This is a genomic window from Streptomyces sp. NPDC104202 (assembly GCF_055584185.1).
On record NZ_JBVJMN010000060.1, the window covers coordinates 1 to 53,038 of the forward strand.

Here is a 53,038-nt window from a genome sequence, read left to right on the forward strand (position 1 = left end):
GGGTGAGCCGGTGGATCAGGCGTCTGAGTTCGGGAAGGCTCAGCGGGACGAGGTTGGGAAGTGACGGAAAGTGACTGTTTGCTTATCGTGACGGAAGGCGTACGGAATGAAGGAGGATCAGTCCCCACTCCTCAGGACATCAGCCATGTAGTCGCGCCATATACGTGTCGGAAATGACGAACCACGAATCTCCTTTCGACCGCCGGTACCTGATATCGACTCAAATTTTCGATTCTTGATTGATTCATCGTCCGCGAATCGAAACATGTCGACTGCGGTTGCCAGACGTGAGGTATAGCCCACAAACCAGGCCGCTCTGTCGTCTTCGGTCGTGCCGGTCTTGCCGGCTACGTCCTGGCCGCTGAGCCGAGCGCTCCTTCCCGTTCCCTTCTCGACAACGTCTTTGAGGATGTCGGTAACGCAACTGGCGACATCCTTGGAGAACGCCCTCTTCACAGTGGATTTATGTTGATAAACCACCCTGCCCTCCTGCAGCACCTTGGTGACGGAGAAAGGCGTGTTGCGCAGACCTCCATTGGCGAAAGTGGAGAAAGCGCCTGCCATGCGAATGGCGCTTGGCGAGGAGATACCGAGCGAGAACGTCGGCACGTCGTCCTCGCTCAGGGAAGACGCCAAAAGCCCCGCGTCTACGGCCGCACGCCGCACGCGTTCAAGACCGACGTCCATGCCAAGTTGCACGTATGGCGCGTTCACGGAAAGCGTCATAGCCTCACGAAGCGAAATCTTCGCGTAGCTCATTCCGTCATCGTTTCCTTGGAACCATGCTCTGCCGTCCCGATCACGCCAGGTCGTGCCGTTGAAATTCTTTATCTCTAGTTTATTCAGACCCTTGTAGAAGGTTTTTTCGGGGTTGAGGGCTTTGCGTGTGTGTGCTCCCTGGTTTGGCACCTGCATCCTGTCACGTACTCCGTCACGCATAGCGGCGGACAGGACAAAAGGCATGAAGGCCGATCCCACGCGGGCACCGGTCCTGTCAGCGTTGTTGGTGAAGTGCTTGGTGGCATCTACACCGCCATAGATCGCGACGATCGCACCTGTTCTCACGTCCACCGAGGCACCGCCGAACTGCACATCGGTGTCCGTTCTCGGGCGCTCACCAGGTCGGATATTTTCGGCGTAGACTTTCTGAATGGCCTTCTCGAGTGACCGGACTTTTCTTTTGTCGAAGGTTGTGTGTATTTCGAATCCGCCCTCAGAGAATCGGCGGGCGTCGATGCCGCGACCTTCTCCATCGAGGATGGAGTTTTTCGCAGTCTGCACCAGGTAGCCGATCTGAGCGTTCATCAGGGTTTTCTGAGGGCGACCCCGGAAATGTGGAAGCACGGTGTATCGGGCGCGCTCGCCGGCCGGTAGATTTCCGTCTCTCACCATTTCATCGAGAATCCAGTTCCACCGGCTGGTAACACGATCGAGGTTCTTCTTGGGCGTAGCGCCAGAATCGAGCTCCGGGTAGCCAGCTGGGTCGTAGTACGTCGGTCCTTTCAGGATCGCAGCCAGGAGAGCGGACTCGCCTACGTCGAGTTTCCACACGTCTTTTCCGAAGTATGCGCGAGCAGCCGCCTGGATTCCGTAGGCCCCACGCCCGTAGTACGCCGTGTTCAGATAACCGGCCATTACATCGGACTTCTCCAACTCGTTACCGACCTTGATCGATATCAACACTTCCTGAAATTTTCGACTGAGGCTCTGCGACTGGTCATTGAGTCTGTTGTTTTTGACATACTGCTGGGTTATGGTCGAACCGCTTTGGGTGTTACCGCCCAATGCCATGTTCAACATGGCGCGGCCGATGCCAATAGGATCGATCCCGGAGTCGCTCCAGAAGGACTTGTTCTCGGCTGCCACCACCGCGTTTTGAATAGATCTTGGTATTTGGTCAATTGTCACTATCTGACGATTGACTGTATCTCCGGTGGTAGTCATCACGGAGCCGTCAGACCAGTAGAAGACGTTACTCTGCCGCCTCGCGTGGGAATTTTCATCTGGAATGTCCACGACAAAATAGCCGATGGCGACCGCGCCGCTCAGGAAGCCAATGAAGACCAGGAACAATAGGACGACTAGCCTCCATGACGGCACCCGACGCCGCCGGCCGCGCCTGTTAGTGCGTCGAGGGACGGTGGCCTCCCTTCTGTCGCGTGGTCGCTGCGGCTGTATACGGCGGTGCTTGCTCAACGAACACACTCCCTTTCCAGGCTCGTACGCGTCGATCTAGCGAGCTGGAACGCTTTCGTGGTGGCGAGCCTGGGGTTGCGAAAAGGGACAGCCCCGTGGTTCCCAATTCGATCAGCCGGCCCTGGACGCCGAAAGCATTCATGGGCGGGTTCCTTCGACTATCGCGGCAAAGACGCGAAGCGAGGAGGTGCCCGGAGCGAAGTATCCATCGTGGCCTTGGGCATCATCAGCGGGAATCTGCCGGGACCCGAAGTCAGGGTCGGTGGGGTCAGGACCGTGCCCGAAATCTCCGAGCATCATGTTGGGAACCCAGTCGATCCAGTCAGTAGGGGCCTTCGCGGCCCAGACTCGGGCAGAGGTCTTCAGTGCGGCGACGTTCTCTGCACGCATGCCGGGTGAGCCGAGGACGACCAAGTCTTTGGCTTTGAGCTCCGGGGCAGCCAGGCCGCAGACCACCGAGCCGTAGCTGTGGCAGAAGACCGAGGGCATGGCGGCGCCGACGGCCGCGAGACCGTCAACGAACCGAACGAGCCTGTCTGCCCCTGCCTCCGCTCGTCGTCCGGTGGCCGCGGCGAGGCCTACGCCGACGGGGGTGGTGTATCCGGCCCAGGCGATCACCGCGGTCCGCTCGCCGGCCTCGGCGTACAGGGCTCGCGCCATGTCCGTAAGACGCCGAGTGTGCCCTGCGTCCACATCCGAGCCGGGCACGATCACGGCCACATGATCGGCCTGCGCAAGGTTTCCGTAAATCAGGGCAACCTGCCCCCGGCCCCTGGGGTCCCAGGCGAGAACCCGTGCCCCTTCGAACCGGCCTCTGGTGGCGGGAGCGTTGGCAAGGTACCGGAGCTCCAGAGGTGCGCCGTCCAGGTTTCCGACCACGTTTGGATGGGCCCGTGCCAGAGCCCGTTGCTCTACCGGGGAGAGCCCGGAGAAAAAGCGCGCGATCGCGGCAGGGTCCGTTGTTTCCGGATATGGCGACGCTTCGGCCCGCGATACCGCCAGACTGAGCGGTTTCAGGGCCAGGTCCTCCATGCCGTCATCTGCAGCCCCTCCTGACGTCCCGCAGCTCACTGCGGTCATCAGCGCAGCTGTGACCAGAATGGTCGGGATTCGAAACTGCTCCTTCGGCTCCCGAGGTGTACGTCCCTCCGCCTGGAAATCTTCCGGGGGTATCGGCTTTCGGGTCAGGACAGGGACTCGATCCGGACGAGACGGACTCACGGCCTCCCCGCCGAGGACATCAAAGCCGACTGGAGATTCTGCAGCCTTGTACGGCCAATGCGGAGAAAGATCTTCCCTTCTGGGCCACTAAAAAGGAGATCTCCTTTTCGACAGATGACTACAGGGAATCCCTTCCCTCTCGATTCGGTATAGCCGAAATTTTTGTAATCCTGAAAAAAAGTCACCTGGTCGAGATCCGACGACGTGAAACCGTCGGGGAGTACGATGAGGATCGGAGGATTTTCCGTGAACTCGGAAGCTTTCAGAGTGTGGAGCTTACTCTGTATGGCAGATTTCACCTGATGCGGATAGTTGGCACTTTCCAGGAAAAAAGTCTCGTGGGAATAGAGTCGCCTGTTGAGACTCGAGGAAAAATCCCTGGGCGGCATGACATGCACGGGCAGCAGGGGGATTCCGTCATGCGGGGAATGGAGGATTACATCGGCTTCGTAGACGCTGATAGAGTTGTTCTTCCACTGAATCGCCCGGCACAGAGAGATCGAACTCGCATAGTTACGGATGGAGCCGATGCCCAGGCGTCCCTCCGACTCCCCCAATCCGACACCGGAGAGCGACCGGCGCGGAAAATCGAAGAGCTGGCGTGTTCGCTGCGGATGGATGAGACCCGTAATTACATCGGTTATCGCGAGCCCGCGATCAAGTGATTCCGGCAGTCGATTAGCCGGGGAGTACCTCTCGAGCGGAGGGGGTATGATTTCACTGGCCTTCCTGAATCCGGTATCAGTGATCCCCCAGACTATCTCTCTGCGACCGGCAACCTTCGTCTTCGTTACCATTCCTGCGCGCTCGAGACCGTTGAGAACCCTCGTAAAGCTGCTGTTAGGGATGTGCCTTCCATTTTCATCCCTGCGTAGCCTCATGCAAGGCCGGTTGATCTCCTCCAACTGTCGGGCAGTGGCTACTTTGACGGTTGCCAAAGTTCCAACGATTCCATCACGGATCAATTCGTTTCGCACCATTCCCAGGCTTTCCTTGCGTGTTAGGTGTCCATGAAAAATGCCTTGTTGGGGCTTGATGCGAACCAGGCTACGTAGCTTCTATAGATTTTCAAGTATTTTCTTCACTTGTGCGGAAATATCCTCCTGTGGTCCCACTCAGTGGCAGGCCATGGTCCTGAGGGAGGATCAGCGGAGTGCTCCGAGCCGTCTTCGTGAGGAAATTTCTGGAAGAGCTGCTTCTTGCCGAAGCGTCCGGCAGAAGCACGTCTTCATGACCCCTCGGCTGCGCGTGATAGCAGTTGAACTGCCGTTCGTGCTGCGGCTGTCCGCAATGATGCAGTGCCGTCGAGAAGTGCGATGACCTGAACGTTCACGCCATGCCGGCGGTGGTCATCGAGTAGTCCGGCTCGTCCATGCGAACCCGGTCGATGGGGCCAGACTGCTGTGGACCATGACGTGCTCGTCTTCACCTAAGGGTGCAGATCTGGCATTTAGTCTCAATCGGATAGGGGATTTAGTCTCATTCGAACGGGACCTTTGCCCCCGGTATCGACCTGAACAGCGGACGTAGCTTCGTTCATGGTCACTCTGCCCTCGTCGTCGCTCGGCTGAAGGGCCACTACCGAGAAGCAAATTGGTCTGGAGGATTACGCTTTGAAAGAACACCAGACCCGGGAAGGACTCAGCGGCATTGCCTCCGACGCGTTAATCAAGGCTGGTGGTTTCTTCACCAACGCCGAGATCTCGGAGGACGTGCGGACGGTGACCCGCACCAGCAGGCGCGTAGGCGAGGCGTTCTACCGAGACCGCCGGAGCCAGGACAAGATCGTGTACTCAACGCATGGCGTGAACTGCACCGGGTCGCAGCGGACGCGGACGAACGCGGCGTCATCGAGGCGGAAGAGCGATGCGGTCACGCCTTCTCAACGACCACTCCTCGCGCTGGTCGCTGTCACTTGCGCGCTGTGGGTGAGGGGCGTCAGTGCCGCCGGCGCCGCCAGGTGCAGCGGCGCTGATATTGACCTGTTGGGGTGGCTGTCCTCTCGGGTGGCGCGTGTGACTAGCCTCCGCTAATCGAACAGACGTACGCTTACGGGGTGAGCAAGAACGCCCATCGAGACCGGCCGCGAGCCCTCCCCCGGCTACACCCCCGAGCAGCTCGTCGAGGACACCCGCCTCAGGGCGCTCGTGCGGGATCTGTCCGACCAGGTGTCCACTCATCCGCACTGGGCCACTTTCGAGCGGGGTCCGGCGCTTGTGGATGCCCGGATCGCGCTCAAGTCCCACCCCGACGTCCTCGGCCGGCCCGCGGCCGCCGCCGTCTAGAGCGGGAGGCCCTGCCATGGGGATGCCGATGCCGATAGGCGACCGGCTGGCGAAGCAGGAGACGCTCCGCGAGTGGCTGCGCTGGCAGCTCGACCAGACCGAGCGGACCATCCGCGAGCTCAAGACGCAGCAGGCCGAGGAGCAACGGCGGCAGGAGGTCGCGCGGCGGGAGCTGTCGTGGAAGGTGCTGCCCTCGCGGGCGGTGGAGGGGCATCCGACGCTGCACCGGGGAAACTGCCCCGACGCCAAGCGCATGCCCAGCCTGCTGAACAAAGATGAGGTCTGGTTGGCGTTCGAGCAGTTCCCCGAGTTGGAGATGCACGAGACCTGCGCGCCGTGGGGCACCCTCGGCATCGACAAGCCGCCGGCCCGGCCGCGCGGGGGCGGCGGGGGTTAGGACGCGCGGCGGCGCGTGGTCTTCTTCGCCGCCGGTTTCTTCGCGGCCGTCTTCTTGGCCGGCGGCTTCTTCGCCGCGGCCGTCTTCTTCTTGGGCTCGGGCATCTCGTGCACGGTGGCCGGCTCGCCGCCCTCGCCACGGGATTCCTTGGCCTTGGCCACGGACGCCTCCAGCGCGGCCATCAGGTCGACCACCGGGGCCGCGGCCGTCTCCTCGTCTTCAGGCGCGGCCGGGGCGCGGTGCTCGGCCTTCGCGCTGATCACCTCGGTAAGCGCTTCGGTGTAGCGGTCGGTCAGAGCGTCGCCGAGATCGTCCAGGCGGTCGACGGCCATGCTCTCCATCAGCGCCAGCGCCCCCGCGATCTCCTTCTCGCTCACCTCGGTCTGCGGCGGGGCGAGCTCGGCCGGGGAGCGGACCTCATCGCCCCAGTGCAGTCCCTGGATACTCAGTGCCTCGCCGACCGGGCGTAGCAGTCCGAGCCGTTCGCGGCCACGCAGGGCGCACTTCACCACCGCGACCTTGTCCGTGCGGGCCAGGGCCTGGCGCAGGAGGGTGTAGGGCTTGTCCGCAACGGCGCCTTTCGGGCGGGCGTAGTAGTCCCCCGCGCCAAAGCTCACGGGGTCGACGCTGCCGGCGTCGATGAACGCCACCACCTCCACGGCGCGCGCCGTAGGCAAGGGCATACCGGCCAGGTCGTCCTCGGTGACCGGGATCAGCTGGTCCTTGGTGACCTCGTACGCCTTGCCGATCTCGTCCTCGGTCAGGACCTGGCCGTCGATGTCGCACCGCTTCTGGTAGCGGACACGGCCGCCGTCTTCCAGGTGGACCTGCCGGAAATGCACGTCATGTGACTCCGTCGCCGGCTCCAGGGTGATCGGCACGGTCACCAGGCCGAAGCTGATGGCGCCGTTCCACATCGGTCGGGGCATCGAGTAGCACTCCTCCAGGACACCCCCCCTGGGCCCCCCAAGCTAGGCAGACCCCCGGCGTGATCGCATACCCCGGTGAGCTGGGACGGGGTCGTGAAGCCTCCGGTCTCTTCCCGGTATACCGGTCCGATGGTCGGGCGCGGGGTGCTTTCCCGCTGGCCTGCCGCCCGCGCGCGGCCTCCGGCACGTTTCGAAGGCCGTCGTCCTGGTCTCGAGCAAGACAGTCAGCGAGCGGGTGCCCACGGTCAAGGCGGGGCCGGGCCAGGATGCTGCGGTCAGCTACGCTCCTGGAGGTCGTCAAGGCCGCCGTTGCCGAGCTCTGCGAACGCGTCGAGCACGCCCCGGCCGCAGCTCCGCTCTCTGGCCGGATGGACCGCACGGAGGACCCGGCGGTGCTGAGCACCGGCCTGCGGCGAGCTCTCGCCGCGCACGGTCTCACATAGCAGGGCACCGGGTCGGCCCCGCCCTGCTGACCGTCACCCTAGACCTAGCCCACGCCCAGGCCCTCGCCGCCCGCCGCGAGCCCCCGCCAGATGCCTGCCATCGAGGACGGACCCCGATGGGGCGCAGGGCGGGCAGAGACGGCTACGGCCTCGCTCGCGATGGCCCAGCCTGCCTACCGGCCGTGGACGTACGGGCGGCCCCCGGCAAGGGTGGGCTTCAGGAACAGACTCGTGCTCTGCCCCTGAAGCCCACGGTCATTCGCCGCACGCTGTTGTGTAGCTGGCGGCGTCGAGGAGATCGAGACTTTCGAGTTCGTTCCTGTCCGAGGGCTGCAGTCGGAAGAGCCAGGCAGCGTAGGGTTCCGAGTTGAGCAGGTGGGGGTGGGCTGCGAGTTTGGTATTGACCTTGATGACCTTGCCTCCGACCAGGGCATAGATGTCCGATGCCCCCTCCGTTGACTCGATGGGGCTGACCGTCTCTCCTGCGGCGACCACCACCCCGGTTTTGGGAAGTTCGACGAAAACAATGTCGCCGAGAGCGTTCTGGGCGTGGTGGCTGATGCCGACGGTCACGGTGCCGTCAACCTCCAGACGGACCCACTCGTGGGTCCGGGTAAATCCCAGATCTGCCGGAACTTGAGACATGTCGTCCTCTGTGGGTTGCGGTGGTCGCACGGAGCAAAGTTTGAGGGCCGCGTTCGCGGCCCTCAACGCTCCGCGTACGGGGCCACTCCATCCTGTACTTCCCATTCCCCCTAGCGGTGGATCACCGCGCACGGCTCGCCCTATCGCCCGGGCCCTCGCCTCCGGACGGGTCACCGCTGGCCTGATCCCGACAGCCACCCGGCAGGTGGCCGAGGCGCCGAACACCCGCCCGGCACCTGTTGGTCCGTTCTTACGGGCGCGGCGCCGTGGGCTCGGATACGGCTGGAAGGCATCGCCGCCAGCCGCTGAGAGCCGTGAAAGCTCAGCTGTCCGGTGCCAGTTTCCGGTTGGTGCCGGACCGGCCGATGTCCAGGTCCAAGAGCGCGGACAGGGCTGTGCCACTGATCCAGAAGCCGAGCAGGTCGACGTCGACGAGGACCAGGCCGTGGCGGGCTGCGAAGGCCCGGGCCTGCTTGGTGAACTTGCACGAGGCGACGAAGAGCGGAACGTCTGCTCCGTGCTCGCTGCGGGCGGTGCCGTTGAACTTCTGGAGATCCGGGCTACCGACTGTGCGGTGCTTCGCGTAACGCTTGCACTGCACCACGAGCTTCCGGCCGTCCGGCAGCCTGCCGATCACATCGGCGCCCAGATCGTTCGCCGCACCCACACGCCGCACCTCGGTGCATCCGTCCCGGCGGCACAGTTCCGCGACGTACTCCTCGAACTGCAGCGGGTCCATCGCCCAAACCGCCTCCATCGACCGCACGGCCTGGATCCTCGCCTGCTCTGCGAGCCGCGCCTTCTCCGCTTCGGCTTCCCGGCGCCCAGACCGAACCAGGACCCCCACCAATCCCCCCGCAGCCAGGACGGCTAACAACATCAGCACCACCGCGCCTGTCCCCATGGTCTCCCCTCCGCTAGGCAGCTGTCCGTCAGCAGTACAGCTCCCCAGCCGACGCACCCTCTATCCCGAGTGCGGAGAACGCCGGCAGTGTCGATGCAGGCACCGGGGGACCCATTTGCTCGTGGACCCTTAACCGGGTTAGGACGTCGTTCTCATCCAATGTTTCCTCCCGAGATCAGCCGTTCTGTGGTGTTCTTCGACTCGCGCCAGGAGACGGTGTTCTCGCCGGTGAGACGGCGGGCCATGCGACTGGTCCTGGCGAGGTGGATGGTGGCTTCGGAGCGGGTGGGCAGGGTTCGTAGTCACGGGCCAGGCGGCGGTGGAGCATGAGCCAGCCGGAGGTCCGTTCCACCGCCCATCGTTTCGGGACGGGGGTGAAGCCCCTGGTACCGGGCTTGCGGGCGGTGATCTCCATGTCGATGCCGAGAGTGGCGGCATGCTCGACGAAGTGCCGGCGGTAGCCGCCGTCGACCCACACCTTGCCGATCCGGGGGTGGTCGGCGGCGACCTGGTCGAGCAGTGTGGCGCCGGCGGTGGAGTCCTGGACGCTCGCCGCGGCCACCAGGACCGCGAGGAGGAGACCGAGCGTGTCGGTGATGATGCTCCACTCGCGGCCGACGATATTCATTCCGGCGTCGATGCCCTGGGCGGCGGCGGGGACGCTGGTGGATTTTGACGCTCTGCGCGTCGATCACACAGGCCGACGGCTCGCCGACCCGTCCTTCCTCCTCCCTCAGCAGCTGCCGCAGTAGGCCGCCTGGCTGGGCGAACACGCCCTCGTCAGCCCATTTGGCGAAGTAGCCACCATCCAATGCCTCAATAATCAGCTGATAAGCAGATAGAGGAGGTGAAAAAGACCTGTGAGAGATCGTTCACGGAACTGCGGACAGAACCTTGACTATGGCGCTGCCCGGAGTTCCGTGAAATGCCAGGTCAGGGGCCGCGTAGCGGAACGTTTCGGCAGGGTGCATTCGCTGGTGGGGGTTTGCTCGCTGGATGATGTGCTGTTCCCGAACGTTGATGTGCGGTTGGAGGCCGTGGAGTTCACGGCCGAGGTGTTGGTGGTGGTAGCTGCCGCTTGCGGTCCGCCGCCCAGATGCCCGGGGTGCCATGTGACCGTCCAACCCACGTCAACCCCGGACGCATTCACGTCTCCGCCGGCGTCCAGCTCGTCCACCACGGCGAAGACGGCTTCGTAGGCGACAGCCCGCGCCAACAGCTACAGGTCGGCTCTGCCAGCCCCCGCCTACAGCAAACGCCGGACCGCTGGCACCTGCTCCAAGGCTCCCGGGTCTACCCAGCCCTCGATGGCGCCACGCCACAGCGAGCCGAGCAGGATGAGCGGGCAGGTGTGGCTGGTTCTCTTCGATCTCCGACCTCGCCCAAACGGAGGGGTCGGCCGCGCCGAGTGCCTGGAACTGCATCCGAAGCGACTCCGCCACTCGCCGTCGCGACGGAGCAAGTTCAGACAACCACGATTACCATGTCGTCTCGGCCTCATCCACCACACCAGCATGCCCCATCAGCCACCTCACACCAGCACGGTCAAGCCGACATCGCGGCAGATGGCTGCATCCCTGATGCCTGAGGCGCTGCACACGCCTCTAGGCTTGGTCAATGCCGGTCAGACCGAGCCCGTCGACCCTGCCTCCGAAGGATGCGGCTCGCCAGTCCACGTGAAGCGGACCCAGCGGCAGCTCCAGTCGTTATCGGCGTAGGACTGGAGCGGCCCGTACATCTCTTCCTCGGGCATGTACCGTCCCCGCTTGCCTTCGTGCCATCCGCAGGTGACGCGATATGTGCCGGGCTTGACCCAGAGCACCGTCCCGAGACCCAGTTGGCCGTCCAGGTTGAGCTGGACCGGTGGGTTGAGTCGGCCCAGGGCGCGGATGGACGCTTCCCTTTCTTGCGGTGTGGCGTACGAGCCGGTCTCGTCGGCGTCTACAGCCGTCGCGACGACAACGACCCTCCCGCTCCGCACCGTCAACTGCCCCACGGCCTGCTCCTCGCTCACCGCCCGGGCAGCATGCCGGCGCGGCGCAGCTGTCCTGCCCGCGGGAATCCATGACCGCATGATCAGCAAGTTGTCGTCGCCGCCGGCGGCGCCTCTCCGGCTCCGAGCATGGGCGACCTCCGCGGCCCCGTCGCCGTCCGTCTCCCAGACGAGGCCGAGATGCTTCTCGTGATCTCCGAAGCGCACGAACGCGGCTTCGAGGTCATCGTCGTCCGGGTGAACCGCCGCCCAGGCTCGGGCGTGGTCGCAGGCCGGATCCAGTTCGTAGTCGGCGTCGTACGCCGCCCCGCCCCAATCGGAGAAGGCTTCGAGGTCGCAGACGAGCAGCGGACCACCGAGAGAACCGACCCTGGCGGCCTCCCATGTGTAGGGAGCCTGCGACCTGGAATCTTCAGTACGCACGGAAGCTGCTGCCGATCGGTGAGGGTTCGACACATGGACATCTCCAGTGTGAACCATGGGAGTCGGCACCGGCGGCCGGATGTCCGAACGGGTGTGTCATCGGACGCAGGCGCCGGGTTCAGCCTTCCGGACTCGCGCTCTCCTGCCAGGTCGCGGTGTCCGGGTCGATGCCGTGGGCGCGTGCCCCGGCGTCGATGACGCGAGGGAACCACGCGGCGAGGCCGGGGCGGATGCCGGCTGGGAACCCGGGCGGCCTCACCCGGTAGATCCCGTCCTTGCCCTACCGGATCACCGCGGCCTCGTCCTCGATCCACTCCAGCACCCGCTCGATCGCCCGCTCATGCGCGGCCTCGATCACCAGGCGGGGCTCCTCATCCTCCAGCGCCCACAGAAGGTAGATCGTCGGCTGCGGCCGGAACACGAAGTCCACGCCCGTGACCGTGACCCAGCGTCCGAGGGTGCTGGCCGAACGCCTTCTTCGGGAAGTCGCCCGCGGCGAGCCGGTCGGCCTCGATCCGGTCAGCGTACGGGTGGCGGCCTCGCTCTCCGAACAGGTTCCGCAGCTGCGCCTCGGTGACCTCCTCACCCGGCGCAAGCCCGAGCGTGGCAAGCCCCCGGCCCATCCAGCGCCCGACCGGCACACCGGCTTGCTCCTGGACGGTGCGCAACGCCGTGCGTGGCGGCGGCGGCCGTCACCGCCGACGGTCTCGCGCAGGTAGTAGCGGTTCATCTGACCGGCCCGGATCACCCTGATGTCGACTGTCATGCAGACCACGCCACACGGCTCTGACCTGGGAGGAAAGGCAGCCGATCAGCGGGCGTCCCGCCAGGCGGGAGGAGAGGCCGAACTTTCCTCTCAGGTGCCCGCCAGGCGGGAAGCGACCCCGGGCCGGACGCGAATGTCATCGCTCTCCGACGCGGTAGTCATCCGACGCGGTAGTTGTGGGTTCTGGCACGGATCTTGGGGCGCCATCGCGGAGCGTTACCTCAATGTTCGATTGCGAGGAACTGGCTCGTGCGAGACGGCGTACGCCTTGTCGTCTGACAGCCAGAAGTGACGCTCCCTCAGGTATATCCCGTTCGCTGTTCTGGTCGGCGGTGGACGGTGATGGTGCTGCTCATGCAGACCGATGCACCGTTCTGGGACTCGCTGGTGTTCGACGGGATCGACGAGGTGGAGGTCGAGGCGGTACGGCCGCGTTCGGCATGGTCGAGGTGGTGGCAAGAGGCCGCGCGGCCGCGGCAGCATGTCCGGACTGCGGCCGCTCCTCGGGCCGAGTCCATGACCGTTACCGGCGCAGGCTGAAGGACCTTCCTGTGGCTGATCAGGGCTTTGTGATCCGGCTGACGGTCCGGCGCTTCATCTGCGGGTCGGTGGACTGCCCGCGCCGCACATTCGCCGAGCCGTTCTCCCGGTTGGCCGCCCCGTACGCACGGTTCACCACGCGGCTCAACCGCGCCCTGGAATGGGTGGGGCTCGCTCTGGCGGGGCGGGCCGACGCTCGGCTGGTGGCCCAGCTCGGGCGTGTCAGCGTGCCGAACCGTCCGTGGCTTTGTGGGTGGTGATGCCGTAGACCACGGGTCCGGTGCCGCCGCGACGTGGGCAGCACCTGCCGGAGTGAGAGCAGATCGATGCGGCGCCACCGGGTGCGCGAAGGCTACAGATGCGGTGCTCAGCCACCCACCTTCCCGGCATCGATACGCCGGCCACGGGAGGCGTCCACCACGATGGGGATCCCGGACGGGATCTGCCCTTCGAGCCGGTCGAGCAGGGACTGCACCGGCGGGAGTTCTCCCGGGTTACGCACCTGGATGTACATCGTTCGCGCATTTGCGTCGACACTCGTCACGGATGCGCCCGGCTCGTCGGCGAGCCACTGCTGCGCCGCCTCCTTGGTCCGGTCTGTCCAGACGTCGAGGAGCAATGTGGCCACGGTATTGGCCGTGAGCGGAACGAACACGACGACGAACAGCAGGGCCATGGCGACGGAGGCGCTGCGGGCGGGGTGACCGGCGGCCTTGTCCGCCTCTGCGACGTAGCCGAGCGCTGCGAAGACGATCATGCCGGCGAAGACCAGGGCGAAGAGGTTCGATACGAACAGGGCCAGGGCCCCCAGTGCCAGCCATCCCGAGAGCTGTCCCAGGCACACGCCGACCACCACCAGGGGCGGGACGAGGGAGATGGCGATGGCGACGCCGGGCAGGACGGCGGCGACGTCCCGGCGGGCCAGAGCGATCGCCCCGGCGAAGCCGGTCGCGAGGGCGGCGATCAGGTCCATCAGGTCGGGTGATGTGCGTGAGGAGATCTGGCTGTTCGACAGCAGGTCGTAGTCGCTGGGCAGTACTAGCGACATGGTGATGCCGATCGCGATCACCAGCAGGCAGGCGAACAGGACGATCGTGACCGATCCGGTCCGCCGGCGCAGCACCGACCCGAGGGCGATGCCCATGATGGGTGTCGAGAGCGGAGCGATGATCATGGCGCCGATCACGGTGGCTGTCGAGTCGGTGAGCACTCCGCCGGCCGCGATGATCGAGGATAGTGTCAGCATCGTCCAGAAGGCCGAGCGCTTGGATGTGGTGTCCCCGGCCGACAGGATCAGATCCTGCGTCAGCTCGTCCAGCGATCGGCGTTGTGAGGCCGGCAGAACACGGGCGCGAACCTTGCTCATCATGGGCCCAAATATCCACGAGCAGGAATGCTCAGCCGGGTAGGACACGGGCGGATGATTCCGGCTCCGGAGCGGGGCTCAGCGGAGCGACTGCTCTTTGGCCCGACAGCGTCCAGCGACCGGTGTACGGACGCGAGACCTAAAAGGATCAGTGGCCGGTGCCGCCACGTGCCGGCTGCGGGCCGGAGCCGAGGAGCTCTGCCCATCCACGGCGAGTCGCGGCGATGACGACGCGCTGTCGGGGTTCATGATGTGGCCGGGGCGGAGGTGCCCCAGGAGCTCTGGCTGGTCGCCGTCTTGTGGCGAATTCGTCGTCGTAGAGGCGCAAGGCGATACCTGGGCCGTGACGTCATCCGGGAACTTTCGGATCATCTGGTCGGCTGCCTCGCCGGGCGGATCGTCGCAGTCCCGGGAGGCAACCAGCCGATCATCGGCCGCGAGGACGGTGAGGTGGGAGGTGGAGGAGCCAGGCGGCGGCAGACTCGGTTGCGGTCATCCCTGCCACCGCCCTCCGGTGATCTCGGCGGGATCCTGGCCGGTGCGGCGGAGTTCGCGGCGGAGTTCGTCGCGGTGCTGCGCGTAGTGCTCGGCGAGAGCGCGGGCGCGGCCGGTATGTCGGTCTGTGCTGTCGAGGTGGTGCAGGGGGTGACGGCGAGGTCGTGTCGGGTGGTCCCGTCGAGGGCGAGGAGGTCGTACGGGGTGGTGGTGCCCTCTTCGACGTAGCTGCAGACGTGGAAGCGGCGGGGCGGGGACGGCCGCGCAGGAGTTGGTGTACGGCCGAGGGGTAGCCGTGGAAGTCGAGGACGACCGGGGTGTCCTCGCCGAACAGGTCGTGGAACCGCTCCGGCGGCATCCCCGTGGGGGTGGCGGTCCGGCGGGGCGAGTGCGCACAGGTCAACGACGTCATGACGCGCGAGTCCCTTGCGTTCCTGATCCAGGGGCTTTGCGACGACTTCAAACGACGAGGCAAAGAGTGGGAGAACTGCACCGTGGAGGACTACCTCGCTGCGCTCGCTGCATGGATCTCTGACTCGCCCGGCTCGTATCGGAACCTCGGCGAAGAGTTGCCGCCGAGCGGTGACTGGACGTTCTTCGCTCGGGCACTCAGCGCAGCTGTCGTCTACGAATAGCAGCAAGGTCGTGCCGCTGTACCTCTCGAGAGCGCGCTAACGGACGGGTAGTCGACGGGTAGTCATGGCGGTTGACGGACAGCACACGTGTGAACGGCTCCCGGCCGAGGTGGTTGGTCAGGGGCCGGTCGGTGCAATACCAGAGCGGCCCCTCACCGGAGAACGGTGAAACCCCGTCGTTGAACACGCCAGTGCGCAAGTCACCCAACTCCGCGTCGCTCTGGAACAGACCCCGTCCGCAGAGGTCAAGCACCTCATGAAGCCCTCACCGACCGGGAAGCACGGCGGTCGGCCGTGGTTTGGACCCGCGGCGTTGGATGGAGCTTCGAAGCTTCGAAGGGCAGCACCGACCAGAGGACGCTCGTGGGAGTGCAGTTCCGGACGGTTGGCACAGGCGAGAGAATGGCCCTTCGATTGACGGCGAGACTGTTTGGTGTTCGGAAGGGAAGGCACTCGTGCGGGGGAAGCTGGACACGGGAGCGGGAGCGGCGGCACTTGCGGTGCTGGCTCTGCTCACGTCGTGCGCGGCGGAAGGGGATGGCGGGGCGGAGCGTGTTGGCGCCGCCGGTGCGCATGCTGCGGGGACGGGATGTGAGCGGCTGCCGGTGACGTTCGAGGTGGGTTCGGCGTGGACCGTGAGGGGCGGTCTCGTCTGGCAGCGCCCTGGAGGCCCCACGTGGAAGGCTCTGTGTGAGATCGAAGTGGGCAAGGGCGGTGACCTGGTCCGTCTGGGGGTTTCCGTGCCGTCGGAGAGCATACGGGCGAGCAATGCGAGTGAGGCCATGGACGACTACGAGGGCGTGACCATGGCCAACTACGGCGAGTACGAGTACAACCGGCACCGGTCGGACCTGCGCGTTGACTCAATGCCTGCCGTCTCTTTGGACGGCTTCGTCACTCTTCCGACCGACAATATCGCCCCCTACCGGGCGTTCCGGGTCGCGCTGATGCTCCCGACCGGGCCTGTGGTCGTGGAAGCACAAGGGGCCGACAAACCGGTCCGGTCATTGATGGAGACCGTCACCCGCTCTCTGCGGATCCTCACACCCACACCCTGAGGGCGAGAGCAGGGCGTCACTGTGGGAGCGGGAGACAGAGACAGGCAAGAGGCATGAGACCCGGGGCGGGCTTAGACGTCGTTTCTAATGGCGTGATTGTTCGTTGATCCGTGCATGACGGACCTTGTTGAGCGCTTGGTGCCGGAGGAGTTGTGGGTGTTGTTCCGGCGGGTGGTGCCGCCGACGGTAGTGATACGTCCGTAGGGCGGCGGACGGGTGAGTCGTTGGCGACTGCCAGTGCGGACGCGACTATCGTCAGTCCAGCCCTATCCCCTCGCCGAAGCAAGCCCTCCGCGGTCCGCCGGGTGACGGAGGTGTCACCAGGATCGAGTACAAGCTTCAGGAGCGGCTCCATGGCCTCCTGCATCTCGGCGAACCCTGTGAGGCTGTGGCCGGCATCCGCCCGGTCACGCCAGTCATCGCTTCGCCCAAGTTCGCCAAGCGTCACGACGACCGCCCGCCGCAGGTCACTGTCCGCGGATTCGCCTGCCCCTCCCCCGATTCCGGTCAAAGTATCACCGAGCCGCCGTACCAGATGATCGTCCAGACAGGCCCTAGCCAGGACAAGCGCCTGACACCCCGACTTGTCACACCCTTCCGCCATGCTCTCCGACATGAACGAGAACGCCTTTTGGCAGCTCATCGAAGCGTGCAGCCCCTCTGTCCCCGACCCCGAGGGCGATGAGCTCGCCGCTGCACTGACAGACCGCCTGACGAACGGCCCGGTGGCGAACGTGGTCAGCTTCGCCGAGCAGCTCTCCTGGGCCCTGTACAGGCTGGACCGCAAGGAATACGGCGAGGGCCTGTCGAGCGATCAGTTCCTCTACACCCGGGCTGCAGTCGTCGCAGCCGGCCGTGAGGAGTTCGAACGTGTACGTCGATCCCCAGAGCGGTTCATGCCGTACGCCGACGACCTGGTCTGGGCTGAGGCCCTGCTCTACGTACCTGACAACGCATACAAGCACCTCACCGGTGAGGAATGGGACCGCAATACCCGCTATAGCTACGAGTCGTACTCCAGCACGGCCGGATGGAACGCCGCATAAGCGCCCGCAGTTGCTCATGCCCTCACCATCTGAAAGGACTTCTAAGGGCAAGGCCAAGAAAATGACTGGCCGGGCACTCGGCAACGAACGCATGACCGCCGAAGGCCGCGCCGACCAGGCCGACGGCCGTGCCCGCCAGACCAAGGAAGACGTCAAAGACACGCTTCACCGGCACTGACCGCACACCCCGCCACCTAGCCCCGCAACGGTATGCAAACGTAGGTGGGCCAGGACCGGCGGCGGGTGGCCTTCTTCCGCCCCGGATAGATGCACCGGACGGTGATGGAGCACCTCGGGCGGTGGGCCGGGCCCGCTCGGCCGGAGCCTGACTCTGGTCGACACGGTAGATGTCCCCGCGACAGCGTGACGTCGGCTCGTCCGCTCTCGCCTTCCCCGGCTGACAGACGCAAGAGCAGGAGTGCGAGCAGTGAGCGCCAAGACCAGGATGCGGCTTCTCATGGGCGTCGGCGCCCTGGTCACGGTTCTCGCCCTGGCCCAAGGGCTCATGGCGGAAGGATCGGGCAAAACCGTCCTGCTCGTCATCGCTGTTCTGGGCGCCCTCTCGCTCGTGATGTGGGGCGTGGCCCTGCGCGGCGCACGGCGAAGCTGAGGACCCGAGCCGTCAGTGGCCCCGCACTTCCAGGGCGCCCGCCGAGGCAGTGGGGGTACGTCCCTGCCCAGGCATCTCACGCTGCGGGGCAGGCACAGTCCGTCGCCGCGGCTGAGGAGTCAGTCGACGTTTCCCGGGCGGACGCGGTCGCGGCACCGGGCCGGGCAACGTACGCCCTGTCCTGGATACCGCTGCCCACCGCACGCGCCGTCGAGGACGAACTGGCAGGCCGGCGGCCGCGACTCCGCCATGGAGTCGGCAGCAGTCTCGTCGTAGCTGGTGTCGGGTTCCACCAGCAGGTATGTGCTCGCTGTGGCTCTGCGGGCTCCGTTGGAGTGGACCTGGACGGGCCGGGGAATCCGCTGATCACAGCCGCGCCGCTACGGGAGACGTTTCATGGACTCAGGCAGGATGCCCCCGGACCGCCGGGTGAAGGCACGCGAGCGCCTCCCGCGCCACGAACGCCGCGGCGAGCCCCGGCTGCCCGCGGTCATCGCCACGCTGACCGCGATCCTGCTGTACCTCGTGTTGCCGGAACGGCTCCTGTTCGTCCCCCGCTTCGTCCTGCCGGCGCTGGAGGTACTGCTGCTCATTCCGCTGATCGCGATCAACCCGCGCCGCATGACCAGGCAGAACCGCTTCTCGCGGATCGTTTCGCTGATACTGGTCGCCCTTATCGGCATCAGCAACCTGGTCTCGCTCGGCCTGCTCGTGCACGCCCTGGTCACCGAAAGGGCCCAGCAGGGCGGTCCCCTGCTGCTCGCCGCGCTCCAGGTCTGGGCCACCGGCATCATCGTCTTCGGCCTGGCGTTCTGGGAGCTCGACCGCGGCGGCCCAGTGGTGCGCACCCAGGCAGAGCGCTCCGAACTGCCTCTGGCGGACTTCCGGTTCTCCCAGGACGAGAACGACGACACCATCGAGGAGGTCGCCGACGGCTCCTCCCGTACCAGCGACTGGGTCCCGACGCTCATGGACTACCTGTACGTCTCGGTGACCAACTCCACCGCCTTCAGCCCCACCGACACCATGCCGCTCTCTACCCGGGCCAAGGCCCTGATGGCCGTTGAGAGCATCGCCGCCCTCATCACTTCCCTCCTGGTCATCGCCCACGCGGTCGGCGTCCTCGACAAGTAGCGCGGGCCACCGGCCCAGGCCACGAGGAGGATGCGCCCCTGAGCTTGTCCGGGCGATCGTGCCGGGCGCGGTCACCTTCTGGCAGGCGCGTGGGAAACCCCTTCCGGCGACCGGCGACCCAGGTGTCGGTGCTTTTCAGGTGATGGGTTCGGCTCATGTTCCCATAGCGCGTCAGGCGAGGGTGGCCGCCGTCCGTTTGAGGCCGAGGGCTTCAGCGACCTGGGCCCGTGAAGGCGGTGGCCGGCGACGGAGCGGGCGGCGATCGGCCCGTGGTCCGACATTGACTTCCCACTTCCTGGCAGCCTTCAGAACGAGGAGAGGGGGCCTCGTCGACGAGCTCGTCCGGACGCTTTCACGTACGCAGGAGGCTGGTGACGCCATCGGTCAGCGACATCGACGGTGCGCTCCTCCCCTTCTCCGCGGTGCCGACAGGCGCTTCTCGCAGCAGCTGGTCGTGAGCGCCCTTCCAGGAGCCTCGCCCATAAAGCGAGAACTGGAGCGGAGCATCATGGCGAGTCCTGCATCTGGTCGAGAGCGAACAGGCCACCGTCGGGGTCTTGAAGGGTCGCCTGTCCGTCGCCGCCCCATGCCGGACTCCTGGCTGCGCTGCCACCGTTCTTCAGAGCCAGCGAAGTCGCCCGGTCCAGGTCGGGAACCATGAAGTGGACCAGCCACCCCGGCCTCAGGTGAGGATGCGGCGCGGCTTTCTCGACCGGTCCGCTGTTGAGCCTGGCCACGGGTTGCCCTCGCCGGCGCAACACGACCTGATCGTCCTCGTAGGAGGCTTCACAGCATCTGTCGCTGTCGCCTTGCCCCCACTGCAGAACCGGTCCGTAGAAGAGCGCTGCCTCGAACGCGTTGGTCGTGCGGAGCTCGAGCCAGGCGGGAGACCTGTCGGCTCCGACGCTCCATTCGGCGAGGACTCCCCCTTCCCACATACCGAAGGCGGCACCCTCGCGATCGGCCACCAGGGCGGCCCGGCCACTGGGCGGATAGCTCACCGGCCCCACCCCCACGGTGCCTCCCCGCTCCGTGACGCGGGCGACCGCAGCGTCGGCATCAGCGACAGCGAAATACGCGGTCCACGCCACCGGCACCGCGAAGTCGCCCGCCACTGCCCCGATGCCGGCCACGGCAGTGCCGTTGATCTCGGCCACGGAGAAGGCTCTGCCGAAGCGCCCCTGCCGGAATTTCCAGCCCAGTACGGCTTCGTAGAAGCGCTCCGCGGCTTCACGATTACGGGCCGTCAGGCTCAGCCAACACGGAGCGCCGATTACGTCGGCTGCCACCAATGCCACGGGATTCTCCCTCCAAAGGGGGCACCGCGAGAAGCTGACGCTTGCGGCGATGGTGCACCGTTGCACCGGGCCACTGCCCTCTTCGGCACGCTCCATGCCTCGGCGCATGGATGCGAGCGCTGCGGCCACGACAAGTCAGCAGCGCTGACCTGGGCGGATGCGGCGCCTCACCGGGCCCCGCGCTCCTGCCGCGACAGCACACCCGGGCTTCCTCACGGCTGTCTGCCTGGGGGCCTGCTTCGGTGGCTTCACGCGTGAGAGTGGCGTTGATTGTGGGGTAGCGCGGACGCGGCCTGATCATCAGCGGTCTGTAGTCGGACGAGGACGCCCTGCCCCGCAGCTCGCTGCGGCTGATGGACTCATCCCGCACTCGCCGCCGCGGTGGCCAGTGCCGGCGTGACCGCGGGCTGATGGCTGCAGGCTTCGGCGAAGATCACTGTCGCATCGACTCCGCGAGCTGGGTCGCTGAAGACTCCAACCAGTGTGCAGTCCAGGACGAGGTGCCAGGCGTCGAGGGCGACCGGGTGGGGGCCTGAGGAGCCAGCATCGAGGACGAGTGCGGCTTCGCTCACTCCGGCCATGTCCATCCGGTGATCTCGGCCGGGTCTATGCCGGTGCGACGCAGTTCGGCGCGCAGGCGATCACGGCGATCGGTGTACTTCTGGGCCAGAGTCCCGGCTTGAGGATGTTGGGGCGTGAGGTGCTTCAGGGCTGCGGCAGCCAGGTCGTGGCGGGATGTTCCGTTGAGGGCGAGGAGGTCGTACGGGGTGGTCGTGGTGCCCTCCTCGACGTATCCGTGCACGTGGAACCGGTCAGGGCGGGGTCGGCCGTGGAGGAGCTGGTGCACGGCCGAGGGGTAGCCGTGGAAGTTGAACACGACGTGGGTGTCGTCGCCGAACAGGTCGCGGAACCGGCCGGACGTCATGCCGTGGGTGTGCTGGTCCGGGGGTGTGAGGGCACAGAGGTCGATGACGTTGACGACGCGGATCCTGGCTGCGGGCAGGTCGCGGCGCAGCATGTCTGCGGCGGCGAGCGTCTCGACCGTGGGGATGCCTCCGGCGCAGGCGAGGATGACCTCGGGGTCCTCACCTGCGGGGGTGCTCGCCCAGTGCCAGGTGGAGGCGCCGGCGTTGAGGTGAGTGCGTGCGGTGTCGAGGTCGAGCCACTGGGCGGCATCGTGTTTGCCCGCGACGACGATGTTGGCCTTCCCTGTCTCGTCCAGCAGGTGTTCCATCGTGGCGAGGAGGGTGTTCGCGTCGGGCGGGAGGTACACACCGATGACGCTGCTCTTCCGGTTGAGCATGTTGTTGATGAATCCCGGGCCTTGGTGGCTGTATCCGTTGTGTTCCTGGCGCCATCCCTCGCTGGTGAGGAGGTAGATGAGGCTGCTCACGGGCGACCGCCAGGGCACTTCCCGCGCCATTTTCAGCCACTTCGCGTACTGGTTGAGCATGCTGTCCACGATGGCGGCGAACGCCTCGTAGGTGGGGAAGAGGCCGTGGCGTCCGGTGAGCAGGTAGCCCTGGAGCCAGCCTTGGCAGTTGTGCTCGGAGAGCATCTCCATCACCCGGCCGTTGCGGGCCAGCCCCTCGGAGTACTCCTCCACTGGCCACACGTAGGCGCGGCCACTGGCCCGCAGTACGGCGTCGAGTTTGTTCGAGGCCAGTTCGTCCGGGGAGACGATGCGGAAGTTCCGCGCGGGCGCGCTGGTCCGCATCAGCTCGGCCAGCCAGTCGCCGAGGACATGGGTAGGACTCGCGGTGGCCGTGCCGGGCCCCTTGGTGACGTCGACCGCGTACGGTTCGAGCGGCGGCAGGTCAAGGGGGCGGCGCAGGCGGCCGCCGTTGGCGGCGGGCTGCAGTCCGATCCTGCGGGAGCCGTCGGGAACGCAGGCCAGGACGTCCGGGACGGGCTCCCCGTCCGCGTCGAACAGGTCTTGGGGCCGGTAGGAACGCAGCCATGTCTCGAGGGCTCCCAGCTGCTCCGGGTCGTCGCGGACGTCGGGCAGGGGCACCTGATGAGCGTGGAAGGTGCCCTCGATCGCCGTGCCCTCGACCTGTGTGGGGGCGCCTTCGCCCTTGAGGTTGCGCAGCACGATCATGGGCCAGGCCGTGCGGGCAGAGTTGTCGCCCGACCGGGCTCGGTTTTGGATGTCGCGAAGAGCGGTGTGGGCGTCGAGAACTGCCGTGTCGAGGTGGTCGCCCTGCTCGTCACCGGTGACGTCCACGATCCGCGGGTCCCAGCCGTACCCGCTGAAAAGATCGGTCAGCTCCTCGTCGGACATCGTCGCGAACACGGTGGGCGAGGAGATCTTGAAACCGTTGAGGTGCAGGACGGGCAGCACCGCTCCCCCGGTCACCGGGTCGAGGAACTTGCTCGAGTGCCAGCCTCCGGCCGTGGGGCCCGTCTCCGCCTCGCCGTCGCCGACGATGCAGGCGACGATCCGGTCAGGGGCGTCCAGTGCCGCGCCGAAGGCCGTCGCCAGGGCGTATCCGAGTTCGCCGCCCTCATGCAGAGTGCCGGGAACGGAGGGCGAGAGGTGGCTGGGAAATCCGTCAGGGGCGCAGTAGCGCCGGGCCAGCTCGCGCAGCCCCGCCGCGTTCCGCGACAAGGCCGGGTCGTACTCCTCGTGTGTGCCTTCGAGCCAGAGGTTGGCTTGCAGGGCCGGCGCACCATGGCCCGGCCCGGTGACCAGCAAGACGTCGGAGTCGCGTTCCCGGATCAGTGTGTTGAGGGCGCTGTAGACCCTGGTGATGCCGGGACAGGTCCCCCAGTGACCCAGCAGTCGCGGTTTGACGTGCTCAGGCCGCAGGGGGCGCTCCAGCAGCACGTTGTCCTGTAGGAAGATCAGGGCGGCCGCCACGTAGTCGGCGGCCCTGCGGTACATGCGGGTGTCCGGGTTCCGCGGCTGATGGCTGGGCTCGGTCACGAAGTCGCTCCGCTCGGGCCGGGAGTACACCTTTCACCCGGCGCCTGCCCCGCAGCTCCGGCATCAACCGGGTCGGCCGCGGAAGCGGCCGCGGAGTACCCCGCAGGTTCAGTAGGGCAGCGGCCGCCCGGAGGGAGTCCGCAGGTCGAGGGGAGGCCGGGGCTGCTTCGGAGCAGGACGTCTGATCAGTTTCATCGCAGTCATCACCGTCGCCTCCTTCCTACGCTGTGCGTCTTCCCCTCCCCGCCCTTCCCACACCCCACCGCCACCTGACCGGCTCTGTCTCCACACCGGTGAACCGAGACGGCCCGGGAAGGGCTGACGCGGTTGCACGACCCGTGCGGGGAGGGCTCGGTCCCGATGCGCCGAGATCTGGCCGAGTGGACCATTCGCACGACGCAGCAGGCCGGGCAAATACAGCACCGGGACGTCCGGGAACTCTTCCTGAAAGGTGCTGCCCCCGCGCGCCACCGAAGGGCATGCACCGAGCAGGCCCGACTCGGTGCTCAGGCCCTGGGGGTGGTGAGGTCGGCGGGGGTGTGGGGAATCAGGCGGGAGACGTCATAGGCGTCGGGGAACAGTTCGGCGGCGGTGAGCAGGAGCTGCAGGGGCTGCTCCCGCAGGTTCGTCGCTGTCGTTCTGTAGCTGAGGTGGCCATGGGGGGCGGGGCCGAATATGAGGTGGAGGCCGGCGACATCGGTGAAGAGCAGATACTCCAGGTCCCATAGCAAGTCGGTGACGTGGGAGGGCAGCCGATCGATGGCCGAGTGCAAGGGGGGCAGGGTGTGGAAGTCGATCTCCCCGTGCGGAGTGATGCGGGCAGTGGTGCCGGCGATCGTGGTGGTGATGTTCATGCTGGGCACGCCCCCTTCCGGGGGTCGATGAGCCCAAAGACGAATCACCCCGCATCTCGGAAGACGGGGGTGGCCGACGATGGCGGGATGAAGGTGCCCGGAGTGGGGGCAACTCCTGCATCCCAAAGGCCGCCTTCGTGACCAGCGGCCGGTCTCTTGTCCTGTCAGCGTCCCACACCTTCCGAACAGTGACCAGACCACACAGTTGCCGAGGGGCAAGTATCAGGCAAAAAAGAAGGGGCCAGCTTCCCGAGCGGACTGGCTGACACGGCGGCGGTGGGCAGGGGCTTGCTTCCAGGACCAGTGCGGATCCAGTGTCCACGGCGGACTGGGTGGAGGAGTGGACGAGACGAGAGAGCCGCTCGCAAGCACTGCGGCCGCTATCGTCTTGCGCCGTCATGCCAGGCTGGGGGTATCGCTCAGCGCGAGGCGGGCGGTGATGCGCTTGCCGAGCAGCTCCTGCTCTGTGAACAGTTCGTCGGTGACCGCCTTGATGATCTCCATGCCGTGCTGGCCGACGCGGCCCGGATCAGCGGGCCGGGCGGCGGGGATGGCCGGATCGCTGTCCCAGACCACGACGTCCACATGGTCGGCGCTGATGCGCAGCTCCATCAGAACGGGACCGGGTGCGTACTTGCACGCGTTGGTGACCAACTCACTGACGACCAGCTGAGCCAGATCCCGTGTCCGCTGCGACACCGGCACGCGGTGTTCGATGCTGGCCTGATCCAGGAAGGCGGAAGCACGCCGCCGGGCGTCGGCGATACAGCTTCCCTCGCCGCCCCACTCATAGGCGGCTCGCATCAGACATCCGTCGGGCGGAGGCTGGTCATCACCGTCACCGCCGGCATGGGATCCCACTGAGTTCGCCCTCATTTCGGTCTCCGCGGCGCGGGTACCCCACGAGCGGTCCCTCACTCGCCGGAGGCCGGCCGCAACGCCGTCCGGGTACATCCCGGCCACACAGGTGGCCGACAGCGCTCGCTCAAACGTCCTACCTGGCAGCCTAGGCTGACTAGGCGGAGCCCTGCCAAGGAACAGCGAAGGGATGTGCGTCGTCAGAGGGCCCACGGCTTGGTTCGCAGGTTTTGGACCGCAGTTGCGTACCTGACGACATGGCGGTTCCGCCGCCGCCTCCTCACGCGGGCGCAATCCCATGTGAGGGTGCAGTCCCTTCAGGCGTCTCCGCCACCGCGGTGGGCATGGCTCCTGCCCGGCAGCATCTCTTGGATCTTGGCCTTGATGCCTTGGCGGATCATGCCGGTGCGGTCGCTGTCGCCTTTGAGGATCGAGGCGGCGGTGGCTTCGATCTGGTCGAGGTCGGCGTGGGGCGGGACAGGGGGGACGGCAGGGTCGGTGCGGAAGTCGATGACGAAGGGACGGTCCGCGCCCAGAGCTTCCTTCCACGCGGCAGCGACGCCGGCCGGTTCCTCCACGCGCACCCCGCCCAACCCGATGGAGCGGGCGAAGTCGGCGTAGGGGATGTCGGGCAGTGCCTGGGAGGGCAGGAACTGCGGAGCGCCGGACATCGCGCGCATCTCCCAGGTGACCTGGTTGAGGTCCTGGTTGTTGAGGACCGCTACGACCAGGCGCGGGTCCGTCCACTCCTGGTGGTATTTCGCGGCGGTGATGAGTTCGGCCAGTCCGTTCATCTGCATGGCTCCGTCACCGACGATCGCCACCGCCGGACGGTCGGGGTGGGCGAACTTGGCACCGATGGCGTACGGCACCCCGGGTCCCATGGTGGCCAGGGTCCCTGACAGTGAGCCGCGCATGGTCCCCCGCATCCGCAGGTGCCGCGCGTACCAGTTCGCCGCCGAGCCGGAGTCGGCGGCGAGGATCACATCGTCGGGCAGCAGCGCGTCGAGGGCGTGCACGACGTATTCGGGGTTGATGGGGTCGGCGTCGACGCCCGCGCGCCGTTCCATGACCTGCCACCAGCGCGCCGTGTCCTTCTCGATCTTCTTGCGCCAGGATCCGTGCTTCTTGGGCTTCAGCTGCGGCAGGAGTGCCTGCAGCGTCTGTTTGGCGTCCCCGACGAGGTTGACCTCGAAGGGGTAGCGCAGGCCGACCATGAAGGGGTCGATGTCGATCTGCACCGCGCGGGCCTGGTCGAACTCGGGGAGGAACTGGCTGTAGGGGAAGCTGGAGCCCACCACCAGGAGGGTGTCGCAGTCCCGCATCATCTCGTAGGACGGGCGGGTGCCCAGCAGCCCGATCGAGCCGGTGACGTAGGGGAGGTCGTCGGGAAGGGCATCCTTGCCGAGCAGGGCTTTGGCCACGCCGGCGCCCAGGGTGTCCGCCAGCACTTCGACCTCCGGCCGGGCGTGGCGGGCACCCTGGCCGATCAGGACGGCGACCTTCTCGCCCTCGTTGAGGACGCCGGCTGCCCTTGCGAGGTCCTCCTCGGCGGGCACGGGGGCGTAGGTGGGGCTGCCGAGGCTGGAGGGGACCATCTTGAAGGCGTGCGTGGGCGGGGTGTAGTCCAGTTCCTGGACGTCGGCCGGCACGATGACCGCGGTCACGGTCCGCTTGGCGTACGCGGTACGCATCGCCCGGTCGATGACGTTGGGCAGTTGCTCGGGGACGGTGATCATCTCGCAGAAGTCCGAGGCCACGTCCTGGTAGAGGCTGAGCAGGTCGACTTCCTGCTGATAGGAGCCGCCCATCGCGCTGCGGTTGGTCTGGCCCACGATCGCGACGACCGGTACGTGGTCAAGTTTGGCGTCGTACAGGCCGTTGAGGAGGTGGATGGCGCCCGGTCCGGAGGTGGCCGCGCAGACTCCGACCCGGCCGGAGAACTTGGCGTAGCCGACCGCTTCGAAGGCGGACATCTCCTCGTGGCGCGACTGGACGAACCGGGGTTCGTCCTCGGCGCGGCCCCACGCGGCCAGCAGGCCGTTGATCCCGTCACCGGGATAGCCGAAGACGTGCTCCACCCCCCATTCCCGTAGACGCTGGAGGATGAAGTCGGAGACCTTGATCGACATGATGCTCCTTCTCGTGGCTGGGGCAGGCGGCTCATCCGTCAGCAAGCCGACCTGCGGGCGTGGGACCGACGCACAGGACCGAAGCCGGCTGCTGCGCGGGCGCTCACGGTGGACGTGGTCAGCGGCACCAGGTTCCGCCGGCAGGGTCGTGCGGCTGGGCGACGGACGTCTGGAGGATCGGGTCGCCCAAGCGCGCGCAGGGCCACCGCGTCAGCTCTTGACTGCTCGCTGCGTGAACCACGGTTACCAACGGCATGTGACTGCGGTCAGAGACGCTCTCGGAGCCCGTGCCCCGGCTGCCAGGTGTGAGTCGAATCCGTCCGTCCGCCGCCCACACACGGCCTCCACCGACGCCGCGACGCCGAAAGCCACAGTCCCGAAAATCGTCACTCTCGTCTCCGATCGCGCGGCAAGCGCAGGAGCAGCGCGATGACCCACTGCTCGTATGCCGCGCCTAACCGCAGTACGTCGGCGGAAACGTTCAGCGAACCGCGCAGAGGAATCGCTTGCGCAAGACGGGATTGGCCGTGCGGGGCGAACGGAAGTGTCGATCGCTTCCGGTGATCGGGAGCCCCAGTGAAGGGAGCGGTGCCGCCGGATCTCCGTTTTCGTTGTCGGCCGCAGGGCAGGCGCGTGCTATGGACCAGTCGAAAACACCCGTTCTCGATGCGTTGGCGGCCTATCACGCGAAGGGCCAGACCCCCTACACGCCGCCCGGACACAAGCAGGGGAAGGGCGCTGATCCCAGAGTGCGAGCCGTACTCGGCGCGGCGGTGTTCCGGGCCGATGTCCTGGCCACCAGCGGGCTGGACGACCGCACGTCCTCCCAGCACGTGCTGGAGGAGGCCCAAGCGCTGATGGCCGAGGCCGTCGGCGCTGACCACGCCTTCTTCTCCACCTGCGGCAGTTCCCTCTCGGTGAAGTCGGCGATGCTGTCCGTGGCAGGGCCGCACGAGAAGCTGCTGGTGGGCCGGGACGCCCACAAGTCCGTGGTGTCCGGCCTGATCCTCTCGGGGATCGAGCCCGCATGGGTGGACCCCCAGTGGGATGCCGATCGCCATCTGGCCCACCCACCGACTGCCGAGGCGTTCGAGGCGGCGTTCGCCGAACACGACGACGCCAGGGGCGCGCTGGTGACGACCCCGACTCCCTACGGCACCTGTTCGGATCTGTCCGCGATCGCCGAGGTCTGTCACCGGCGGGAACGGCCCCTGATCGTCGACGAGGCATGGGGTGCCCACCTGCCGTTCCACCCCGCCCTTCCCACCTGGGCGATGGACGCCGGGGCCGACGTATGCGTCACATCCGTCCACAAAATGGGCTCCGGCCTGGAGCAGAGCTCCGTGTTCCACCTCCAGGGAGAGCTGGTGCGACCTGAGGTACTCAGGAGTCGCGAGGATCTGCTGGGCACCACCAGCCCCTCCGTGCTCATGTACGGAGCTCTGGACGGCTGGCGCCGTCAGATGGTGGAACACGGCGAGGCTCTCTACGACCACGCGCTGGCCCTCGCTCGTGAGGCCTGCGAGCGCATCTCCAGGATCGACGGCATCCACGTGAACGACCGCGACGACTTCTGCGGACCGGGAAGGGCAGCGGACATGGATCCGCTCCAGATCATCATCGACATCAGCGCCTGGGAGGTGACCGGCTACCGGGCCGCCGACTGGCTCCGTGCGCACCACCGCATCAACCTCCACGTCGCCGACCACCGTCGCATCAGCGCGCAGCTCACCCACGCCGACGACGCTGACACGGTGGAAGCGCTGGTGGCGGGCCTGACGGACCTGTCCGGGCACCGCGCGGAGCTGCGTACAGGCCGACCCGCCGAGGTCCCTCCGCCGCCGACGCTGCGACTGGAGCAGGTGATGCTTCCGCGCGACGCCTTCTTCGGCCGGACGGAGCAGGTCCCCTGGGAGAAGGCGGACGGGCGGATCGCCGCCGAGATGCTGACTCCTTATCCTCCGGGCATTCCGGCGGTGGTGCCGGGGGAACGTCTGAACGGCGATGTGCTGCGCTACCTGCGGACCGGCGTGAAGGCCGGCATGGTCGTGCCCGACGCGGTCGACACCGACGTCACGAGTGTCCGGGTCGTGCGGGATGAGTGATGCCGCGGAGGGCCGTGGCATCAGCGGCTCGCCGTTCGGACAGGCGGCCAGTCCATCGGCGCGCAAGCCCCCTTCCCGTCCGTTGCCTTCTGGAGCTGGCCTCGTCGTCACCGAGGACGTTGCTGTCCACGGCGGGGATGCCGTCGCGACGGTCGGCGCGAGAGGCAGAGGGAACGCCGCCGGTGCGGGAATCATCGCCCGTCTCCAAGATCTTCTGAAGGACGTGTGCGCAGCCCTGTCCGGGGCAATCGCCGCCCGTAGCCCCGTAGCCCACGCACACGGCTCCTGTGCGAGCTCGTTCGAACCCGGAGATGAGGCAGTCGATGTCCAGTACGACTCTGACCTCGGGGTCGCTTCCCAGCGGCCTGGTCGCCCTCCCGAGCGTCTACCGGCCCCAGGCGGACACGCGTCTGCTCGCGGCGGCCCTGGCCCGGGAGGAGGTCGGACCCCTCACGGACGTCCTGGAGATCGGCACCGGGACCGGTGCGCTGGGCCTCAATGCCGCGCGCAGGGGCGCCGCAGTGACGGCGGTCGACGTCTCCTGGGCCGCGGTGGCGACGGCACGGGTGAACGCCCTGGTCCGCCGACTGCCCTTGCGTACCCTGCACGGCGACTTCGCGGCGCGGACGAAGGGGCGACGCTTCGATCTGGTCGTGTCCAACCCGCCGTACGTGCCGGCTCCACAGGCCCGGTTGCCCCTGCGAGGTCCGCAGCGGGCGTGGGACGCCGGCCCTGACGGGCGCCTCGTGATCGACCGTATCTGCGCGGCAGCGCCGACCTTGCTGCGCCCCGGTGGTGTCCTGCTCATGGTGCACTCGGGCATGTGCGGGGCGGAGACGACGGTGGGCCGGCTGACCGGCGAGGGGTTGTCCGCCGCGATCACCGCGCGGGCCTCCGTCCCGTGGGGACCGGTCCTGCGTTCACGGCGGGCGTGGCTGGAAAGGCGAGGACTGGCGAGTGAAGACGAGCAGCGAGAGGAACTGGTGGTCATCCGTGCCTGCAACCCCTGAGCCGAGCCGGACGCCCGCCCGGCAGGTGTTCGTGGACCCGCAGGGGCCTGTCCTTGTGGAAGGCCCCGTGGAGGTGGTCCTGGACGACGGGTCGGTCGCCCGCTCCGACCGTTTCGCCGTCGCCGTCTGTGCGTGCCGGCGCAGTCGCACATACCCCTGGTGCGACACCAGCCACCGCCGCCGCGGGCGAACCGACCCGCCGAAGGAGAGTGGGAAGCCCTGATGCCCCCCGCCAGTCGGAGCGCCTCGGTCGCCGCCCGACCGCCTCGCCTCGCGGAGGAGCGGGGCGAGCTGTCCCGTGCCGTGCTCCGGGCCCTGAGGTCGGGCGGTCCTCCCCGGTACGCAGCCGCGGCCGTGACCGGAGCCGATCCCTGGGGCGAGGACCTCCAGCTCGCCCTCTACCTCCTGTACGAGCTGCACTACCGGGGCTTCGAGGAAGTGGACGACGCCCGCGAGTGGGACCCCGACCTGCTGCGGCTGCGCCGGGCGGTGGAAGGACGATTCCTCGACGCATTGCGTGCGGAGCTCTCCGATGCGCCACGGACGGTCACGGATGCTCTGGGGCCTCTTCTCATCGAGCCAGTGGATCTCAGCGGTAGCCTCAGCCACCGCCTGGAGACCGACGGCGAACTGTGGCACCTGCGGGAGTACGCGGCGCTGCGCTCGCTGTACCACCTCAAAGAGGCCGACCCGCACGTGTGGGTGATTCCGCGGCTCACCGGACGGGCCAAAGCATCCATGGTCGCCATCGAGTACGACGAGTTCGGTGCCGGCCGCGCCGAGCGCATCCACGCCGGGCTCTTCGCAAACCTTTTGGACGATCTCGGCCTCGACTGCACCTACGGCCGGTATGTGGATCACGCACCGGCGCCGCTCCTGGCGACCGTGAACGTGATGTCCCTCTTCGGGCTGCATCGGGCCCTGCGAGGGGCCCTCGTCGGCCACTTCGCCTGCGTGGAGATCACGTCGTCACCCGGATCTCGGCGTTTGGCCAAGGCGATGCGCCGCTGTGAGGCGGGAGCCGCCGCAGAACACTTCTACGCCGAACACGTCGAAGCCGACGCCGTCCACGAACAGGTGGTGCGCCACGGCGTGGTCGGCGGACTGCTGGCCGAGGAACCTGCTCTGGAGGCCGACATCGCCTTCGGCTGCGCGGCGACGGTCCTGTTGGAGGACCGGCTCGCCGACCACATCCGCAAGGCGTGGGACCTGGGACACAGTGCACTGCGCCACCCGCTCGCGTGAGGTCTCCGACGGAACCGCCATGGCGCCGTCCTCCACAGCGCCGTCCTTGAGTGAACCGCCGGTGTGCGGGTCAGTCCGTGGCGAGGATGATCGCGTACACCAGGAAGAACAGGGCGAACAGGGCGGTCAGTGACCAGATGATCACCAAGGGGCCGGCAGCCCAGCCTCGCCGCGGCGGACGGTACGGGCCGGTGCCCGTGCTCGTGCCCGACTCGGCCGGCGGAGTCCCGGAGCCTGTGTCGTCGGTGGGGATGCGGGGATCGGGGGCGGGGTCGGGGTTACTGGGTCCCGTCATGACGGTCATCTCCGGCGGGTCGCGAGCGGGGGGACGGACGACGCTCATCGGATGAGGCTCGGCGCCTGGCGTCTGTCCACCACGGAGCCATGCAAAACGGTCCCTCCTCGCATGCGCCGCAAGCCGCGCGTGAGAGGCACGCGGTGCAGGGGGGGGCAGTCCGCGAGCCGGTCATCGGCAGGGGTTGAACGGCGAGTGATCATGAGGCCTCCGGGTAGGTGCCGACGGTGATCTCGGTGGGCGTGGAGGAGGAGTATCTGCTGGTGGATCCGGTGACGGCCGTCCCGGCCCCAGTGGTCAGGGAGGTGCGCCGCGTGGCGGGGCTCGGCCCCTTCGCCGAAGGGGCCGAGATCCAGGACGAGCTGCTGCAGGCCCAGATCGAGGTGGCCACGCCCGTGTGCCGGACCCTCGACGAAGTGGGTGGCCACTTGCTCCGCCTGCGCCACGCGGTCGCCGAGGCCGCCGAGGCCGGCGGCTGCCGGGTGGCTGCCACGGGGGCCGCTCCCCTGCACGGCGGCAAGCCCGTACCCGTGACCCCCACACCGCGCTACCTGCGAATGGAGGACGACGCCCGCCGGCTGGTGGACGAACAGCTGATCTGCGGGATGCACGTACATGTGGGGGTCCCCGACCCGGAGACGGGCGTGGCGGTGCTGAACCGCATCCGGGGGTGGCTGCCCACCCTGCTGGCGATGTCGGCCAACTCGCCCCTGTGGGACGGTCGGGACACCGGTTTCTCGAGCTGGCGCACCATCCTGTTCGGCCGGTGGCCTGTCAGCGGCCCTCCGCCGCACTTCCACGGGGTCCGCGACTACGAAGACCACCTCGATCGGCTGGTGGCATCGGGGGTGATCGCTGACCGCGGGCAGGTCTACTGGCAGTCACGGTTGTCCGATCGCTATCCCACCGTCGAGGTGCGCTGCCCAGACGTCCAGCTTCGTGCTGACGACGCCGTCATGTTCGCCGGTATCGTCCGGGGGCTGGTGGCCACGGCGATCGTGGAGGAGCAGAGGGGCATCCCCCTGCCGGTGTTGACGCCGGAACTGGCACACGCCGCGAACTGGTACGCAGCCCGGCACGGCCTGAGCGGCAACCTGCTGGATCCCCGCGGCCGCCCCCATCCCAGCGGAGACGTGCTGTACGCCCTGCTGCGGCACATCACACCCGCCCTCGAGGAGGCGGGTGATCTTCAGGAGGTGGGCGGCCTCGTCCATCGGCTCCTGGAGCACGGCACGCCCGCCGAGCGCCAGCGTCGCGCCCTGGACGAGGCGGGCCTGCCGGGGCTGATCGACCTGGTGACCGGGGCCGGCGGGTCCGCATGACCAGCGTGGCCGACGACGCCCGGCGGGCAGGCCGCCTATGGAATCGGCGTTGCGGGACCGCGTCGAGTCGCTCGGCGCGCGTGCCGGTCAGGGCCCCGAGCGCCCCCGGGACTGCGCTGCGCAGCTGCTCCGCTCCATCAGGGGCACACGGACCCATCGGGTGAGCCCGGCGAAGACACCCGCTGCTGGCGTCGAACCCTCCGGTGGCGGTCCGGACGTGGTGTTCGTCGTCGCCCCCGAGGTGCGGGAAGAGGCGCGTGCGCTCAGAGTCGAGAGCGGCCCGGTGAAAGTCTCGCCTCAGGCTTGGGCGCGGTGCGCTGCAGAAGAAGGATGAGGAGACCTCGTGGGACGTGAGAACGACAAGCGCGAGACATGGGACAGCTTCCGCGAGCTGGTCAACATGCCGCCGGCGGAGCTGGAGCGCTGGCTCGACACCAGTACGTCGAAGGACGCCGGCGAGCACAAGGGGGGCCATGAGTCGACCGGCCACGCCTCTGGCCGCCACATCGTCGAAATCCTGCGCAAGACGAAGAGCGATCTGACCGACGCGGACTATCAGCACATGGCGAAGGTCAACGGCTACGTCCGCCGCCATCTGGCACAGCGGCCTTCCGGCGATGTACGGGACACCACCTGGCGCCACTCGCTCATGAACTGGGGGCACGACCCCCTTGCCGATTGAGACGTGCCCTCGCCGCTCATGGGCGCGCTCCTGTCCGGCTGACGACGGCGGTAGGCGAACAGGACGGGAGCCCTGCATCGACCGGGCCCCTGTCTTGCGTACGGGGAACAGGCACTGCCCCTGGGGGAAGACGGCGGTTTCTCGCCCCGCCGGTGGTACGGCTGTCCAGTGGCAGGGCGGTCGGGTCCCAGCGGGGTGGTGGGGCTACTCGTCGCCCTTGGCGACGACGTCGCCGACGGTCGCGGCGAGCGCCGTCAGCAGAGCGTCGGCGTCCTTGCGGGTCACCTCGGCGCGGTCGGCCGGGGCGGCGCTCAGCTCACTGCGGTTCATGGGTGGAGCACTCCGCATCTGTGGGCCCTCCCGCCCGTAACGCGGCTCGGCCACCACGCCGGAGGAACCCGGTGCGTGTGCGCCGGGCCTCGATGCGCGGCAGGGGCGGTGGCCAGGGTCTGTCGGCTGGGCCGTTCGGAGCCCGGGGAGTACCGCTGCGGATGACCTTTGGGGCCGCAGGCACAGGGGCGGGCAATGATGGAGGCATGTCTGATCGTGAGGACTTCCTTGAGTGGGTCAGAACCTCGCTGTACGAGGCGGAGGTCGCGCTGCACCAGGGGGATGCCGCTCCTCGGTGTGCGCTGTGGTCGCGTGCCGAGCCTGTGAGTGTCCTGGGGGCCTGGCGCAACGCCGTGGGGCGTGAGGAAGTGCAGGCCCTCTTCAGTAGCCTCGCGGAGGCCTTCTCCGACTGCACCTCGTACGCGTGTGAGCTGTTGGCCTACGACGTCCGTGGCGACATGGCCTACACCGTGGGTCTGGAACACACTTCCGCCTCCGTGAACGGGCAGCCCCGGACGTACACGCTGCGTGCCACGCAGGTGTACCGCCGGGAGGACGGCTTCTGGCGCGTCGCCCACCGGCATGGCGACACGGTGGGCGACTAGGCCGATCAGCCCGGCCTGCTGGGCGATGGTGCGGCCGCCCGTCACGTGGTGGCGGTCGCCTTGCTACCGGCTGGTGAGCAGGTGCGGCGACAGGGTTTTGATCATGGTGTTGGTCCAGCGCATCTGTCGCAGCGTCTGGGGGTGGCAGGAGGAGGCGAGGGCCAGGAGGCGGGTGTCCTTGGATGCCTGGGCGGCCTGGGCGAGCATCTCCCAGTGCAGGGAGTTGTACGCCGCCGCCAGATGGGTGTCGCGCAGGTCTTGGAGGAGGAGCAGGCCGGGTTCGGGGGGACTGCCGGTCGAGTCCGGGGCTTTCTTCCCGTGCGTGGTGCGCAGGCCTTCGGACGCCTTGGGCGGGTCGTCAAGGGTGAGGTCGTAGTGGGTGGCGATGTCGGCCAGGGCTTGGAGGTGTTCTCGTGACCAGGCGGCGATGTCGGTGGCCACGTGGTGGACCTCGTGTTCGGCGCGGTGGCGCTCGGAGAGGGTCATGAGGTGATGGACGAGGTCGCGTTCGCCTTGGTGGAGGGCGCTCAGGGTGTGCTGGATGCCGTTCACCGGTCGACCTCCTTGGTGTGCCGCGCGGGGTGGGGCGTCTGGGTGACGTGCGCGGCGGGCCCGCCGGTGGTGGCGGGTACGTGGTGAGGGATCGTGGGCGCGGAGGCGGCGGTGGTGGGTGCCGGTGAGGGAGTTCCGTCGCCGTGTGCGACGCGGGTGAGGGCGGCTGCGGCGGTCTTGAACATCGGCTGTTTGGAGGCGGGATCCCAGTCGGTGATCGTGGTCTCGTTGGCCGCGCGGCCCGCCGTGCCGGCGTCTGGACCGGATCCGGCGGGGGTGTCGCAGTAGCCGTAGTGGAAGGGCACGAAGAGCACTCCGGGGCGCAGGTCGGTGACGCGCAGCCGTCCCCGCAGTGCGCCGCGACGGGTGGTGACCTCGACCAGGTCTCCTTCGCCGATCCCGGTCCGCTCCGCGTCCTGTGCGGAGATCTCGACCCACACGTCGGGGGCTGCTGTGTTCAGTTGGCGTGAGCGGCCGGTCTTGGTACGGGTGTGGAAGTGGTAGATGGTGCGGCCGGTGGTGAGCTGGAAGGGGTAGTCCTCGCTCGGTTCCTCGTGCGGGGGGAGGTACTCGGCGGCCTTGATCATGGCTTTGCCGTCGGGGTTGAGGGATCGGTACGCCACGGCGTCCTCGCCCGCGCCGGTGACCAGGTCCTTGCCGTAGGTCTCGCAGGCATCGGGGTGTGCCCAGGTGATGCCGTCGGTGTAGAGGCGCCGGGTGCCTCGTGGCGCTTGGTCGTTGACGGGCCACTGGATGCCGCTGCCGCCGCGCAGCATGTCGTAGGACAGGCCGGTGTAGTCGCACGGACGGCCTGCGCTGCAGCGTTTCCATGCCTCGAAGGCGCTTTCCGGGTCGTGCCAGGTGATCAGCGGTGCGTCGTCCTTGTCGCGGAAGTCCATCCGGCGGGCGTAGTCGAGGAGGATGTCGAGGTCGGGCCTGGCCTCGCCGGGCGGCTCCACGGCCTTGTCCGTGAGGTGCACGGTGCGGTCGGCGTTGGTGAAGGTGCCGGTCTTCTCCCCCCAGGTCGCCGCCGGCAGCACCACGTCCGCGAGCTGGGCGGTTTCGGTCAGGAACAGGTCCTGCACCACTGTGAAGAGCCGCTCTTGCGACAGGATGGAGCGGACGCGGGCCAGCTCGGGCAGGGAGACCGCGGGGTTGGTTCCACTGATCCAGAGCATGCGCAGCGTGCCCTGTTCGGCGTAGCGGAACATCTGCAGCGCGTGGGTGGGCGGCGCGTAGTGGGGAATGGTGGTGGGGTCGACGTTCCAGACTTTCGCGAGGTCGGCGACGTGTGCGTCGTTCTGCCAGTTGCGGAAGCCGGGCAGGTCGCCGTTGGCGCCGCATTCGCGGGTGTTCTGGGCGGTGGGCTGTCCGTTCATCTGCAGTACCCCGGCGCCCGGCTTGCCGAGCATGCCTCGGAGCAGGTGCAGGTTGTTGACCTGGACGGCGGCCGCGGTGGCCTGGTGGGACTGGTAGATGCCCTGCAGCACGGTGGACAGCAGGCGGTCGGCGGTGCCCAGGAGTTCGGCAGCTTCGACGATCCGGGCTGCCGGCACGTCGCAGATGCCCGACGCCCATGCGGGTGTGCAGGTCGCGACCCGGTCCGCGAGTTCCTCGTAGCCGACCGTGTGGGCCTGGAGGTAGTCGTGGTCGACGCGGTCGGTGCGGATGATCTCGTGCAGGAGGGCGTTGAGCAGGGCGACGTTCGTGCCGATACGGGGAGCGAGATGCACGGCGGCCCTGCGGGCCACCGGGGTGGGCCGGGGGTCGACGCACAGCAGGCGGGGCGGGTCGGTTCCCTCCAGCCGGTCCAGGACGCGCATCCACTGCACAGGCTGCGTCTCGGCGATGTTGTGGCCGAAGAGCGCGATGACGTCGGCGTGGTCGATGTCGTCGTAGCTACCGGGCTGCCCGTCGCAGCCGAAGGACTCCTTCAGTGCCTCGGCCGCCGTCGAGGTGCACAGGCGCGTGTTGCCGTCCAGGTGGTTGGTTCCGATGCCGGCCCGGGCCAGTACCGCGAGGGTGTAGTACTCCTCCAGGAACAGCTGCCCGCTGGTGTAGAAGCCGAGGGCTCCTGGGCCCTGCTCGGCCAGGAGTTTGCGGGAGTGGGGCACGACGCGGTCCATCGCGGTGTCCCAGTCGGTTTCCACCAGGCGTCCGCCCTCGCGGACCAGCGGACGGGTCAGCCGGTCGGGTGAGGCGTTGGCCTGCCAGCCGAAGAGGTCCTTGGGGCCGAGCCTGCCGCGGTTGACCCGGTCGACGGCCCTCCCCCGCACCCCGGCCATCCGGCCGTCGATCACTGCGATGTCCATGGCGTCCCCGTCGGAGTGCAGGATCGACGCCGCTTGCACCCACCGCTGCACCATGCCTGGCTCCACGCCCTCGGCAAGGAAGGTGTCCACCCGGGCCGCCCACGGCTCGTGACGTCCGTGAGGCACCCGGCCGCCCCAGGGATCGGCGATCCGGTCCACCGAAGACTCCATCATGATCTCCTTGCCCGCTCTTCGACGGCTCTCCCTGTACGCCTCAACCGCAGTGGCTGTGCGGTCTTCGACCACACTCAGCCCCTTCCCCGCCTTGGAATCGCCAGTCATCCGGTTGCGGCAGCGACCGTCTCGTCGAGATCCGGGCGGCGGCCGTAGGGGCGCGAGCGCCCTTCGTTGCGGGGATGAGGGGGCCTGCCGCTCTGGTTGCGAGCAGGGCCGAGCAGTTTGTGGCCGATGTGGTGCGCTGTCGCTGCCCCGGCTGGAGAGCATTGCGCCCGTCTCCTCCGATGACGCGCGCCGGTGCACGGCGGCGTCACGGCCAGGCTCACCGCTGGTGCGGGACTCGCCGGGCGGTCGGCCGCGGGCGGAAACCCGCATCCGGCCACATGATGGAGTCACCGCAGATCGCAACGGAGGCTGATGGATGATCGAGATCGCCGACGTCCGGGAGTGGCGTGAGCACGATGTCCTCGACAGTGACGGCAAGAAGATCGGCACGCTTGAGTCGGTCTACGTGGACACCGCCACGGACGAACCGTCGTTCGCGACGGTCACGGTCGGGCTGCCCACCCGGCACCGGCTGGTCTTCGTGCCCATCGCCGACGCCACGGTCGGTCCGGGCTATCTCAAGGTCCCCTTCGGCAAGTCCCTGGTGAAGGACGCTCCCGCCATCGACACCGACGGGGTGCTGCCGGCCGAGGAGGAACCACAGGTCTTTGCGCACTACCAGCTGGAATACCAGCCTGGCGCCGGCGGCGAGCGACGCCTGGCCAGGCGCTGAACCGTGGAGAGAAGCCGTGATGGTCTTCGTCCTGCTGCTCGTCATCGCCGCGATCGTCCTCGGCATCGTGGGCGCGGTCGCTGATGGGCTCTTCTACCTCCTGGTCATCGGCGTCGTCGTCTTCGTCGTCGCGCTGGCCTTGGGAACTGCACGGTTGAGGCGGGCTGGACGGCGCCCGGTCCGCTAGCCACCCGGTCAGCGGCCGGGATCGCTGTCGAGCCCCGCGGCTTGCCGGTCTGCTGTGCGGGCTCGTGCTTTCGCTTGGTGCAGTGCGGTCAGGTGGGCGAAGGCGATGACGTTGGCGTCGTAGCCGTGTTTCTTGTCGAAGCGGCCGCCGCAGGTAATAAGTCTGAGTTCGGCACGGCCGGTGGATCCGTAGACCTTGCGGTCGGGGAAGGTGTTTTTGGCGTAGGTGCTCACCTCGTCGACGGTGAAGACGGCGGCGGTGCGGTCGGCGCGTGTGACTTTCACGGTGTCGCCGCGGTGAAGGACCTTGAGGTTGAGGAAGACAGCGGGTCCGGTCGGGGTGTCGCGGTGACCGACGAGGACGGCTGTGCCCTTTTCGCCGGGGGCCGGTCCGGCTTGGTGCCAGCCCGCCGTCATCGGCTTGTCCAGCGGTGGGGCGCCGAGTCGTCCCCGGCTGTCGAGGCGCAAAGGGATGAGGGGGGCTTCCACGAAGAGGGCGGGGATGGCGACCCTCACCGGCCGTGAGCGCGACAGCGGCGCATGCGCGGCCGGCAAGGAGGCCGGCTGGGGGCCGCCGCCTGCGGCGTCGTCCGCACGGACGGCCCCGGCGACGGCGGCTGAGGAACCGGGTTCCTCATCTGAGGAGCAGGCCGACACCATGCCCGTCAGGGACGCGAACGTCACTGACAGGGTCATGGTGAGTCGGCATGCGCGACTGGGTCCCCGCCGCCGCCGTGAGGGATGCTGCTGCCTAGGCCTCATTGCGGGCTCGGCGCACCGCGGACCGGCGGACCACGACCAGCGCCGCGATGCCCAGGGCGCCGGCGGTCAGCGCGGCACCCGTGCCGAAGGAGGAGTCGCCCTCGGCGCTGAGCGTCTGCATGTCCGGGACACCGCCGCCGCCGGCCGGAACGGCGCCGGAGGGCTGCTGGTAGCCCGAGCCTGCGTTGATCTCCGTGGCGGGGCGGCTGTTCGGACGGTCCGGACGGCTCCCGCTCTGGCCCGCGGCACGGCCATCACAGTCGATCTTGAAGGTTCTGTTCTTCGGTCCGGACGGGACCGTCCACACCAGCTGGTAGGTGCCTTCCGGCAGGAGGTAGCGCTCGCTGCGGGCCGCGCCGTTGACCAGCGGCAGCGTGCTGACCAGGGTGTCACCCGGCGGTACGGTCGGCGGCTGCTCGGTGATCGTCCAGGGGACCGCCGGGAAGGACTCGAAGTTGCTCGCCACCAGCGTGAACGCGCAGACCTCGACCCCGTCCTGGCCGCGTGAATGCCAGCCCGCGGAACGGACGTTGAGGTCACCGCTGTCACCGGGAGCGGCGTGGGCGGCCGGGGCGCCGATGAGGGCGACGCCGGCGATGGCGGCAGCCGCGGCCGCGGTGGCACCAGCACGGATGCCGGTCAGACGCAGAGGGCAGGAGCCTCCCGGACAGCCGAGGCCCTGCGAGGGCCGTGTCGGCGAGGAGCGACCGCAGCGACTTCCGGGAGGCCGCCGCGCGCCCCTCGGGCGTCTGCCACCGGCTCGATGCCCTCGCGCCACGCCACCACCGCGGCCGTGAGCTGGTCACCCCTGAACCACTCCCCCAGGGTGGCGGCCCCAGGCTGGGACCAGTGAGCAGCCGGAGCTTGGGCCGGTCTGGGCTGGATGCCCGCTTCCAGGAAAATTCCTTCTTCGCGGCATGGGGCCGGCGAGGCAGGCTGCCTGCGGGTGGCTGTGGCCAGGGCAGCCGGGAGCGCGTCGTATCGCGGAATCGCAGCCGCGTGAGTGATGCTGGGCTCCTCCAGTTCTCTTGTGCATTACTGGACTGAGGGCGGCCCCGGTTTCGACGAGACAGGGGCCGCCCTTGCTGCTGTCACGCGACCGGCCGGCCACGCAGGCCCGTTCGCGTCCGGCGGGGCGCGCCGGCCCTCTCACTCTGCGGCGCGGGACCGGCTACGGCGTGAGGATCGTCTTGGACCTGGTCGGCCGACTCTCTGCTGACGGGCCCATGGCCTCCGGATGGGCCGCCAGTAAGGGGGCAGAGGCTCAGCATGAATGACGTAGAAGAGAAGAAACCAGGCGAAATCGTCACGCAGAGTGGCATCTACGCGTGTGATTGTGGCCGGGAGCACGTGTGGAGCAAGAGCACCGATGTCCGCGGGCATCGGTTCCCTCCCCTGCCCTACGACTGCACGGGCCAGGCATGGGTCCTGCGCACACAGGCGCATCCGGACGAGGACTGAGGGCGGCTGTGCGGCTGCGGACCAGCGACCCCCACGCGCCGGGGTGGCGTCGCGTGCGCCACGGCCGCGGGTTCCGCTACCTCGGCGGGGACGGGCAGTCTCTGTCTCCCGCCGATCGTGACCGGGTGCGTGCTCTGGTGATCCCGCCGGCCTGGCAGGACGTCTGGATCTGTCCCTGGCCGAACGGCCATATCCAGGCGGTGGGGACGGACGCCGCCGGACGGCGCCAGTACCTCTACCACCCCCATTTCCGCGAGCAGCAGGACGCCGCCAAGCACGAGCACGTGCAGCGCGTCGCCCGTTCCCTGCCCCGCTTGCGGGACCAGGTGGCCATCGACATCGACGGGCGCGGACTGACACGGACCCGCGTCCTGGCGTGTCTGACGCGCCTGCTGGATCTGGGTTTCCTCCGTATCGGCGGAGAGACTTACGCTCGCGACAACGGCAGTTTCGGCCTGACGACTCTGCTTCGCGAACACGCTGCCTGCCGAGGCGGTGAAATCCGCCTTCACTTCCCCGCCAAATCCGGCAAGGACATGACGCGTGTCCTCGTGGACGCACCAGCGCACGCGGTGATCCGTGCCCAGCTCCGGCGCAGAGACGAGGGCCCACGGCTGTTCATGTACTGGGAGCGCGCAGCGTGGCACGAGTTGCATGGCGACGACCTCAATGCCTACCTGCAAGACCGGTCGGGACAGGACGTGACCGCGAAGGACTTCCGGACGTGGTCCGCCACCGTCCTGGCCGCGGTCGCCCTGGCGGTCTCCGACGGCACCACCGATGCCTCCCCCGCCCGTCGCGCCAGGGTCGTCTCCCGTGCCGTGCGCGAGGTCAGCGGGTACCTGGGCAACACCCCGGCCGTGTGCCGGGCGTCCTACATCGACCCGCGCGTCATCGAGCTCTACGAGCAAGGGGAGACCATCGCGGCCGCCCTGGGCAAGCTGGGCGAGGAAGGCGTTCTCGGCCGCCCGGCCACCCACGGCCGCGTCGAACGTGCCGTTCTGCAACTTCTGCGATCGGCAGACAAGTAGCGCCTCACAGGCCCGCAGCGCGCCCGACTGGTGATCGTGCTCACGGGACCGCTCACCCGCTGAAGGAGTTCCACGCTTTCCTGCGGCGCTTGTTTCACCTTGATGGTCGGGCGCCCGGAGGCGATCGGGCCAGAGTCCGTGGCTTTGCAGAGGAGGCGTTTTCCGTCGTGAGCCTCGGGCAGGTGCTTGGCGATCCGTGGGAGCCGGGCGACGGAGCGTTCACCGCGCCCGCGCGAGGGGCAGTCGTCCCCCCGTTCCACCGGCTCCTTGGCCATCGGTCGCCGTCGACACGAGGTGCGACGGCGAGTTAGGAGCGATCATGAAAGCGGCAGTGTACGAAGGTCCGCGCACGGTGACGGTCAAGGACGTTCCGGATGCGCGGATCGAGCACCCCAATGACATCCTGGTCAAGATCACCACCACCAACATCTGTGGTTCCGACCTGCACATGTACGAGGGGCGGACCTCGTTCGAGACGGGCCGGGCGATGGGGCACGAGAACCTCGGCCAGGTCGTCGAGACCGGCAAGGCGGTCAGCAAGGTCCAGGTCGGGGACTGGGTGGTCCTGCCCTTCAACATCGCCTGCGGGTTCTGCAAGCAGTGCGAGCAGGGCCTGACGAACTACTGCCTGACCATGCAGCCCAAGGCAGACATGGCGGGCGCGGCCTACGGCTTCGCGGAGATGGGCCCGTACCAGGGCGGTCAGGCAGAACTGCTGCGGGTGCCCTACGGGGACTTCAACGCCCTGCGCCTGGGCGAGGACGCCGGCGAGCGTCAGCTCGACTACGTGATGCTGGCCGACATCTTCCCCACCGGCTACCACGCCACCGAGATGGCGGGCGTGAAGCCCGGCGACCAGACCATCGTCTACGGCGCCGGGCCGGTCGGCCTGATGGCCGCCTACTCGGCGCTCCTCAAGGGCGCCGGGCGGGTGTGGGTCGCCGACCACCAACCCGACCGGCTGCGGCTGGCGGAACAGATCGGCGCCATCCCCGTCAACACGGCCGAGCAGGACCCGGGAGAGGTCGTCAAGGAGGCCACCTTGGGGTTGGGGGCCGACAACGGCTGCGAGTGCGTCGGTTATCAGGCTCATGACCCGCAGGGTGAGGAGGACGCGAGTCTGACCATGAACGGGCTGATCGACGCCGTGCGGTTCACCGGCAGTCTCGGAGTTGTCGGAGTGTTCATCCCCGAGGACCCGGGCGGCGCCGAGGCCCAGGGCGAGCTCGCGGCCCAGGGCAGGATCCCGATCGACTTCGGCATGCTGTGGTTCAAGGGCCAGCACATCGGCACCGGCCAGGCCCCGGTCAAGCGCTACAACCGGGCCCTGCGCGACCTCATCGCCGGCGGGAAGGCCGAACCCAGTTTCCTCGTGTCCCACGAACTCGGCCTCGATGAGGCACCCGAGGCGTATGAACGCTTCGACAACCGCGACGACGGATGGACCAAAGTCGTTCTGCACCCCGGCGGATGACACAGGCCGTGGGCACTTGGGGTCTGTCACCGGGGAACGCACCAGGGGCCCGGCTGGGCCGGACCCCTGTGTGTTGGTAGCGGGGACAGGATTCGAACCCGCGACCTCTGGGTTATGAGCCCAGGGAGCTACCGAGCTGCTCCACCCCGCGTCGGTGGTCCCACCGTATACAGCAGGCGACGCGGGGTGCTGAGCATTCTGTCAGTGGATCAGCCGCGGACGATGTTCTCGGCCTGCGGACCCTTCTGGCCCTGCGTGACGTCGAAGGTGACCGCTTCGCCCTCGACGAGTTCGCGGAACCCGTTGCCGGAGATGTTGGAGTAATGGGCGAAGACGTCAGGGCCGCCGTCCTGGGCGATGAACCCGAAACCCTTCTCGGCGTTGAACCACTTCACGGTACCGCTGGCCATGCTTGTGTCCGTTCGATCTTGCCGGGTTTCCCGGCCTGTGTCGTGAGGAGCCTGCGCCTTGAGGAGCGGGCCCATGGTCCGTTCTACCCCACTGACGGCTCCGTCGTTTGATCATCCGCCCGTGAGTTCAAAGCAGCCCGGCAGAAGGGTCGCGGCGCTGCTCTTCATGAACGTAGGGCCTGCGGCGGAGCGCGGGAGCGCCGAGCTGACTGCCGGCGCGCCGCTCTTCTCGGGCCGGCGTCGGTCACGGCCGGCCGCTCCACAGGCTCAGAGCGGACAGGGCCGCCCAGGTCGAGGCGGGAGCCGCCACTGGGAGGCGCGCGTCTGTGGTCTCGAGCAGGGTGCCGAACAGGACCGCGTCGCCGGCGTCGGCTGCCCCTCGGCGCCACGTGGCGGAGCTCCGGACTTCCTCGCTGCCCGCGGTGAGCATGGCGATCCGATGAGTGTGTCGCGGACTCCGACAGTGCTGATCAGCAGTCTGGTCTGGCGGGGCACGTCTTCGGGGTCCAGGGGCAGCGGCACTGATGAGCGCGGTCGCGGCGCCGGGCAGGTGACGGGCATCGACGGGCTCACATCCTCTCCCTGCAGTGCGCTTGGGTTTTCCTTCATGCGGTCAGCCCGCCCCAGGGAGCCGGCCGAGGCACCACGTCTCGTGAGCTGCGGTGGAGGAGGCGTACGGGGGGTCTGTCACCGCGAGCGGGATACGCGATGCCCATGCGGGTAGCCGGACGACATGGACACCACGACCGAAACCACGCCCCTGCGTGCCGTCGCACTGGTCTGCACGCTCTCGCCGTCGCCGAAGGCCTCCAGCTCTCAGCTGCTGGCGGAGCAGACCATGGCCGCCCTGTCCGATCACGGCGTCACGGGGAAGGTGATCCGGATCGCCGACCACGACGTCAAGCCGGGCGTCGGAGTCGACATGGGAGACGGCGACGCCTGGCCGGAGATCCGCGACACGATCCTCGGGTGCGACATCCTGATCCTGTCCACACCGATCTGGCTCGGGCATCCCGCCAGCATCGCCCAGCGCGTCCTGGAACGGCTCGACGCCGAACTCGGCGAGAGTGACGACGAGGGCCGCCCGCTCACCTACGGCAAGGTCGCCGCCGTCTGCGTCGTCGGCAACGAGGACGGCGCCCACAAGGTCAGCGCCGACCTCTTCCAGGGCCTCAACGACGTCGGCTTCTCCCTCGCCCCCCACGCCGTCACCTACTGGGTCGGCGAAGCCATGCAGGGCACCGACTACCAGGACCTCGACAAGACCCCCGAGAAGACCGCCGCCACGACCAAGACCCTCGCCTCGAACACCGCACACCTCGCCCGCCGCCTCAAGGCAGCCGCCTACCCCCCGTCCGCCTGACCTCACCCCCTGCGCTGGAAGGAGGCTCCGATGCCTTCCCACGACCAAGCCCGTCTGACCGACCCGGTGTCGCTGTATCCCCGTCCGCCCTTTCCTAACCAGGACCAGGACCATCCCGGTTCGACCGAGGCCATGGATCCGCGCCCGGATCACGGTGAGGACTCCTACCAGGGGCGTGATCTGCTGCGCGGCCGCAAGGCGCTGGTCACCGGCGGGGACTCGGGCATCGGCAGGGCCGTCTGTCTGGCTTTCGCCCGGGAGGGCGCCGACGTCGTCTTCACGTATCTGCCCGAGGAGGCGGACGAGGCCGAGGAGACCGCCCGTCTCATCCGTGACGCCGGGCGCGCGGCGGTGGCGGTCGCCTGCGACATCCGCTACGAACGCGAGTGCACCGACCTCGTCGCCACGGCCGTCAGCGAGCTGGGCGGCCTCGACCTGCTCGTCAACAACGCCGCCTACCAGATGTCCCAGCCGGACGGGATCGAGGCGATCACCACCGAGCAGTTCGACCGGGTGATGAAGACAAACCTGTACGGGATGTTCTGGCTGACCAAGGCGGCGCTGGCCCACATGCCGCGCGGCGGCTCGGTGATCAACACCACTTCCGTGCAGGGCTATCAGCCCAGCCCGCATCTCCTGGACTACGCCATGACGAAGTCCGCGATCGTCTCCTTCACCCACAGCCTCGCCCAGATGCTCGCCGAGCGGGGCATCCGCGCCAACGCCGTGGCCCCCGGGCCGGTGTGGACGCCCCTGATCCCCGCGACGATGCCCGACGCGACGAAGTTCGGTGAGCAGTCGCCGCTAGGCAGGCCCGCGCAGCCGGCGGAGATGGCGCCCGCGTACGTGTTCCTCGCCTCCCACCAGGCGTCCTACATCACCGGTGAGATCGTCAACGCCACCGGCGGAACTCCCCTGCCGTGACGCCGGGCGACGCCCTGCGCCGGATCGCCTTTCTCCTCGAACGGCGTGGGGCCTCACCGTACCGGGTCCGTGCCCTCCACACCGCGGCCGATGCCGTGCCGGACCTGCCGCTGGGTCCGGTGGACGCCGCCCGGGCCGCACGCCTGCGCGCCGTGGGTCCGGTCACCGCCCAGGCGATCTCCCAGGCGTCCACCGGTGCCGTGCCGGACTACCTCGTCCACCTGGAGCCGCATCCGGGGCGAACGCCCGCGCCGCACGGGACCTCGCGGCCGCCGGCACCGAAGACCGCCATCCGACGGCTCCCTCGGCCAGGATGACGACCTGCTCGAACGGCTCGACATCGTCGCCGCATCCATGCCCTCCCCGCTCCGCTCGGAGACCGAGCCGATGGCCACCCGCTTGCTGGCCGCGGTGCGCAACCCCCGCACGGACGTCCTGGGACACGGCACGGGCCGGAGCGTCACCGGACGGGGCGCCCGCCCTCCCGCTTCGACGCCGCCCCCTGCATGGTGTGCACGGTCGGGCGCGCAGGGTGGGCACCTCGCTGGGCCCGTGCCGCCCGCGTCCTGCGCAGGGGCTCTGGAGGCGCTCGCCGGCAACGTTGCGGGGCAGCGCTGCGACGAGCGGTCCCGGCGGGTGAGTCCCCCCTCGACGGCGGGCGGTGAACGCCTGCCGGTCCCCCGCTCGCCCCGTCCGGCAGGTCCGGGCTGGGCGGCTTCTCACGGAATCCTTGTCTGCTTCGCGTGGAATACGTCGTTATACGGGTACGTGCAGCGCGACCGTGGTTTCGCACGACGAGGAGGGTCACGTCATGCCTCGAGGATCCAGCGCCAAGCGTGAGCGCCAGTACGAGCACATCAAGGAGTCCGGGGAGAAGCGGGGGATGTCCGAGGGCCGGGCGAAGGAGATGGCTTCCCGGACGGTGAACAAGGAACGCGCGCGTTCGGGCGAGAGCAAGACCGCGAGCCGTAGTTCGACCCAGGGCAAGTCCGCCTCGCAGCGGGGTGGCGAGAAGTCAGGTGGCGGGGGCAGCTCGTCGGGTCGCACCAAGGACGACCTGTACCAGGAGGCGAAGCAGCGCGGCATCGAGGGCCGCTCCACGATGACCAAGCAGCAGCTCAAGAACGCCCTCGGCCACTGACCTGGGATCGGACTCTCAGGCCGGATTCCGTATCGCATTCAGGAGGATTTCCTGTGGCCGTCCGTCACCAGCTCGTCCGCCGTCCGCCCCGTTCCGTGTGGGCAGTCCTCGCCGATCCCACGCGGTACGGGGAGTGGGTGGTGGGCCCCTCGCAGTCCACGCCGCTCGATGCCACTTGGCCCGCAGCGGGATCCCGGTTGCGCTACACCATCCGGCTGGGCCCTTGGTCGGCCGAGGGTTCCACGACCGTACGTCACCAGGAGACCGGCAAAGAGCTGGAGCTGGAGGCGGCTTTCAAGTCTCTGGGCACGGCTCGGATCTTCCTCCAGCTGCGGCCATGGGGCGAGGAGACGCTCGTCGTGTGCGACGAGCACCCACTGCGCGGGCTGGGCGGCTCCCTGCACAACTCCGTGAGCGAGGGGCTCCTCCAGCTCCGACACCGAGGCATGCTGGCCCGCCTGGCCAGACTCGTCGAGCAGCAGCCCCGGGAGGTGCTCGATGCCTGACGCGGTGGTGATCGGCGCAGGCCCCAACGGACTGGTGGCCGCCAATCTCCTCGTCGATGCCGGGTGGAGCGTGGAGGTCCTGGAGGCGCAGGCGGAACCCGGCGGGGCCGTGCGCAGTGACCGCGGGGTGCACCCCGAGTATGTGTCGGACGTCTTCAGCGCCTTCTATCCGCTCGCCGCCGCTTCCCCGGTACTGGCCCGCCTGGACCTGGCCGCCGAGGGCCTGCGCTGGAGCCACGCCCCTGCCGTCCTGGCTCATCCCCTGCCCGACGGGCGGTGTGCGGTGCTGGAACGCCGGGTGGAGGACACCTGCGCGGGGCTGGCAGGGTTCGCCGGCGAGGACGGCGCAGCCTGGCTGGAGATGTACCGGGCATGGAGCCGGCTCGGGCCGGATCTCGTCCAGGCTCTGTTCACGCCCTTCCCCCCGGTGCGCTCCGGGGTGCGGCTGGCCGCGAAGGTCCGGGCGTCGGGAGGGCTGCGGCTGGCCAGGAAGCTGGCCCTGCCGGTGCGCCGTCTGGGCGAGGAGGAGTTCGCCGGCGAGGGCGGCCGGATCCTGCTCGCCGGGAACGCCCTGCACGCGGATCTGCCCCCCGAGGCGGCGGGCAGCGGCGGCTTCGGCTGGCTGATGTCGATGCTCGGGCAGAGCCACGGCTTCCCCGTCCCCGTGGGAGGGGCCGGCGCGCTCACCGCGGCGCTCACCCACCGGCTGCGGCGCCGCGGCGGCATCCTGCGCTGCGGCGAGCGCGTCGAGGCCGTCCTCCTGCGGTCCGGCACCGCGACCGGCGTCAGGACCACCGGCGGGGAAACCGTCGGGGCGCGCCGGGCCGTCCTGGCCGACACCTCTGCGCAGGCCCTGTACCGGGACCTGGTCGGCGAGGAGCATCTCCCCAGCCGTCTGGTGCGGGACCTGGATCGCTTCCAGTGGGACTTCGCGACCTTCAAGGTCGACTGGGCCCTGACCGGCCCGGTGCCGTGGACGGCGCCACAAGCGGCCGGCGCGGGGACCGTCCACCTCGCCCGCGGCCTCGACGCACTCACCCGCTTCGCGGCTCAGATCGCCGCCCGGCAGGTCCCCGACGAGCCGTTCACCCTCTTCGGGCAGATGACGACCGCCGATCCGAGCCGGTCACCGTCCGGCACCGAGTCGGCGTGGGCGTACACCCATCTTCCGCAGGACATCACCGCCGATGCCGGCCCCGACGGCATCACCGGCCGTTGGGACGACCGCGAGCAGCGGGCCATGGCCGACCGCGTCGAAGCCCAGGTGGAAGCCTTCGCACCGGGCTTCCGCGAACGGATCGCCGCCCGCCGCATCCTGGCCCCCACCACCTTGCAGGCTCTGGACGAGAACCTCCACAACGGCGCCATCAACAACGGCACCACCGCCCTGCACCAGCAGCTCGTCTTCCGGCCCACGCCCGGGACCGGCCGACCCGAGACACCTGTCAGACACCTGTACCTGGCCTCCGCAGCCGCGCACCCCGGCGGCGGCGTTCACGGCGCGCCCGGCGCCAACGCCGCCCGGGCCGCCCTGCGCTCCCACGGCTGGTCCCGCCTGCTCCACGACGCCCAGCGCGTATGACGCCGTGCCCCTGGGAGCACGAGGCCGTTGCCGCCAGGGGTGCGCCGCGCCACGTCGAGACCCGTGTCCGCCCGGATCGCGTGACGGCTCCCGGCGGACGTGGCTTAGGCCGGGCGGGCGGAATGCCGTGGCGTCGGCGGCCAAGGGCACCAGGCTCGCTGCGCAGGCCGGGGATCGTGGGTGATGGTGCCCGGCTGTACGTCGGGAGTACTGCCACTGCGAAGGGAGCCATGTGGACGCGCTCGTGTTGCTGCGCGATGACCACAAGGTCGTGGAGAAGCTGTTCAAGGGGTTCGAGAAGACCCAGGACGTCGATCTGGCGGAGCGGCGCAGCATCGCCGACGAGGTGATCGAGGAACTCACGGTCCATGCCTGGATCGAGGAGCAGGTTTTCTACCCGGCCGCACGCGAAGCCGCTCCCGACACGACCGATCACATCCTCGAAAGTATCGAGGAGCATCACGCAGTCGTGTGGATGCTGTCCGAGCTCAAGGACATGGACCCGGCCGACGAACGCTTCAAAGCCACGATGAACGTTTTGATGGAGAACGTCCGTCACCACGTGGAGGAGGAAGAAGAGGAGTGGTTCCCCGACGTCCGCAAGGCCATGGGCCGCAACCGCCTCACCGAGATCGGCCGGCAGCTCGAAACGCAGAAGGGCAAGGCGCCACGCGATCCGCTCGCGGTACCGAGCGCAGCGAACAGATGAGCACGGCCGAGTCGACCCGCCCGAATCGTGCAAGCTGGCGCCGTCGTCCGGCGCTGGCAGCACTGGCCGCGGCCGTGATGGTTCTCGTGCTGGGCGGGTGCGGGGCGTCCGAACCCCGGCTGGAAAGCGCGCGTCAGGCAGCCATCGCGTTCGAGGACACGCTCGCCCGCGCCGACTACAACGCAGCGTGCACGCTCCTGGCCCCGCAGACCCGACGCCAGCTGGAACAGGACAGTGACAAGCCTTGCGGGACGGCTCTGGCCGACGAGCACCTCCCGGCCGCGGACCCCGTCCGCACGACACAGGTGTACGGGCGCCAGGCGCTGCTGCGTCTGGAGGGGGACACGTTGTTCCTGTCGCAGTTCGACGAGGGGTGGATGGTCGTGGCGGCCGGCTGCGAACCGCAGCCGGGCAAGCCCTACCAGTGCATCGTGAAGGGCGGCTGAGATGCGCGTCCTGTTCGTCACCTGCCTCGTGGTCATCGTGGGCGGACTGGGTTACTTCACCGCCATCGGGGTGATGTACCGGTGAACCGTCCCCTCAACGAGCACCGCCGGCCACGCTTCTTGCACGACAACAGCCTCACCCTCGCCTTCGGAATCGCCTTCCTGCTGGTCCTCGCCGGCCAGGCCCTGGCCGGGCACGCCGAATTCAACGAGGCACTCGCCGTCGACGGCATGCAGCAGTTGACGCTCGGCGAGTACCTGATGTCGTCCGACTTCGCCGTCGACGTCACCGAGAACTGGCAGTCGGAGTTCCTGCAGTTCTCCCTCTACATCTTCGGAACCGTCTGGCTCCTGCAGCGTGGCTCCCCCGAATCCAAGGAACTCCACAAGGCAGGCACGGAAAGCGACCGCGAGCAGAAGGTCGGCGACCACGCCACGGCGCATTCCCCCCGCTGGGCGGGAACGAAGGACTGGCGCCAGCACCTCTACGCACGCTCCCTGGGCATCGTCATGGCATCGCTGTTCCTGCTGTCCTGGCTCGCCCAGTCCATCGCCGGCACCGCGGCCTACAACGAGCAGCAACTCCGTGAACTCCAGCCACCCATCTCCTGGCCCGCCTACCTGGCCTCGGCCGACTTCTGGAACCGGTCCTTGCAGAACTGGCAGTCCGAACTCCTGGCAGTTGCCGCCATGGCCATCCTCTCCGTCTACCTCCGTCAGCGCGGCTCCCCCGAGTCCAAACCTGTCGGAGCCGCGCACACCTCCACCGGAGTCGAAGGCTGAACCCCGTTGGCCCGAGGCATCCCGGCACGGCCGACCCACGCCGACCGACACCACCGCACCGCACTGCCGCCCTGCGGCACTGCGGCACTGCGGCACTGCGGCACTGCGGCACTGCGGCACTGCGGCACTGCGGCACGGAAACGCCCCCTGAGTACGTCCGGCCGCACCTGGGGCGAAGCCGCCACAGCCTGCCTATAGGGCCGCAAGAACGTGCCGGCCCACGATGACGGTCCGCGACAGACCGGTGGACGCTGGACCTGCCGGGTTCGGGCTCGCCGCCCACCAGACCTGATCTGGTACGACCGTACTTGGGGTGTGAACGCCCCCGGCGTCGGTGGTGAACGGCCCTCGGCGTCGGTGGTGAACGGCCTCGCCCTGGGTAGGCGCACGGCATGATCGCCCTCGAACAGCTCGCCGCCGAAGGCAGCGCCCCTCTCTTCCTCATTCTCGCCGGCGTCGTCGTAGCCGCCCTCCTCATCGGAGCGTTCTGGTTCGGCAGCAGGCGCAGCGCCCGGCGCAAAGCTCCCGCCCAGCCGCAGCAGCAGAACGCCGCAGCGCGGCAACGCGCACAGTCATGGCAGACCCCTGACCACGACCCCGACGAGGGCGACGTCCACCGCTGACATCCCAGGCCAATTACGTCATCGTCAGGCGGGCAGGCGCACTGCTTCCCCCTGCATGGTGACGAACCTGCCGTACTCCCTCCGACACCGGCTGCCCTCTCCGGGGCGCGTGTCCACCTGGAAACCGATGCCGACCCACCCGCATTCATCTCGCACAGGTCGGGCAGCCGCCCTGTGAATCGTCGAACGTTCCGGACGATTGGGCACGCCATGACTTCCACGCACAAGGTCATGCTCTGGACGCCGCTGCATCGGAGCGTCCGCCGTGCCCCGAGGTTGCGGCAGGCGGACGATGGCTCCTGCGCCCTGAGAGCAGTGTGAGGAGGCGATTCGATGTCGGACACGGCCCTCATCGTGATCGACATGCTGAACAGCTACGACCACGACGACGCTGACGCACTGGTCCCCTCCGTCCGCGACGCCCTGCCGTCCGTCCAGGAACTCCTCAAGCGTGCCCGGGGCGCCTCGCTCCCCGTCATCTACGTGAACGACAACTTCGGCCAATGGCGCTCCCACCACGGCGAGCTGATCGACGCCGCCCTTGCCGGGCACCATCCCGAACTCGTCGATCCCGTCGTGCCCGACCAAGACTCGCTCTTCATCGTCAAAGCCCGTCACTCGATCTTCTTCGAAACCCCCCTCCACTACCTTCTCGGGCAGCTGGGGGTCCAGCGTCTCGTGCTGTGCGGGCAGGTCACGGAGCAGTGCATCTTGTACTCAGCCCTGGACGCGCACATCCGTCACTTCGACGTCAGCGTGGTTCCTCAGGCCGTCGCGCACATCGATCCGGAGCTGGCGTGCGCTGCTCTGCGCATGATGGAGACCAACATGTCCACCACGCTCGTCCAGCTGGATGACCTCGCCCTCGACCAGGTCAGGCCGTAGCCAGCAGAACTTTTCTTCGCGTGTGCCGCTGAGGTAGAGGTTTACCGGGGTGATGCCGGCGCACACGAGAGCTAACACAGCCTTTACATGACGAAGTGGAGCGGCACTATGGGCATCATCGCGTGGATCCTCATCGGCCTGATCGCCGGAGCCATCGCCAAGGCCCTCATGCCGGGCAAGGA

The 53,038-nt window shown here is 68.1% G+C and carries 54 protein-coding genes, 1 tRNA gene and 3 pseudogenes; 33 read left to right on the forward strand and 25 right to left on the reverse strand.

Annotation, left to right across the window (positions count from 1 at the left end):
* Positions 1–117: 117 nt before the first annotated feature.
* The 3 genes from ACZ60W_RS29875 to ACZ60W_RS29885 form a co-directional block, all read right to left on the reverse strand.
* Positions 118–2,073 (reverse strand): transglycosylase domain-containing protein, encoded by a 1,956-nt coding sequence (locus ACZ60W_RS29875; RefSeq protein WP_469758505.1) that lies wholly within the window; start codon positions 2,071–2,073, stop codon positions 118–120.
* Between the two features lie 261 nt (positions 2,074–2,334).
* The gene (locus ACZ60W_RS29880; RefSeq protein ID WP_469758506.1) at positions 2,335–3,228 is read right to left on the reverse strand and encodes an alpha/beta hydrolase; all 894 of its coding nucleotides are present in this window, start codon (positions 3,226–3,228) and stop codon (positions 2,335–2,337) included.
* 185 nt (positions 3,229–3,413) lie between these two features.
* Positions 3,414–4,397: a hypothetical protein gene (locus tag ACZ60W_RS29885; RefSeq protein ID WP_469758507.1), complete on the reverse strand. Its 984-nt coding sequence runs from the start codon at positions 4,395–4,397 to the stop codon at positions 3,414–3,416.
* Positions 4,398–5,724: 1,327 nt separating this feature from the next.
* On the opposite strand from ACZ60W_RS29885, the gene ACZ60W_RS29890 reads away from it, so the two are divergent.
* Positions 5,725–6,099, forward strand: a complete 375-nt coding sequence (locus ACZ60W_RS29890; RefSeq protein ID WP_469758508.1) for a DUF6233 domain-containing protein — start codon at positions 5,725–5,727, stop codon at positions 6,097–6,099.
* On the opposite strand, the gene ku is transcribed toward ACZ60W_RS29890, so the two are convergent.
* Positions 6,096–7,028 (reverse strand): non-homologous end joining protein Ku, encoded by a 933-nt coding sequence (gene ku, locus ACZ60W_RS29895; RefSeq protein WP_469758509.1) that lies wholly within the window; start codon positions 7,026–7,028, stop codon positions 6,096–6,098. The two genes, ACZ60W_RS29890 and ku, sit on opposite strands and share 4 nt — an antisense overlap.
* Before the next feature lie 266 nt (positions 7,029–7,294).
* On the opposite strand from ku, the gene ACZ60W_RS29900 reads away from it, so the two are divergent.
* Positions 7,295–7,471 carry a hypothetical protein gene (locus ACZ60W_RS29900; protein ID WP_469758510.1) on the forward strand — a complete coding sequence of 59 codons (177 nt, stop codon included), beginning with the start codon at positions 7,295–7,297 and terminating at the stop codon, positions 7,469–7,471.
* 255 nt (positions 7,472–7,726) lie between these two features.
* On the opposite strand, the gene gcvH is transcribed toward ACZ60W_RS29900, so the two are convergent.
* The 6 genes and pseudogenes from gcvH to ACZ60W_RS29930 all read right to left on the reverse strand — a co-directional run bounded on the left by gcvH (position 7,727) and on the right by ACZ60W_RS29930 (position 12,059).
* Positions 7,727–8,116 (reverse strand): glycine cleavage system protein GcvH, encoded by a 390-nt coding sequence (gene gcvH, locus ACZ60W_RS29905; protein WP_469758511.1) that lies wholly within the window; start codon positions 8,114–8,116, stop codon positions 7,727–7,729.
* Positions 8,117–8,438: 322 nt separating this feature from the next.
* Complete coding sequence (locus ACZ60W_RS29910; protein WP_469758551.1) at positions 8,439–8,996, reverse strand: restriction endonuclease; 558 nt, start codon at positions 8,994–8,996, stop codon at positions 8,439–8,441.
* Positions 8,997–9,172: 176 nt separating this feature from the next.
* Positions 9,173–9,823, reverse strand: a pseudogene (locus tag ACZ60W_RS29915) (transposase); the annotation flags it as partial.
* Positions 9,824–10,644: 821 nt separating this feature from the next.
* The gene (locus ACZ60W_RS29920; protein WP_469758512.1) at positions 10,645–11,436 is read right to left on the reverse strand and encodes a hypothetical protein; all 792 of its coding nucleotides are present in this window, start codon (positions 11,434–11,436) and stop codon (positions 10,645–10,647) included.
* Positions 11,437–11,716: 280 nt separating this feature from the next.
* Complete coding sequence (locus ACZ60W_RS29925; RefSeq protein ID WP_469758513.1) at positions 11,717–11,866, reverse strand: relaxase domain-containing protein; 150 nt, start codon at positions 11,864–11,866, stop codon at positions 11,717–11,719.
* The gene (locus ACZ60W_RS29930) at positions 11,808–12,059 is read right to left on the reverse strand and encodes a hypothetical protein (protein WP_469758552.1); all 252 of its coding nucleotides are present in this window, start codon (positions 12,057–12,059) and stop codon (positions 11,808–11,810) included. The genes ACZ60W_RS29925 and ACZ60W_RS29930 overlap by 59 nt, the downstream gene beginning before the upstream one ends.
* A gap of 485 nt (positions 12,060–12,544) precedes the next feature.
* On the opposite strand from ACZ60W_RS29930, the gene ACZ60W_RS29935 reads away from it, so the two are divergent.
* Positions 12,545–12,742 carry a hypothetical protein gene (locus ACZ60W_RS29935; protein ID WP_469758557.1) on the forward strand — a complete coding sequence of 66 codons (198 nt, stop codon included), beginning with the start codon at positions 12,545–12,547 and terminating at the stop codon, positions 12,740–12,742.
* Entirely contained in the window at positions 12,655–13,002 is a 348-nt protein-coding gene (locus ACZ60W_RS29940) for a transposase family protein (RefSeq protein WP_469758553.1), read from the forward strand. The genes ACZ60W_RS29935 and ACZ60W_RS29940 overlap by 88 nt, the downstream gene beginning before the upstream one ends.
* 107 nt (positions 13,003–13,109) lie before the next feature.
* Here the strand turns inward: ACZ60W_RS29940 and ACZ60W_RS29945 are convergent, their stop codons facing one another.
* A complete protein-coding gene (locus ACZ60W_RS29945) occupies positions 13,110–14,111 on the reverse strand; it encodes a DUF389 domain-containing protein (RefSeq protein WP_469758514.1) in 1,002 nt (333 codons plus the stop codon).
* Positions 14,112–14,535: 424 nt separating this feature from the next.
* Positions 14,536–15,015, reverse strand: coding sequence for a phosphoketolase family protein (locus ACZ60W_RS29950; RefSeq protein ID WP_469758515.1), 480 nt, complete (start codon positions 15,013–15,015; stop codon positions 14,536–14,538).
* Between ACZ60W_RS29950 and ACZ60W_RS29955 the strand changes: the two genes are divergently transcribed.
* From ACZ60W_RS29955 to ACZ60W_RS29980, 6 genes are all read left to right on the forward strand, one after another.
* Positions 14,921–15,238: a DUF7660 family protein gene (locus tag ACZ60W_RS29955; RefSeq protein WP_469758516.1), complete on the forward strand. Its 318-nt coding sequence runs from the start codon at positions 14,921–14,923 to the stop codon at positions 15,236–15,238. The genes ACZ60W_RS29950 and ACZ60W_RS29955 overlap by 95 nt on opposite strands.
* Positions 15,239–16,020: 782 nt before the next feature.
* The gene (locus ACZ60W_RS29960; protein WP_469758517.1) at positions 16,021–16,296 is read left to right on the forward strand and encodes a hypothetical protein; all 276 of its coding nucleotides are present in this window, start codon (positions 16,021–16,023) and stop codon (positions 16,294–16,296) included.
* Between the two features lie 614 nt (positions 16,297–16,910).
* A complete protein-coding gene (locus ACZ60W_RS29965; protein WP_469758518.1) occupies positions 16,911–17,342 on the forward strand; it encodes a DUF4240 domain-containing protein in 432 nt (143 codons plus the stop codon).
* A 16-nt stretch (positions 17,343–17,358) separates the two neighbouring features.
* Positions 17,359–17,520: a CsbD family protein gene (locus ACZ60W_RS29970; protein ID WP_469758519.1), complete on the forward strand. Its 162-nt coding sequence runs from the start codon at positions 17,359–17,361 to the stop codon at positions 17,518–17,520.
* 249 nt (positions 17,521–17,769) lie between these two features.
* The gene (locus tag ACZ60W_RS29975; protein ID WP_469758520.1) at positions 17,770–17,952 is read left to right on the forward strand and encodes a hypothetical protein; all 183 of its coding nucleotides are present in this window, start codon (positions 17,770–17,772) and stop codon (positions 17,950–17,952) included.
* A 396-nt stretch (positions 17,953–18,348) separates the two neighbouring features.
* A complete protein-coding gene (locus ACZ60W_RS29980) occupies positions 18,349–19,086 on the forward strand; it encodes a hypothetical protein (RefSeq protein ID WP_469758521.1) in 738 nt (245 codons plus the stop codon).
* Positions 19,087–19,592: 506 nt separating this feature from the next.
* On the opposite strand, the gene ACZ60W_RS29985 is transcribed toward ACZ60W_RS29980, so the two are convergent.
* The 5 genes from ACZ60W_RS29985 to ACZ60W_RS30005 all read right to left on the reverse strand — a co-directional run bounded on the left by ACZ60W_RS29985 (position 19,593) and on the right by ACZ60W_RS30005 (position 27,157).
* Complete coding sequence (locus tag ACZ60W_RS29985; protein ID WP_469758522.1) at positions 19,593–20,384, reverse strand: VOC family protein; 792 nt, start codon at positions 20,382–20,384, stop codon at positions 19,593–19,595.
* Positions 20,385–20,952: 568 nt separating this feature from the next.
* Positions 20,953–23,313, reverse strand: coding sequence for a phosphoketolase family protein (locus tag ACZ60W_RS29990; protein WP_469758523.1), 2,361 nt, complete (start codon positions 23,311–23,313; stop codon positions 20,953–20,955).
* A gap of 506 nt (positions 23,314–23,819) precedes the next feature.
* Positions 23,820–24,167 carry an STAS domain-containing protein gene (locus tag ACZ60W_RS29995; RefSeq protein ID WP_469758524.1) on the reverse strand — a complete coding sequence of 116 codons (348 nt, stop codon included), beginning with the start codon at positions 24,165–24,167 and terminating at the stop codon, positions 23,820–23,822.
* Positions 24,168–24,563: 396 nt separating this feature from the next.
* On the reverse strand, positions 24,564–24,971 hold the full coding sequence (locus ACZ60W_RS30000; RefSeq protein WP_469758525.1) for an ATP-binding protein: 408 nt from the start codon (positions 24,969–24,971) through the stop codon (positions 24,564–24,566).
* Between the two features lie 371 nt (positions 24,972–25,342).
* Entirely contained in the window at positions 25,343–27,157 is a 1,815-nt protein-coding gene (locus ACZ60W_RS30005; RefSeq protein ID WP_469758526.1) for a thiamine pyrophosphate-requiring protein, read from the reverse strand.
* A 638-nt stretch (positions 27,158–27,795) separates the two neighbouring features.
* Between ACZ60W_RS30005 and ACZ60W_RS30010 the strand changes: the two genes are divergently transcribed.
* The 4 genes from ACZ60W_RS30010 to ACZ60W_RS30025 all read left to right on the forward strand — a co-directional run bounded on the left by ACZ60W_RS30010 (position 27,796) and on the right by ACZ60W_RS30025 (position 31,517).
* Positions 27,796–29,262, forward strand: a complete 1,467-nt coding sequence (locus ACZ60W_RS30010) for an aminotransferase class I/II-fold pyridoxal phosphate-dependent enzyme (RefSeq protein WP_469758554.1) — start codon at positions 27,796–27,798, stop codon at positions 29,260–29,262.
* A gap of 323 nt (positions 29,263–29,585) precedes the next feature.
* Positions 29,586–30,272, forward strand: a complete 687-nt coding sequence (locus ACZ60W_RS30015; RefSeq protein WP_469758527.1) for a HemK2/MTQ2 family protein methyltransferase — start codon at positions 29,586–29,588, stop codon at positions 30,270–30,272.
* A 31-nt stretch (positions 30,273–30,303) separates the two neighbouring features.
* On the forward strand, positions 30,304–30,495 hold the full coding sequence (locus tag ACZ60W_RS30020) for a CDGSH iron-sulfur domain-containing protein (RefSeq protein WP_469758555.1): 192 nt from the start codon (positions 30,304–30,306) through the stop codon (positions 30,493–30,495).
* Positions 30,495–31,517, forward strand: a complete 1,023-nt coding sequence (locus ACZ60W_RS30025) for an iron-containing redox enzyme family protein (RefSeq protein WP_469758528.1) — start codon at positions 30,495–30,497, stop codon at positions 31,515–31,517. Before ACZ60W_RS30020 ends, ACZ60W_RS30025 begins: the two co-directional genes overlap by 1 nt.
* 70 nt (positions 31,518–31,587) lie before the next feature.
* Here ACZ60W_RS30025 and ACZ60W_RS30030 read toward each other — a convergent pair whose 3' ends face one another.
* Positions 31,588–31,812 carry a DUF6480 family protein gene (locus tag ACZ60W_RS30030; RefSeq protein ID WP_469758529.1) on the reverse strand — a complete coding sequence of 75 codons (225 nt, stop codon included), beginning with the start codon at positions 31,810–31,812 and terminating at the stop codon, positions 31,588–31,590.
* Positions 31,813–32,039: 227 nt separating this feature from the next.
* Between ACZ60W_RS30030 and ACZ60W_RS30035 the strand changes: the two genes are divergently transcribed.
* Positions 32,040–33,134: a carboxylate-amine ligase gene (locus tag ACZ60W_RS30035; protein WP_469758530.1), complete on the forward strand. Its 1,095-nt coding sequence runs from the start codon at positions 32,040–32,042 to the stop codon at positions 33,132–33,134.
* A gap of 343 nt (positions 33,135–33,477) precedes the next feature.
* Positions 33,478–33,816, forward strand: a complete 339-nt coding sequence (locus ACZ60W_RS30040) for a DUF3140 domain-containing protein (protein WP_469758531.1) — start codon at positions 33,478–33,480, stop codon at positions 33,814–33,816.
* A 207-nt stretch (positions 33,817–34,023) separates the two neighbouring features.
* On the opposite strand, the pseudogene ACZ60W_RS30045 reads toward ACZ60W_RS30040, so the two are convergent.
* Positions 34,024–34,146: pseudogene (locus tag ACZ60W_RS30045) on the reverse strand (HU family DNA-binding protein); the annotation flags it as partial.
* A 206-nt stretch (positions 34,147–34,352) separates the two neighbouring features.
* On the opposite strand from ACZ60W_RS30045, the gene ACZ60W_RS30050 reads away from it, so the two are divergent.
* On the forward strand, positions 34,353–34,751 hold the full coding sequence (locus tag ACZ60W_RS30050) for a YybH family protein (RefSeq protein ID WP_469758532.1): 399 nt from the start codon (positions 34,353–34,355) through the stop codon (positions 34,749–34,751).
* A gap of 63 nt (positions 34,752–34,814) precedes the next feature.
* Here the strand turns inward: ACZ60W_RS30050 and ACZ60W_RS30055 are convergent, their stop codons facing one another.
* Positions 34,815–35,303 carry a hypothetical protein gene (locus tag ACZ60W_RS30055; protein WP_469758533.1) on the reverse strand — a complete coding sequence of 163 codons (489 nt, stop codon included), beginning with the start codon at positions 35,301–35,303 and terminating at the stop codon, positions 34,815–34,817.
* Positions 35,300–37,786 carry a molybdopterin oxidoreductase family protein gene (locus tag ACZ60W_RS30060; RefSeq protein ID WP_469758534.1) on the reverse strand — a complete coding sequence of 829 codons (2,487 nt, stop codon included), beginning with the start codon at positions 37,784–37,786 and terminating at the stop codon, positions 35,300–35,302. The genes ACZ60W_RS30055 and ACZ60W_RS30060 overlap by 4 nt, the downstream gene beginning before the upstream one ends.
* 427 nt (positions 37,787–38,213) lie before the next feature.
* Between ACZ60W_RS30060 and ACZ60W_RS30065 the strand changes: the two genes are divergently transcribed.
* Together ACZ60W_RS30065 and ACZ60W_RS30070 are read left to right on the forward strand one after the other, a co-directional pair.
* Positions 38,214–38,570, forward strand: a complete 357-nt coding sequence (locus ACZ60W_RS30065; RefSeq protein ID WP_469758535.1) for a PRC-barrel domain-containing protein — start codon at positions 38,214–38,216, stop codon at positions 38,568–38,570.
* Between the two features lie 16 nt (positions 38,571–38,586).
* Positions 38,587–38,757, forward strand: coding sequence for a hypothetical protein (locus ACZ60W_RS30070; protein ID WP_469758558.1), 171 nt, complete (start codon positions 38,587–38,589; stop codon positions 38,755–38,757).
* 8 nt (positions 38,758–38,765) lie between these two features.
* On the opposite strand, the gene ACZ60W_RS30075 is transcribed toward ACZ60W_RS30070, so the two are convergent.
* Together ACZ60W_RS30075 and ACZ60W_RS30080 are read right to left on the reverse strand one after the other, a co-directional pair.
* Positions 38,766–39,452: a class F sortase gene (locus tag ACZ60W_RS30075; RefSeq protein WP_469758536.1), complete on the reverse strand. Its 687-nt coding sequence runs from the start codon at positions 39,450–39,452 to the stop codon at positions 38,766–38,768.
* Positions 39,453–39,507: 55 nt separating this feature from the next.
* Positions 39,508–40,167, reverse strand: coding sequence for a hypothetical protein (locus tag ACZ60W_RS30080; protein WP_469758556.1), 660 nt, complete (start codon positions 40,165–40,167; stop codon positions 39,508–39,510).
* Positions 40,168–40,987: 820 nt separating this feature from the next.
* On the opposite strand from ACZ60W_RS30080, the gene ACZ60W_RS30085 reads away from it, so the two are divergent.
* A complete protein-coding gene (locus ACZ60W_RS30085) occupies positions 40,988–42,010 on the forward strand; it encodes a DNA topoisomerase IB (RefSeq protein ID WP_469758537.1) in 1,023 nt (340 codons plus the stop codon).
* Positions 42,011–42,329: 319 nt separating this feature from the next.
* Positions 42,330–43,484, forward strand: a complete 1,155-nt coding sequence (locus ACZ60W_RS30090; RefSeq protein ID WP_469758538.1) for a glutathione-independent formaldehyde dehydrogenase — start codon at positions 42,330–42,332, stop codon at positions 43,482–43,484.
* Positions 43,485–43,558: 74 nt separating this feature from the next.
* Here ACZ60W_RS30090 and ACZ60W_RS30095 read toward each other — a convergent pair.
* A tRNA-Met gene (locus ACZ60W_RS30095) sits at positions 43,559–43,635 on the reverse strand.
* A 58-nt stretch (positions 43,636–43,693) separates the two neighbouring features.
* Positions 43,694–43,894 (reverse strand): cold-shock protein, encoded by a 201-nt coding sequence (locus tag ACZ60W_RS30100; RefSeq protein ID WP_469758539.1) that lies wholly within the window; start codon positions 43,892–43,894, stop codon positions 43,694–43,696.
* A 733-nt stretch (positions 43,895–44,627) separates the two neighbouring features.
* Here ACZ60W_RS30100 and ACZ60W_RS30105 point away from each other — a divergent pair.
* The 12 genes and pseudogenes from ACZ60W_RS30105 to ACZ60W_RS30160 all read left to right on the forward strand — a co-directional run.
* Positions 44,628–45,257, forward strand: a complete 630-nt coding sequence (locus ACZ60W_RS30105) for a flavodoxin family protein (RefSeq protein WP_469758540.1) — start codon at positions 44,628–44,630, stop codon at positions 45,255–45,257.
* Between the two features lie 30 nt (positions 45,258–45,287).
* Positions 45,288–46,181 carry an SDR family oxidoreductase gene (locus ACZ60W_RS30110; protein ID WP_469758541.1) on the forward strand — a complete coding sequence of 298 codons (894 nt, stop codon included), beginning with the start codon at positions 45,288–45,290 and terminating at the stop codon, positions 46,179–46,181.
* Positions 46,178–46,498, forward strand: coding sequence for a hypothetical protein (locus ACZ60W_RS30115; protein ID WP_469758542.1), 321 nt, complete (start codon positions 46,178–46,180; stop codon positions 46,496–46,498). The genes ACZ60W_RS30110 and ACZ60W_RS30115 overlap by 4 nt, the downstream gene beginning before the upstream one ends.
* A gap of 494 nt (positions 46,499–46,992) precedes the next feature.
* A complete protein-coding gene (locus ACZ60W_RS30120) occupies positions 46,993–47,322 on the forward strand; it encodes a plasmid stabilization protein (protein ID WP_469758543.1) in 330 nt (109 codons plus the stop codon).
* 197 nt (positions 47,323–47,519) lie between these two features.
* A complete protein-coding gene (locus ACZ60W_RS30125; RefSeq protein WP_469758544.1) occupies positions 47,520–47,828 on the forward strand; it encodes a hypothetical protein in 309 nt (102 codons plus the stop codon).
* Entirely contained in the window at positions 47,821–49,410 is a 1,590-nt protein-coding gene (locus ACZ60W_RS30130) for a phytoene desaturase family protein (protein ID WP_469758545.1), read from the forward strand. Before ACZ60W_RS30125 ends, ACZ60W_RS30130 begins: the two co-directional genes overlap by 8 nt.
* A 232-nt stretch (positions 49,411–49,642) precedes the next feature.
* The gene (locus ACZ60W_RS30135) at positions 49,643–50,119 is read left to right on the forward strand and encodes a hemerythrin domain-containing protein (RefSeq protein ID WP_469758546.1); all 477 of its coding nucleotides are present in this window, start codon (positions 49,643–49,645) and stop codon (positions 50,117–50,119) included.
* A complete protein-coding gene (locus ACZ60W_RS30140) occupies positions 50,116–50,565 on the forward strand; it encodes a hypothetical protein (protein WP_469758547.1) in 450 nt (149 codons plus the stop codon). The genes ACZ60W_RS30135 and ACZ60W_RS30140 overlap by 4 nt, the downstream gene beginning before the upstream one ends.
* An 81-nt stretch (positions 50,566–50,646) precedes the next feature.
* Entirely contained in the window at positions 50,647–51,348 is a 702-nt protein-coding gene (locus ACZ60W_RS30145) for a DUF6766 family protein (RefSeq protein ID WP_469758548.1), read from the forward strand.
* A gap of 392 nt (positions 51,349–51,740) precedes the next feature.
* Complete coding sequence (locus ACZ60W_RS30150; protein WP_469758549.1) at positions 51,741–51,971, forward strand: DUF6479 family protein; 231 nt, start codon at positions 51,741–51,743, stop codon at positions 51,969–51,971.
* A 333-nt stretch (positions 51,972–52,304) separates the two neighbouring features.
* Positions 52,305–52,856, forward strand: a complete 552-nt coding sequence (locus tag ACZ60W_RS30155; protein ID WP_469758550.1) for a cysteine hydrolase family protein — start codon at positions 52,305–52,307, stop codon at positions 52,854–52,856.
* A gap of 108 nt (positions 52,857–52,964) precedes the next feature.
* A pseudogene (locus ACZ60W_RS30160) lies at positions 52,965–53,038 on the forward strand (GlsB/YeaQ/YmgE family stress response membrane protein); the annotation flags it as partial.

What these genes read in the sequence shown, in the direction of transcription:
- ACZ60W_RS29880 (WP_469758506.1), bottom strand. Translation starts at nt 3,228, where the DNA reads ATGGAGGACCTGGCCCTGAAACCGCTCAGTCTGGCGGTATCGCGGGCC.
- ACZ60W_RS29885 (WP_469758507.1), bottom strand. Translation starts at nt 4,397, where the DNA reads ATGGTGCGAAACGAATTGATCCGTGATGGAATCGTTGGAACTTTGGCA.
- ACZ60W_RS29890 (WP_469758508.1), top strand. Translation starts at nt 5,725, where the DNA reads ATGCCGATGCCGATAGGCGACCGGCTGGCGAAGCAGGAGACGCTCCGC.
- ku (WP_469758509.1), bottom strand. Translation starts at nt 7,028, where the DNA reads ATGCCCCGACCGATGTGGAACGGCGCCATCAGCTTCGGCCTGGTGACC.
- ACZ60W_RS29900 (WP_469758510.1), top strand. Translation starts at nt 7,295, where the DNA reads ATGCTGCGGTCAGCTACGCTCCTGGAGGTCGTCAAGGCCGCCGTTGCC.
- gcvH (WP_469758511.1), bottom strand. Translation starts at nt 8,116, where the DNA reads ATGTCTCAAGTTCCGGCAGATCTGGGATTTACCCGGACCCACGAGTGG.
- ACZ60W_RS29910 (WP_469758551.1), bottom strand. Translation starts at nt 8,996, where the DNA reads ATGTTGTTAGCCGTCCTGGCTGCGGGGGGATTGGTGGGGGTCCTGGTT.
- ACZ60W_RS29930 (WP_469758552.1), bottom strand. Translation starts at nt 12,059, where the DNA reads ATGGGCCGGGGGCTTGCCACGCTCGGGCTTGCGCCGGGTGAGGAGGTC.
- ACZ60W_RS29935 (WP_469758557.1), top strand. Translation starts at nt 12,545, where the DNA reads ATGGTGCTGCTCATGCAGACCGATGCACCGTTCTGGGACTCGCTGGTG.
- ACZ60W_RS29945 (WP_469758514.1), bottom strand. Translation starts at nt 14,111, where the DNA reads ATGATGAGCAAGGTTCGCGCCCGTGTTCTGCCGGCCTCACAACGCCGA.
- ACZ60W_RS29950 (WP_469758515.1), bottom strand. Translation starts at nt 15,015, where the DNA reads ATGACGTCGTTGACCTGTGCGCACTCGCCCCGCCGGACCGCCACCCCC.
- ACZ60W_RS29960 (WP_469758517.1), top strand. Translation starts at nt 16,021, where the DNA reads ATGGACGACTACGAGGGCGTGACCATGGCCAACTACGGCGAGTACGAG.
- ACZ60W_RS29965 (WP_469758518.1), top strand. Translation starts at nt 16,911, where the DNA reads ATGAACGAGAACGCCTTTTGGCAGCTCATCGAAGCGTGCAGCCCCTCT.
- ACZ60W_RS29970 (WP_469758519.1), top strand. Translation starts at nt 17,359, where the DNA reads ATGCCCTCACCATCTGAAAGGACTTCTAAGGGCAAGGCCAAGAAAATG.
- ACZ60W_RS29980 (WP_469758521.1), top strand. Translation starts at nt 18,349, where the DNA reads ATGGACTCAGGCAGGATGCCCCCGGACCGCCGGGTGAAGGCACGCGAG.
- ACZ60W_RS29995 (WP_469758524.1), bottom strand. Translation starts at nt 24,167, where the DNA reads ATGAACATCACCACCACGATCGCCGGCACCACTGCCCGCATCACTCCG.
- ACZ60W_RS30000 (WP_469758525.1), bottom strand. Translation starts at nt 24,971, where the DNA reads ATGCGAGCCGCCTATGAGTGGGGCGGCGAGGGAAGCTGTATCGCCGAC.
- ACZ60W_RS30005 (WP_469758526.1), bottom strand. Translation starts at nt 27,157, where the DNA reads ATGTCGATCAAGGTCTCCGACTTCATCCTCCAGCGTCTACGGGAATGG.
- ACZ60W_RS30010 (WP_469758554.1), top strand. Translation starts at nt 27,796, where the DNA reads ATGGACCAGTCGAAAACACCCGTTCTCGATGCGTTGGCGGCCTATCAC.
- ACZ60W_RS30015 (WP_469758527.1), top strand. Translation starts at nt 29,586, where the DNA reads ATGTCCAGTACGACTCTGACCTCGGGGTCGCTTCCCAGCGGCCTGGTC.
- ACZ60W_RS30025 (WP_469758528.1), top strand. Translation starts at nt 30,495, where the DNA reads ATGCCCCCCGCCAGTCGGAGCGCCTCGGTCGCCGCCCGACCGCCTCGC.
- ACZ60W_RS30030 (WP_469758529.1), bottom strand. Translation starts at nt 31,812, where the DNA reads ATGACGGGACCCAGTAACCCCGACCCCGCCCCCGATCCCCGCATCCCC.
- ACZ60W_RS30050 (WP_469758532.1), top strand. Translation starts at nt 34,353, where the DNA reads ATGTCTGATCGTGAGGACTTCCTTGAGTGGGTCAGAACCTCGCTGTAC.
- ACZ60W_RS30060 (WP_469758534.1), bottom strand. Translation starts at nt 37,786, where the DNA reads ATGGAGTCTTCGGTGGACCGGATCGCCGATCCCTGGGGCGGCCGGGTG.
- ACZ60W_RS30065 (WP_469758535.1), top strand. Translation starts at nt 38,214, where the DNA reads ATGATCGAGATCGCCGACGTCCGGGAGTGGCGTGAGCACGATGTCCTC.
- ACZ60W_RS30075 (WP_469758536.1), bottom strand. Translation starts at nt 39,452, where the DNA reads ATGACCCTGTCAGTGACGTTCGCGTCCCTGACGGGCATGGTGTCGGCC.
- ACZ60W_RS30090 (WP_469758538.1), top strand. Translation starts at nt 42,330, where the DNA reads ATGAAAGCGGCAGTGTACGAAGGTCCGCGCACGGTGACGGTCAAGGAC.
- ACZ60W_RS30100 (WP_469758539.1), bottom strand. Translation starts at nt 43,894, where the DNA reads ATGGCCAGCGGTACCGTGAAGTGGTTCAACGCCGAGAAGGGTTTCGGG.
- ACZ60W_RS30105 (WP_469758540.1), top strand. Translation starts at nt 44,628, where the DNA reads ATGGACACCACGACCGAAACCACGCCCCTGCGTGCCGTCGCACTGGTC.
- ACZ60W_RS30110 (WP_469758541.1), top strand. Translation starts at nt 45,288, where the DNA reads ATGCCTTCCCACGACCAAGCCCGTCTGACCGACCCGGTGTCGCTGTAT.
- ACZ60W_RS30120 (WP_469758543.1), top strand. Translation starts at nt 46,993, where the DNA reads ATGCCTCGAGGATCCAGCGCCAAGCGTGAGCGCCAGTACGAGCACATC.
- ACZ60W_RS30130 (WP_469758545.1), top strand. Translation starts at nt 47,821, where the DNA reads ATGCCTGACGCGGTGGTGATCGGCGCAGGCCCCAACGGACTGGTGGCC.
- ACZ60W_RS30140 (WP_469758547.1), top strand. Translation starts at nt 50,116, where the DNA reads ATGAGCACGGCCGAGTCGACCCGCCCGAATCGTGCAAGCTGGCGCCGT.
- ACZ60W_RS30150 (WP_469758549.1), top strand. Translation starts at nt 51,741, where the DNA reads ATGATCGCCCTCGAACAGCTCGCCGCCGAAGGCAGCGCCCCTCTCTTC.
- ACZ60W_RS30155 (WP_469758550.1), top strand. Translation starts at nt 52,305, where the DNA reads ATGTCGGACACGGCCCTCATCGTGATCGACATGCTGAACAGCTACGAC.